This is a genomic window from Shewanella sp. SW1 (assembly GCF_025653545.1).
Taxonomy (GTDB): Bacteria; Pseudomonadota; Gammaproteobacteria; order Enterobacterales; family Shewanellaceae; genus Shewanella; species Shewanella oncorhynchi.
On record NZ_JAKKSG010000002.1, the window covers coordinates 230,686 to 288,356 of the forward strand.

42 protein-coding genes (2 of these 42 only partly in view) are annotated in these 57,671 nt (G+C 46.6%); 23 read left to right on the forward strand and 19 right to left on the reverse strand.

The window, feature by feature from the left end; all coding sequences use genetic code 11:
* Both tsf and rpsB read right to left on the reverse strand, forming a co-directional pair.
* Window positions 1-263, reverse strand: partial view of a translation elongation factor Ts gene (tsf, locus tag L5M71_RS02865; RefSeq protein ID WP_028760606.1) — the start only. Its footprint begins 589 nt before the window's first position; 263 of the gene's 852 nt are visible here — the first part of the coding sequence; its start codon is at window positions 261-263; the stop codon falls past the left edge of the window.
* 120 nt (window positions 264-383) lie between these two features.
* Entirely contained in the window at window positions 384-1,112 is a 729-nt protein-coding gene (gene rpsB / locus L5M71_RS02870; protein ID WP_028760607.1) for a 30S ribosomal protein S2, read from the reverse strand.
* A 283-nt stretch (window positions 1,113-1,395) separates the two neighbouring features.
* Here rpsB and map point away from each other — a divergent pair, with 283 nt between their 5' ends.
* The 3 genes from map to dapD are packed head-to-tail and all read left to right on the forward strand — an operon-like array spanning window position 1,396 to window position 5,691.
* Window positions 1,396-2,226: a type I methionyl aminopeptidase gene (gene map / locus L5M71_RS02875; protein ID WP_226058787.1), complete on the forward strand. Its 831-nt coding sequence runs from the start codon at window positions 1,396-1,398 to the stop codon at window positions 2,224-2,226.
* A 33-nt stretch (window positions 2,227-2,259) separates the two neighbouring features.
* Window positions 2,260-4,845, forward strand: coding sequence for a bifunctional uridylyltransferase/uridylyl-removing protein GlnD (gene glnD, locus L5M71_RS02880; RefSeq protein WP_263206329.1), 2,586 nt, complete (start codon window positions 2,260-2,262; stop codon window positions 4,843-4,845).
* A gap of 21 nt (window positions 4,846-4,866) precedes the next feature.
* Window positions 4,867-5,691, forward strand: a complete 825-nt coding sequence (gene dapD, locus L5M71_RS02885; RefSeq protein ID WP_028760609.1) for a 2,3,4,5-tetrahydropyridine-2,6-dicarboxylate N-succinyltransferase — start codon at window positions 4,867-4,869, stop codon at window positions 5,689-5,691.
* 134 nt (window positions 5,692-5,825) lie between these two features.
* Here dapD and L5M71_RS02890 read toward each other — a convergent pair whose 3' ends face one another.
* From L5M71_RS02890 to L5M71_RS02905, 4 genes are all read right to left on the reverse strand, one after another.
* The gene (locus tag L5M71_RS02890) at window positions 5,826-7,757 is read right to left on the reverse strand and encodes an HD domain-containing phosphohydrolase (RefSeq protein WP_263206331.1); all 1,932 of its coding nucleotides are present in this window, start codon (window positions 7,755-7,757) and stop codon (window positions 5,826-5,828) included.
* A 172-nt stretch (window positions 7,758-7,929) separates the two neighbouring features.
* On the reverse strand, window positions 7,930-8,796 hold the full coding sequence (gene purU / locus L5M71_RS02895) for a formyltetrahydrofolate deformylase (RefSeq protein ID WP_263206385.1): 867 nt from the start codon (window positions 8,794-8,796) through the stop codon (window positions 7,930-7,932).
* Window positions 8,797-8,961: 165 nt separating this feature from the next.
* On the reverse strand, window positions 8,962-10,443 hold the full coding sequence (locus L5M71_RS02900; RefSeq protein WP_263206333.1) for a PTS transporter subunit EIIC: 1,482 nt from the start codon (window positions 10,441-10,443) through the stop codon (window positions 8,962-8,964).
* Entirely contained in the window at window positions 10,395-10,859 is a 465-nt protein-coding gene (locus L5M71_RS02905; RefSeq protein ID WP_212600026.1) for a flavodoxin, read from the reverse strand. Before L5M71_RS02905 ends, L5M71_RS02900 begins: the two co-directional genes overlap by 49 nt.
* Before the next feature lie 121 nt (window positions 10,860-10,980).
* Between L5M71_RS02905 and L5M71_RS02910 the strand changes: the two genes are divergently transcribed.
* Entirely contained in the window at window positions 10,981-11,175 is a 195-nt protein-coding gene (locus L5M71_RS02910; RefSeq protein ID WP_105249725.1) for a hypothetical protein, read from the forward strand.
* Window positions 11,176-11,296: 121 nt separating this feature from the next.
* Here the strand turns inward: L5M71_RS02910 and truC are convergent, their stop codons facing one another.
* Together truC and L5M71_RS02920 are read right to left on the reverse strand one after the other, a co-directional pair.
* The gene (truC, locus tag L5M71_RS02915) at window positions 11,297-12,142 is read right to left on the reverse strand and encodes a tRNA pseudouridine(65) synthase TruC (protein ID WP_263179971.1); all 846 of its coding nucleotides are present in this window, start codon (window positions 12,140-12,142) and stop codon (window positions 11,297-11,299) included.
* On the reverse strand, window positions 12,129-12,449 hold the full coding sequence (locus L5M71_RS02920) for a YqcC family protein (protein ID WP_173245855.1): 321 nt from the start codon (window positions 12,447-12,449) through the stop codon (window positions 12,129-12,131). Before L5M71_RS02920 ends, truC begins: the two co-directional genes overlap by 14 nt.
* A gap of 163 nt (window positions 12,450-12,612) precedes the next feature.
* On the opposite strand from L5M71_RS02920, the gene L5M71_RS02925 reads away from it, so the two are divergent.
* A complete protein-coding gene (locus tag L5M71_RS02925) occupies window positions 12,613-13,626 on the forward strand; it encodes a DUF3549 family protein (protein WP_263179970.1) in 1,014 nt (337 codons plus the stop codon).
* Window positions 13,623-14,009 (forward strand): DUF3301 domain-containing protein, encoded by a 387-nt coding sequence (locus L5M71_RS02930; RefSeq protein WP_006080967.1) that lies wholly within the window; start codon window positions 13,623-13,625, stop codon window positions 14,007-14,009. The genes L5M71_RS02925 and L5M71_RS02930 overlap by 4 nt, the downstream gene beginning before the upstream one ends.
* Before the next feature lie 1,755 nt (window positions 14,010-15,764).
* Here the strand turns inward: L5M71_RS02930 and L5M71_RS02935 are convergent.
* Together L5M71_RS02935 and L5M71_RS02940 are read right to left on the reverse strand one after the other, a co-directional pair.
* Window positions 15,765-16,070: a DUF962 domain-containing protein gene (locus L5M71_RS02935; protein ID WP_263138099.1), complete on the reverse strand. Its 306-nt coding sequence runs from the start codon at window positions 16,068-16,070 to the stop codon at window positions 15,765-15,767.
* On the reverse strand, window positions 16,063-16,701 hold the full coding sequence (locus L5M71_RS02940; protein ID WP_131523813.1) for a GNAT family N-acetyltransferase: 639 nt from the start codon (window positions 16,699-16,701) through the stop codon (window positions 16,063-16,065). The genes L5M71_RS02935 and L5M71_RS02940 overlap by 8 nt, the downstream gene beginning before the upstream one ends.
* Window positions 16,702-16,851: 150 nt before the next feature.
* Here L5M71_RS02940 and L5M71_RS02945 point away from each other — a divergent pair, with 150 nt between their 5' ends.
* Window positions 16,852-17,085: a DUF2789 domain-containing protein gene (locus tag L5M71_RS02945; RefSeq protein WP_028760620.1), complete on the forward strand. Its 234-nt coding sequence runs from the start codon at window positions 16,852-16,854 to the stop codon at window positions 17,083-17,085.
* Between the two features lie 11 nt (window positions 17,086-17,096).
* On the opposite strand, the gene L5M71_RS02950 is transcribed toward L5M71_RS02945, so the two are convergent.
* Window positions 17,097-17,504, reverse strand: coding sequence for a DUF3192 domain-containing protein (locus L5M71_RS02950; RefSeq protein ID WP_028760621.1), 408 nt, complete (start codon window positions 17,502-17,504; stop codon window positions 17,097-17,099).
* Between the two features lie 164 nt (window positions 17,505-17,668).
* Here L5M71_RS02950 and L5M71_RS02955 point away from each other — a divergent pair, with 164 nt between their 5' ends.
* Both L5M71_RS02955 and L5M71_RS02960 read left to right on the forward strand, forming a co-directional pair.
* The gene (locus L5M71_RS02955; RefSeq protein WP_113938966.1) at window positions 17,669-18,052 is read left to right on the forward strand and encodes a hypothetical protein; all 384 of its coding nucleotides are present in this window, start codon (window positions 17,669-17,671) and stop codon (window positions 18,050-18,052) included.
* A complete protein-coding gene (locus L5M71_RS02960; RefSeq protein ID WP_263191378.1) occupies window positions 18,052-18,825 on the forward strand; it encodes a Zn-ribbon-containing protein in 774 nt (257 codons plus the stop codon). The genes L5M71_RS02955 and L5M71_RS02960 overlap by 1 nt, the downstream gene beginning before the upstream one ends.
* Before the next feature lie 95 nt (window positions 18,826-18,920).
* Here L5M71_RS02960 and syd read toward each other — a convergent pair whose 3' ends face one another.
* Window positions 18,921-19,571, reverse strand: coding sequence for a SecY-interacting protein (syd, locus tag L5M71_RS02965; protein ID WP_028760624.1), 651 nt, complete (start codon window positions 19,569-19,571; stop codon window positions 18,921-18,923).
* Between the two features lie 59 nt (window positions 19,572-19,630).
* On the opposite strand from syd, the gene queF reads away from it, so the two are divergent.
* The gene (queF, locus tag L5M71_RS02970) at window positions 19,631-20,488 is read left to right on the forward strand and encodes an NADPH-dependent 7-cyano-7-deazaguanine reductase QueF (RefSeq protein ID WP_105249734.1); all 858 of its coding nucleotides are present in this window, start codon (window positions 19,631-19,633) and stop codon (window positions 20,486-20,488) included.
* An 82-nt stretch (window positions 20,489-20,570) separates the two neighbouring features.
* Here the strand turns inward: queF and L5M71_RS02975 are convergent, their stop codons facing one another.
* Window positions 20,571-21,512, reverse strand: coding sequence for a LysR family transcriptional regulator (locus L5M71_RS02975; protein ID WP_263206336.1), 942 nt, complete (start codon window positions 21,510-21,512; stop codon window positions 20,571-20,573).
* A gap of 123 nt (window positions 21,513-21,635) precedes the next feature.
* Between L5M71_RS02975 and L5M71_RS02980 the strand changes: the two genes are divergently transcribed.
* Window positions 21,636-23,624 (forward strand): alkyl/aryl-sulfatase, encoded by a 1,989-nt coding sequence (locus L5M71_RS02980; RefSeq protein ID WP_263165799.1) that lies wholly within the window; start codon window positions 21,636-21,638, stop codon window positions 23,622-23,624.
* A 171-nt stretch (window positions 23,625-23,795) separates the two neighbouring features.
* On the opposite strand, the gene L5M71_RS02985 is transcribed toward L5M71_RS02980, so the two are convergent.
* Entirely contained in the window at window positions 23,796-24,341 is a 546-nt protein-coding gene (locus tag L5M71_RS02985) for a hypothetical protein (protein WP_263179961.1), read from the reverse strand.
* A gap of 88 nt (window positions 24,342-24,429) precedes the next feature.
* Window positions 24,430-25,299, reverse strand: a complete 870-nt coding sequence (locus tag L5M71_RS02990) for a 4'-phosphopantetheinyl transferase family protein (protein WP_317630032.1) — start codon at window positions 25,297-25,299, stop codon at window positions 24,430-24,432.
* Between the two features lie 636 nt (window positions 25,300-25,935).
* Between L5M71_RS02990 and L5M71_RS02995 the strand changes: the two genes are divergently transcribed.
* From L5M71_RS02995 to L5M71_RS03040, 10 genes are all read left to right on the forward strand, one after another.
* Window positions 25,936-26,805, forward strand: coding sequence for a transcriptional regulator (locus tag L5M71_RS02995; RefSeq protein ID WP_263206338.1), 870 nt, complete (start codon window positions 25,936-25,938; stop codon window positions 26,803-26,805).
* Window positions 26,802-34,883, forward strand: a complete 8,082-nt coding sequence (locus L5M71_RS03000; RefSeq protein WP_263206341.1) for a type I polyketide synthase — start codon at window positions 26,802-26,804, stop codon at window positions 34,881-34,883. The genes L5M71_RS02995 and L5M71_RS03000 overlap by 4 nt, the downstream gene beginning before the upstream one ends.
* On the forward strand, window positions 34,880-37,204 hold the full coding sequence (locus L5M71_RS03005; protein ID WP_263206344.1) for a PfaB family protein: 2,325 nt from the start codon (window positions 34,880-34,882) through the stop codon (window positions 37,202-37,204). The genes L5M71_RS03000 and L5M71_RS03005 overlap by 4 nt, the downstream gene beginning before the upstream one ends.
* Complete coding sequence (locus L5M71_RS03010) at window positions 37,201-43,137, forward strand: beta-ketoacyl synthase N-terminal-like domain-containing protein (protein ID WP_263206346.1); 5,937 nt, start codon at window positions 37,201-37,203, stop codon at window positions 43,135-43,137. Before L5M71_RS03005 ends, L5M71_RS03010 begins: the two co-directional genes overlap by 4 nt.
* A gap of 118 nt (window positions 43,138-43,255) precedes the next feature.
* Window positions 43,256-44,902, forward strand: coding sequence for an eicosapentaenoate synthase subunit PfaD (gene pfaD, locus L5M71_RS03015; protein WP_263206348.1), 1,647 nt, complete (start codon window positions 43,256-43,258; stop codon window positions 44,900-44,902).
* A gap of 398 nt (window positions 44,903-45,300) precedes the next feature.
* Window positions 45,301-46,692 (forward strand): KAP family NTPase, encoded by a 1,392-nt coding sequence (locus L5M71_RS03020; RefSeq protein ID WP_263206351.1) that lies wholly within the window; start codon window positions 45,301-45,303, stop codon window positions 46,690-46,692.
* 4 nt (window positions 46,693-46,696) lie between these two features.
* On the forward strand, window positions 46,697-49,465 hold the full coding sequence (locus L5M71_RS03025) for a leucine-rich repeat domain-containing protein (RefSeq protein WP_263206353.1): 2,769 nt from the start codon (window positions 46,697-46,699) through the stop codon (window positions 49,463-49,465).
* A gap of 528 nt (window positions 49,466-49,993) precedes the next feature.
* On the forward strand, window positions 49,994-50,170 hold the full coding sequence (locus tag L5M71_RS03030; RefSeq protein WP_028760636.1) for a DUF1328 family protein: 177 nt from the start codon (window positions 49,994-49,996) through the stop codon (window positions 50,168-50,170).
* A gap of 23 nt (window positions 50,171-50,193) precedes the next feature.
* Window positions 50,194-50,388: a hypothetical protein gene (locus tag L5M71_RS03035; RefSeq protein WP_028760637.1), complete on the forward strand. Its 195-nt coding sequence runs from the start codon at window positions 50,194-50,196 to the stop codon at window positions 50,386-50,388.
* Window positions 50,389-50,532: 144 nt separating this feature from the next.
* A complete protein-coding gene (locus tag L5M71_RS03040; protein ID WP_263206355.1) occupies window positions 50,533-52,212 on the forward strand; it encodes a diacylglycerol kinase family protein in 1,680 nt (559 codons plus the stop codon).
* 50 nt (window positions 52,213-52,262) lie between these two features.
* On the opposite strand, the gene L5M71_RS03045 is transcribed toward L5M71_RS03040, so the two are convergent.
* The 3 genes from L5M71_RS03045 to L5M71_RS03055 all read right to left on the reverse strand — a co-directional run bounded on the left by L5M71_RS03045 (window position 52,263) and on the right by L5M71_RS03055 (window position 55,691).
* Complete coding sequence (locus tag L5M71_RS03045; RefSeq protein ID WP_258547663.1) at window positions 52,263-52,943, reverse strand: hypothetical protein; 681 nt, start codon at window positions 52,941-52,943, stop codon at window positions 52,263-52,265.
* 191 nt (window positions 52,944-53,134) lie between these two features.
* A complete protein-coding gene (locus L5M71_RS03050) occupies window positions 53,135-54,211 on the reverse strand; it encodes a major royal jelly family protein (protein ID WP_263206358.1) in 1,077 nt (358 codons plus the stop codon).
* A gap of 109 nt (window positions 54,212-54,320) precedes the next feature.
* Window positions 54,321-55,691 carry a sigma-54 interaction domain-containing protein gene (locus tag L5M71_RS03055; RefSeq protein WP_263206361.1) on the reverse strand — a complete coding sequence of 457 codons (1,371 nt, stop codon included), beginning with the start codon at window positions 55,689-55,691 and terminating at the stop codon, window positions 54,321-54,323.
* A gap of 246 nt (window positions 55,692-55,937) precedes the next feature.
* Here L5M71_RS03055 and L5M71_RS03060 point away from each other — a divergent pair, with 246 nt between their 5' ends.
* Together L5M71_RS03060 and L5M71_RS03065 are read left to right on the forward strand one after the other, a co-directional pair.
* Complete coding sequence (locus L5M71_RS03060; RefSeq protein ID WP_219250161.1) at window positions 55,938-56,393, forward strand: glutamyl-tRNA reductase; 456 nt, start codon at window positions 55,938-55,940, stop codon at window positions 56,391-56,393.
* 274 nt (window positions 56,394-56,667) lie between these two features.
* Window positions 56,668-57,222: a BON domain-containing protein gene (locus L5M71_RS03065; RefSeq protein WP_105249747.1), complete on the forward strand. Its 555-nt coding sequence runs from the start codon at window positions 56,668-56,670 to the stop codon at window positions 57,220-57,222.
* A 285-nt stretch (window positions 57,223-57,507) separates the two neighbouring features.
* Here L5M71_RS03065 and L5M71_RS03070 read toward each other — a convergent pair whose 3' ends face one another.
* Window positions 57,508-57,671, reverse strand: partial view of a DUF3224 domain-containing protein gene (locus L5M71_RS03070; RefSeq protein WP_131525327.1) — the final stretch only. Its footprint extends 241 nt past the window's final position; the window shows 164 of its 405 coding nt (coding positions 242-405); its start codon lies off the right edge, out of view; the stop codon is at window positions 57,508-57,510.

Genomic DNA, 57,671 nt, shown 5'->3' on the forward strand with positions numbered 1-57,671 from the left:
AAGTTTGAATCTTTAGCAACGAAGTCAGTTTGACAGTTAACTTCTAATAGCGCAGCGAAACCTTCGCCATTCTTGATCAGAATTGTACCGTCAGCAGCGATGTTACCTGCTTTTTTAGCCGCTTTAGCAGCGCCAGACTTACGCATGTTGTCAATTGCTAACTCCATGTCGCCGTTAGCTTCTGTCAGAGCGTTTTTACAATCCATCATGCCTGCGCCAGTACGGTCGCGCAGTTCTTTAACTTGGGCAGCAGTAATTGCCATTGTTAAATCCTCTATAAAAAATCGACTAATTTGCAGATATAAAACAGGGGCCGAATGGCCCCTGTTAACCAATCAAAAATCTTGGTTAATAAGGGTGATGATAATCATCCCGCCTTATTATTATTCGGCTTCTACGAAACCGTCTTGCTCAGCTTGAACAGCCAAATCTTGACCACGGCCAGCTTTTGCAGCAGCAGCAACAGAAGAAGTGTACAGGCGGATAGCACGCATAGCGTCGTCGTTACCAGGAACGATGTAGTTAACACCATCTGGCGCAGAGTTAGTATCAACAACTGCAACAACAGGGATACCCAGGTTGTTAGCTTCTTTAATAGCGATATGCTCATGGTCAGCACCAATGACGAATAATACGTCTGGCAGGCCGCCCATGTTTTTAATACCACCTAAAGATTTTTCCAGCTTTTCAAGCTCACGAGTACGCATCAGCGCTTCTTTCTTGGTCAGCTTGTCGAAAGTACCGTCTACTGATTGGCTTTCCAGTTCTTTCAGACGTTTGATTGACTGACGAACGGTTTTCCAGTTAGTCAGCATACCGCCTAACCAGCGGTGATCAACATAGTACTGGTCACAAGACAGAGCAGCTTCTTTGATCGCTTCGCCAGCAGCACGTTTAGTACCAACGAATAATACTTTACCTTTCTTTGAAGCTACGTTGCTGATGAAAGCTAGCGCTTCATTGAACATTGGCACAGTATGCTCAAGGTTGATGATGTGAACACCGTTGCGAGCACCGAAAATGAATGGCTTCATTTTTGGGTTCCAGTAACGGGTTTGGTGACCGAAGTGGACACCGGCCTGAAGCATATCGCGCATTGAAACTGTAGTCATTTCTATTACCTTAAAATTTAGGGGGTTAGACCTCCACGTATCCCATGTCTTCGACCCCTTATATAACAACTGAGGGCACCCCGAAGAATGTGTCGACACGTGTGTGATTTAGTATTTAGACAAATAGCCATGTATAATGGCCGCCATCTTTAGTCTTGCAAGTATCAAAGCAGCGCAAAAGCTGGCTTGGACAATTCACCAAGACTTAAACATAACGGCGCGCTTTATACCATAAATAGCCCTAAAGCACAAATTTTTGCATTAGGTTGCGTGGCCAACAGACATTAAAGACACAAGAGAAAACGCAATGAGTATAGTCATCAAGACCGCTGAAGAAATTGAAAAAATGCGTGCTGCGGGCAAACTAGCCGCACAGGTATTAGAAATGATCGCGCCGCATGTTAAACCGGGCGTGACCACCAATGAGCTCAATGACCTCTGCGCCAAATATACCGAAGAGCAAGGTGCGATTTCGGCGCCGCTTAACTACCATGGTTTTCCTAAATCCATTTGTACTTCTGTAAACCATGTGATTTGCCACGGCATTCCAAACGACAACCCACCATTGAAAGAAGGCGATATCCTCAATATCGACATCACAGTGATTAAAGACGGTTATCACGGCGATACCTCGATGATGTTTTTAATCGGTGAAGTGAGTGCGAAGGACAAACGTCTGTGCCGCATAGCGCAAGAAAGCCTGTATTTAGCTATTCGTAAGGTTCGTCCAGGTTTAAAACTGGGTGAAATTGGCAATACTATCGAAAAATTCATCAAAGCAAGTAAAACAGGCCTTGAGAAATATTCCATCGTGCAAGATTATTGTGGCCACGGTATTGGCTCGGGTTTCCATGAAGAACCTCAGGTTATGCATTACCGTAACGGCGATAACACAGTATTACGCCCAGGCATGTGTTTCACCATTGAACCTATGATCAATGCCGGTCGCCACACGACCATACTCGATCGCGATGATAAGTGGACGGTAACGACCTCCGATGGTAAAAATTCAGCCCAGTGGGAACATACCTTACTGGTGACTGAAAAAGGGGTTGAAGTACTTACCCTGCGTGAGGATGAGGATTTCCCACGTATTATCAATCACGAGCGATAGGCCACACTAACAAACATAAAAACAAGGGACTCGATGAATATAGCTCTGCTCGCTAAACAATCATTAATCGAACAGAATCAGATTCTTTTGGCCAGTTTTAAGGCTAAAACCCCGATTGAAGAGCTCGTCACGCAGCGCTGTCAATTTGTCGATGCCCTTGTCAAGCAAGCTTGGGAACAGCACGGTCTAAGGGAATATGATATTGCCCTGATTGCCGTGGGCGGCTATGGCCGTGGGGAGCTGCATCCCCACTCAGATGTCGATTTACTGTTCCTGTTTAATGATATCTTGTCACCCGCCGCCGAAGCGGCACTCAGTCAGTTTATTGCCTTTCTGTGGGATGCCAATCTGGAAATCGGCCACAGTGTCCGTACGTTAAACGACACGATTATTCTCGGCCGTGAAGACATCACCATAGCCACTAATCTGTTAGAGGCACGATTGCTCGAAGGGCCCGAATTTTTATTCGATCAACTTTATGATGCGATTCGTCAGAGTGACTTTTGGACTTCAAGCGATTTTTTTATCGCAAAACGGGATGAGCAAAATGCCCGTCATGCCAGAGCCAGTGCCTTCGATTTAGAACCCAATATCAAGAGTTGTCCCGGTGGTCTTAGGGATATTCAAACCATTGCTTGGGTAGCCATGCGTCACTTTGGCGCCGCTCGCCTCGAAGAATTAGTCCAATACGACTTTTTAGAGCCCGGTGAACTAGAAGAGCTGCTCGAATGTCAGCACTTTTTGTGGAAGTTACGCTTTGCCCTGCACATGGTGGTCGGTCGCGATGAAAATCGCTTACTCTTTGATGTACAGCGCCAAGTTGCCGAGCTTATGGGGTATGAAGACGCCACCCAGCTTGCTGTTGAGCAAATGATGAAACGTTACTATCGCACGGTACGCCGAGTGATGGAGCTAAACGAAATGTTGCTGCAGCTGTTTAAACGGGCAACACTGGGGCACACAAAAGCTTTAGAAATTCAATCGATAGATAAACACTACCAGCGCCGCGGCACTTTTATTGAAGCGCTAAGCGATGACCTTTTCGATAGTGGCGAAGAAATTGTCCGGCTGTTTTTGTTAGTCGCTAAAAACTCCAACATCAAAGGCATTTACGCACCAACACTGCGTTCGCTGCGCCGAGCAAGACGCGCGCAATCTCAAGCCTTGCAAGAAAACCCGCTTTGTCGCCAAGCCTTTATGGAAATTCTGCGCCACCCTCGCGGCATTGTTGCTTTGTCTTTAATGCATAAACACGGTGTGTTATCGGCCTATCTACCCGCATGGCGAAATATTGAAGGCCAGATGCAGTTTGACCTGTTTCACGCCTATACGGTCGATGAACACACCCACAGATTACTACTCAATATCGAGCGTTTTTCCCAAGCCGAACAAAAGGAAGAATTTCCCTTAGGCTCGATTCTGATCAACCAACTGCCGAAAAAGGGCTTACTGGTATTAGGCGCTATCTTCCACGATATCGCCAAAGGCCGCGGTGGCGATCACAGTAAACTAGGCTCAAGCGATGCCCTCGCCTTTTGTAAGCTGCACGGGTTAAACGATCACGATGGCCGTCTAGTCGCTTGGCTGGTTGAGAATCATCTAGTGATGTCTGTCACCGCCCAGCGCCGTGATATTTCCGATCCCGATGTGGTGGCCGACTTTGCCAATAAAGTCCGCGATGCCGTGCATTTAAGCTATCTGTACTGCTTAACCGTCGCCGATATCTGCGCCACCAACGAAAAAACCTGGAACAACTGGAAAGGCTCACTGCTGCGCGATTTGTACTTTTCGACCCAAAGGGTGCTCGCCCGCGGTAAAGAAAAACCCGTCGATATTCGTGCCAGAGTACGTGAATACCAAGCCAAGGCGAAAAAAGAACTGCTGCGCCGTGGACTGAAAGAGAAAGATCTCGATACCCTGTGGCAACGTTTCAAGGCAGATTACTTTTTACGCCACCAGCCCAATCAAGTCGCGTGGCACGCCGAAGCGATTTTAAAGCACAAACAACAGGATGAGCCTTTAGTCTTAGTGTCCAAACACACCACCCGTGGTGGTACTGAGCTATTTGTCTATTGCCAAGACAGACCTAAATTGTTCGCAACTGTGATGGCGGTACTCGACAATAAAAATATCAACGTCCATGATGCCAACATCATGACGTCAAAAGATAATTATGCCCTCGATACCTTTGTGATCTTAGAGCAGGATGGTGAGCCCGTTAGCCAGCTTTCACGCATCCAAAGTATCCGTAAGGCGCTTGAGAAAGCCCTGTCGAGCGACAGTCCAAAACTGCCGCGCTTTAGAAAACTATCGCGCAAGATGAAACCTTTTAATGTGCCGACACAAGTGAGTTTCCTCGAAAGCAGTCGTCATGGTACAAGTATGATGGAGCTTATCGCCTTAGATTCGCCAGGATTACTGGCAAAAGTTGGGGATATCTTTTACCGTTGCAACACAACATTACTCGCGGCCAAAATCACCACCATTGGTGAGCGAGCCGAAGACTTTTTTATGCTGCAGACTAATGATGGCTTGCAACTTAACGAAACCCAAGAGAATACCCTCAGGGACGCTTTAATCAGTGCCCTGAGTGCAAAGAATATCGAATCAGTTAATTAACAAGACCAGTGGGAGAAGTAAATGGAGGCTTTACGCCAACGTATTGAGGCGGCTTTTGAAGCACGCGCCGACATCACACCAAGCACAGTTGACGCAGGTGTGCGCAGCGATGTGCAAAATGTCATCAATATGCTCGATAAAGGTGAAGTCCGTGTCGCCGAGAAAATCGACGGACAATGGCATGTGCACCAATGGCTGAAAAAGGCGGTATTACTGTCCTTCCGTATTTTCGATAACGTGGTTATCGATGGCGCCGAAACCAAATACTTCGACAAAGTGCCGTTAAAATTTGCCGAATATGATGAAGCCCGCTTTAAAGCGGAAGCCATTCGTGTAGTGCCTTCGGCGACAGTACGTAAAGGCTCATTTATCGGTAAAAATACCGTGTTGATGCCATCCTATGTGAACTTAGGCGCCTATGTTGATGAAGGCACTATGGTTGACACTTGGGCGACCGTTGGCTCATGTGCACAAATCGGTAAAAACGTGCATTTATCTGGCGGCGTAGGTATTGGTGGCGTACTTGAGCCATTACAAGCGGGCCCAACCATCATCGAAGATAACTGCTTTATCGGTGCACGTTCTGAGATTGTTGAAGGCGTCGTGGTTGAAGAAGGCTCAGTGATTTCCATGGGTGTGTATATCGGCCAAAGTACTCGAATTTATGATCGCGAAACCGGCGAAGTGCATTACGGTCGTGTACCAGCAGGCTCTGTGGTTGTTTCTGGCAACTTACCATCAGCCTGTGGCAAGTACAGCCTCTATGCCGCTATTATCGTTAAGAAAGTCGATGCAAAAACCCGTAGTAAAGTGGGTATCAACGAATTACTGCGTATTGTTGATTAACAGTCACAGCATTTGTTCGATAACATGAGTTCCATAAAAAGATGCCTAAGGGCATCTTTTTTATTGTCGGTAAAATTTAGCCTACGATTGCGCTGTTATTATCAGGCTTAAAAATAAAGTGTTTAATAAGACACTTAAATCAAACGCTCTACTTCACGGAATGCATTTCTCGTCATGGCAATAGCCCGCCAGCCGATAATCCCCAATGGCTGCTGCGCTTTGTTCACCACCACAAGATATTCTGAGTCTAGTAAATTCAACTGCAGTAATGCATCTTCCGATGTGGCCACCTCACTGATAATAGGCACTGAATGCTCCATGATCTGATGGGCTTTTTTATGTAAAGATGCCCTATCCAGTTCACGCTCAGCCGCAGTGCCAAGTAATGGGCTAAACCAATGTTCCAGTAAGCGACTCGTGATCACCCCTAGTATCTTATGTTGCTCATCCAATACCACGGCCACCTTAGCATGGGCAGTCGTAAGTAAACGCTTAATATCAACTAACTCATGGTCGAGTGAAATAGTGACTAAAGGTTCAAGCGGCGCAGCACCGATATGATCGCTAATACTCAACTCTCGATTAATCAAAATCGCTAAACAAGTTTCGACTATCTCAGGGTCAAAAAGTGTCCCTTTACCCGCACGCAGCACTTCAGTCATTTTCTCCAGCCCTAATGATGGGCGATAAGGCCTGTGGGACAATATCGAATCGGCAACATCGGCGACAGCAATAATTTTCGCCTCATATAAAATCGCCTTATCCTTTAAGCCCGCGGGATAACCTGAGCCATCGAGCCGCTCATGATGCTGTAAAATCATCTCTTTAATGGGCCAAGGAAACTCCACATCCTCAATAATTTCAGCACCATGTAATGGGTGAGTCTGAATTAATGCGTATTCTTCTTTTGAAAGTTTTGACGGTTTTGTCAAAATCTGCGATGGAATCGCTAACTTGCCGATATCATGGACTAAGGCACCAATCTTCAGCCCTTCTAAACGCAGCGGGTCTAAACCTAATTTCTCACCAATCAAATAACTTAATTGCGCCACCGACTTTTGATGCCCTGCGGTATAGGCATCTTTCAGTTCTAATGCCTCAGAAATAGCACTAATAAGCTGTGTTAACGATTGAGATAATTGCTCTTTTTGCGCTTTAATGATTTTGGACTGGCGGGATACCGCGCGCAATGTGCGTGGTAGTTCAATGCTGTGCCATAAAATGCTGGCAAAAGTCAGTAATGATCTCGCATCATTACGACTAAAAGGCTCGTTACGGTCGACCACGCACAGCATGCCCACTAAGCGACTGCGAAATAAAATCGGCACCGCCAAGTAACGCCCTCCAAGTAGCAGTTTATCTAAGGGCAAATCCCCTAAGCGCCTTTGAGAGTCGGTTTGATTTTGGATGATCGGCTTATAATCTCGCACACATTCGAGCCATACGCGGCTTTCAAGTTCTGACACTTGGATATTATCTTCAACAAAATCGGCTTGATTAGCCTCTGCGTGGGGATACTCAGAACGCGCGGCGAGTGTGAGTGTTTTTAACTTTTCGTTATGCAACAAAATAAAGCCATATCGACTGCCAGTGAGCGACATTGCCTTAGAAACTGCAACTTTAAATACTTCTTCTTGGGAGGATTTAATCACATCTTCTATGTGTTGCAACCAAGCATCGCTGGCTTGAATCGCTCGACGATAATCCGAGTGCAACTCCTTCATCTGCGGATCTTCAAAATTGATGTCGGATAGAATCAAGTACCATCCCATTTCAGGCAAAGAATGCAGCGCGAGATGCACACGTATGCCGCGATGATCTTGTAATTGAAAACCGATTTCTTGGCCGCGTCGCCTCACTATATCGGCGCATAGTTCAGCATTAAAAGCACTAAACAATTGGCTAATGGGTTGATTAATGATTTGCGCCGCAGAGCGTTTGCAACGGCTGTAAAAGGCTTGGCTCATCCGTAGCACACAAAACTGCTCATCTAGCTGTGCCCAAGATAAATTCAAACTATCGGGCAAGTCTTTCATTCCAACGATAAGGCTTTGACGAGTTGACATCCAGCACTCCGACCTGTAATTCGAGCATGGGTAATACACTATACCGCTATGTTCACCCCAATGTGAGCACTATAAAATCTCCAATAAACATAATGATAGCTGATTTCATGACAGACGCGGGTTAAAATAAACGCCGCTGAATGTCATGCCATTGCCACGACTCACCTACATCTTAGAAAACGATCGTTTTATTGCCGTACACGACCACTTGTTCGTTGAGCACTAATTGCAGCGCTTTACTCAATACACTCTTTTCAACATCGCGCCCAGCACGCGCCATTTCTAAGGCACTATAACTGTGGTCGACGGGAATCACGTCTTGCTTGATGATCGGCCCTTCATCGAGGCAATTATTCACAAAATGCGCCGTCGCACCGATAATTTTCACCCCGCGCTCCCAGGCTTGGCGATAGGGTGCTGCGCCGATAAAAGCAGGTAAAAAAGAATGATGGATGTTGATGATGTGATTAGGATATTGCGCCACAAAATCAGGCGTTAGCACCCGCATGTACTTAGCCAACACCAGATAATCTGGCTCATATTGCGATACCGCAGCCAACAGTGCTTGCTCGTGTTGAATTCGGTCTAAGCCTTCGTGGCTCACCAGATGAAAGGGGATGTTAAACTTCTCTGCCAATTCACGTAGTGCATCATGGTTGCCCACCACAGCGGCAATCTCGACACTTAAACCACCGTAATAGGCTTTCATTAACAAGTCGCCTAAACAGTGCGCTTCCTTTGTGACTAACACCACAATGCGTTTTTTACCCGCGCTAACTAACGTCATATGATTTTGCGTAGGCAGTACGTCACGCAGATCCTGCAATAACTGTTCGCTGTTAAAAATGCCCTCTAACTCAGTTCGCATAAAGAAACGCCCTTGGGCATTATCCACAAACTCACTGTTTTTGATGATATTCAGTTTATGAGTAAAACAAACACTGGTGATTTTAGCGATGAGGCCTTGGGCATCAGCGCAATCCGTCAGTAAGATTTTACGTTCCATGGATGGCGAAGTATTACCGCGAGTTTCAGTCATTTGTTGCAAAGTTGGCTCTCCTATATTGTCCCTACATCGAGTTTGCCATAGCAAATCATGCTGAACAGTATGAAAACCCTATAATGCGAAAATAAAAATGATATTTCAGAGGCTTGAATCAATAAAATGTAAAAATTAAGCAGTTAATTTTGTAAAAACACAATCCTAGCGCCGAGTATCTAAGTAACGCTGCAATACTTTACGCAAGGTTTCGGCCTTAGTGCCGTAAACCACCTGCACACCTTTGCCCATAACGATCACGCCCTTAGCGCCCAACTGACTCAAACGCACCTTATTGACTAACTCGGGCTTGTGTACGCTCAAGCGTAACCGTGTCAAACAAGCATTAAGTTCAACGATATTTTCACGCCCGCCGAGCGCCGCAATAATCGCCCGTAAACTTTCTTTGGGTCCTTTACTGTCGTTATGCTCAAGCCTACCGGGAGTTTTCAAATTAAAGGCTAAAATACTCAGTCTAAACAACAGGTAATATATTATGGCGGTTAAAGGCCCAAGGAAAATAAACCAGCTGGCATTACGGGACAATGGAAATAGCAGCGTAAAGTCCACCAGCCCTTGGGAGAATACTATGCTGTGGTGAATATCCAGCATAATACAGACAAAATAAGCGAGCCCAGTGAGTAAGGCGTGAATAATAAATAGAATCGGCGCCACAAACATAAAAGCAAATTCGATAGGTTCAGTCACCCCAGTTAACCAACTTGCCGCCCCCGCCGAGAGCATAATACCCGCCACGCGATTCCGCTCTGAGGGATCTGCGCAGCGCCACATTGCCAGTGCAGCCGCCGGTAATCCCCACATTTTAATCAGATAACCACCGGCAAGGTTTCCTGCCTGCGGATCGCCCGCTAAATAGCGCGCCACCTCACCACGAACGACTTCATGCCCCAATAACTGATATTGGCCCACCTCTAAGTAAAAAGGCGCATTCCAAATATGATGTAAGCCAAGGGGAATAAGTAACCGCTCTAATGCGCCATAAACGCCAAAGGCGATGGCGGGTTTTTGATAAACCGCCCAGTCGGATACGAGCTCAATCAATAAAGCTAAGGGTGGCCACACATGGGCGAGTACATAACCTAGGCTCATCGCTAGGGGAATAATAAGTAAAGATGCACTGCGACGTCCCTCGAAGAAAGAGAAAATCGCAGGCAAGCGAATATATTGACTCCAACGGACTGCGAGGCAAGTAATACCACCGAGCATCATGCCACCTGCAATTCCAGTATCTAAGGTATCCATTCCTAATAAATGTTGGGTTGGAAGTCGATACAAATCGGCCAGTGCGGCTAACGTCGCTGTCATCACCCCATAACCAAACACTGCCGAAAAGGCGGCAATGCCTTGATCGCGACAAAAACCAATAGCGACAGCCACGGCAAATAACATCGGCATAATGGCGAAAATGAGTTTGCCTACCGCCAGCATCAGCACTGTCAGCTCTTCGGGCATAAAAGGAATCGGACTAACGGTTAAGCCGAGCATAACCCCAGCGGCGGGTAAAATGGCAATAGGAATAAGCAGCGCTTGGCTTAAGCGCTGGGCAAATTTAAACCACTGTAGATTGACGAAACTACCTAAGCGACGAGCTCGGTTTTGACGACTTGATTCCAGCGTTTTAGCCATTTTATCGCTTCAACCTCAGGTTCCATGGTTTCACAGGCATCAATTTCAAGTAATTCCACCAGCGGCTTAGCGCCAAGTTCACTCAAGAGTGCATTTACAGACTTACCTGCACCGCAGAAAGTCTCATAACTTGAATCACCTAGAGCTATCACACTGTATCTAAGCTCAGGTAAATAGGGTGCTAGATGTTTAAGATTATGGTACCAAGACTGAATATCATCGGGTAAGTCCCCTTGTCCGGTCGTCGAAGTCACCACCACTAACAATTCATCCTGAGGAGGAATAAAGCTTGCTACCTCATTAGGTTGCCACAATGTGACATCATAACCTAAAACTTGCATTTCTTTCTCTAGGGTTTCAGCGGCAAATTGTGCACTACCATATACAGTGCCAAACACCAGATTCACCTTTTTCATGATACACTCCACATCGCGTTACAAACCTTATTAGGCTGACCTTACTTTATTGTTCAGCGTATGAGCAAGCTAAGGCGCAAATTTTTTATAAATCAAGCCATTGAGCGTGAGAAAATATCTAATGCGACAGTCCACCCGCCAAAAACACCTCAAGCAGCACCACAAAACAACCCATATTCGGCGTAAAAACTATTTCCACTCCGCCCAGCAAAATCTCATATCGCCACTTGCACTCACGTCTGGATTCTCAACCTTAGCCGTCATGATGCAAGAGCTGCGGCCACAAACAGCACAAACGCCACAACTCCTCGATTAAGCAATCCACCTCGTTTTAAATTCGATGACTTTAGTTTCAATAACAAAGCAAAGTGAATGCACTTAATTTTATTCACGCGGCTAAGTTGATATCACCATATCAAGCATTGGCCGCTTGCTGTTCACGCCTCTTGGGCGATGAATAACTCTGCTTGCTGACTCAAGGTCGCCTCATCCCAACCTAGCTCGGCAAACACGGTTTCCCACTCAGGCTCGAGCTCGGTTTCTATGCTGAGCCGAGTTTGAGTTATAGGGTGTGTAAAGGTGAGTTTTTTTGCGATAAGCCACAGGCGATTAATACCGAAATGCTCACGAAAAAATGCATTTTGCTTACCATCGCCATGGGTGGTATCACCGACGATGGGGTGGCGTAAATGCGCCATGTGTCTTCTGAGCTGATGCTTACGCCCCGTTTTAGGACTCAAGCGTACCAGTGCGAATCGGCTAGTGGGATATCGACCTGACGGATACGGAATTTCAGTATTGAGTAACGGCTCATACGCCGTCACAGCCTCCTGCGCCGCTTTATTAGGATCGGCATTCTTATCGCCTAATTCATCCAACTCAACCTTAAGCGCATAGTCTAAAATACCGCTCTCATGCATATTACCGCGCACTAAAGCCAGATATTGTTTTTCAATCGTATGGGAGGCAAATTGCTCACACAGAGCATTGGCCACTTCACTACTCTTGGCAAACAAGAGCACGCCGGATGTCGGCCTGTCGAGACGATGTACAGGAAACACATGGCAGCCCACTAAGTCACGGGTCAGCTGCATGGCAAAAAATCGCTCCCGACGCGCTAAATAACTGCGATGGACCAATAAGCCTGCGGGTTTATGAATTGCCACTAAGTGCTCATCTTCATAAAGAATTTCAATCTCAGGCGCCTGCTCTTCTGAATCATCCTCTTGGGATACATTCACTGCATTTTCAGGCGTTTCAAGCCAGATATCATCTTGATTCATTTAACAACATATCCAATTCATTCAATACGCTAATTAAAGTTTGGCGCGGGAGCATATCCTGCCAAACATGTTCAGCCATAGGGGCAATCGCAATTTGCGTCGGCAATGGCGCCCCCGTTTCGATTAAAGTCTGCATTCTAGGCAACAAAATAAACTGCAGCCACTGCTCAAGGGGCATAAGATCACAGGCAAAAGGTGCTGTGCTTGCCATTGCAGCGGCAGAAGGCGCTTGCTCAGACCACAACTCGGCCGCTTGCAGCGCGTGGGTAATCTGAGCCAATTTAGCTTGGGTTTGACTGTATAACATAGCTTTCAGATCCATTCTCATATTAGCCCTTTGTGATTCAAGAACTCCCCACAATTCACTGGCCGAATAGGTCGATTAAAGTGCCGCAATAATACCATCCAGACGCACTTCCCCCTATAATGGCGCCAATTTATTGAGCCTCTTTGATTGATATGGCAGCCAAATGACTGAAATTACAACTTTAAGCCAGTTTTTAACCACAGCCAAAACCCAGTTCCAAGTGTATGATCTTGGCCGTAGGGTGCAACATATTGATATGCTCGCATTTCACCAAATCGAATCTCTGTCAGCCCCTTATCCTTATCCCATTCAAGGGCATGCACAATTTGCTATTGTCTTTTGGGATGCGAGCCAGCAACACTTTATTTGGTTTCTAAAACTGGCGTTAGATGAGCAAGGATTACTGTCGCCTGCACCGCGCTCACAATTTATCGAAATGATATTAGCGGCATTAGGGCAAGATCCCACTCAGCCACTCAGTGATGAGCAGCAAGAACGACTCGCGAATAATCCGTTTAATTTCAAGCCAAGCCAGGAAAAACTTGCCGTATTTAACGCACTCGTTCGTAAACAACTTGGCCAGCGCGCTTCATCACAATACGAGTTTGCCGTGCAATATCTGTCAGGCCAAATTGCCCCATCACAATGGCAACATATTGGAATGCAAGGCATAGCCGATGTGTGTGTACGCACAAAAGAATTTGATCATGAGCAGCACTTGGTATTGAGTTTTGATACAGCCGCCATCGAAGTGCAAATCGCCCTATGCCAATGCCTTGAACACTTGCTGATTAGCGACACACTCGCCGATAAGATTCTCACGAAACTTCAAGATGCAGCCCCAGAGCACCAAGCCTATTTCCTACGAGCTTTGGCTTCTAGCGCCAAACACAGCCAACAAGCGTTTGAGCATCTACACGGCCAAGCCTCTTTAGATACCAATGCCCTAATCAGTATTGCCGGACGTAACTGGTCGGTATTAAAACAAGATTCAAGTCGCAGTCTTTACTTAGAAGCCCTAGCACTGCAGCCCCAAGCCTTTTTTAATCAGGTCTTTGCTGATATTGTGGCTATTCCTAGTTTGCGCAATCAACTACTAGGCGAGTTAAGAAATCCCAATCGAAGCATTCAACTATCACAAGCCATAGGTGGTTTGTTTAAGGCAGCAAGCAAATGATGTCAGATTTACTGTTAATTATTGGCCTCGTCGTGATTGCCGCATTTTTTTGGCAGTTACGCCAAATGGCAGAGTTGAGCCGTATTTTTGCCGAAAAAGAATGTTGGCGACAAAAAGTGCAACTATTAGCCATAGCAATGGAAACCGCCCGCCCTAGCATTGGCGGCACCACGGGGATTTGTTGGAAAGCGAAATATTTATTTGAATTCAGCACCGACGGCATTAACCAGTACAGTGGCCATATTTGGATGCAAGGCAAGAAAATTCAAAAAATCGAATGGCCTATCTTCCCGGAGCCCGAATGGCAAGAGGCGCCGACAGCGCAGGGGAAATTTGGCGGTTGTGGTACGCAAAGCGGCTGTAGCTCAGGCAAGTGTCATTAAGTATTATCGACTATGATGCCCAAATAAGCTGTTCGCCAGAATTGAGAATAATCAGTTATTCTCTGGTGCTGCAAAATAACTCACTGTAAAAATAAAAAAGAAAGGGCGCGGCCCTAAAGCCACGCCCTCCTATTCTCTGTTAAGCTATCCCGCTATTTTTGTGCTCCCTGCACCATCCATGCGTCAATCTGCGTCCTGCTTCATCCCTGCTCAATCCTTGAGGTCCTTGTACTCATGTACTTCCCTATCTCTTGGTCATCCAGTCCCAAGCTTGCTCTTTCCTGAGCGGTTCCATCATCATCCATGAAACGGGTATTGCATCCATTCAATTGCACTCCCTGTGCCATTGCCATCCTATGCAATAAGTCTATCAATCCTTGATAGTCTCCCTTCCTTGGTATTGGCTCTCTTTCATCCTGAAAGGCCTATATCCCTATCTTTCCTTAAGTCACATTCCTTAGTCACTGTTCGATCATCCTGATCGCCAACATCCTGTTGCCCGCAATTCCTTCTACAAGATGAATTCTACGCCAACCAACGAAAGTACTCATTGTGGATTATTTAAAATGTTAACAAAAAAATGGTGAGCCCAACTGATAACAAACAGGCTAACCCACTGATATAAATTAAAATAATAACTAACCCAGAGACATAACCACCCTTTAGACTTACAAATTACTTACATACTTGTGAGAGATCTCTTACACGGAGGATGGCAATTCAAATCAAAAGTAAGCAAGTGCTAGATGTTCTCCCCTGAAGGACTTATGCATAAACCGCTATCGCTCAAAATTCGACAAGCATTCGGCGAATGACCAGAACACAGAGAGTAAATCATTGGGCAATAAGAGAAGTAAGACTGGTAAACATGTTTTACGGCAAGATGTCTTTAAGCAGCGTTAAGATAAAGTCTGTGTGAATAGCGTTATAGCGTGAATAGCGTTATAGCTTGGCAAAGCCAGATTAATGCTGAAAATGAACCAAAGAAAAGGGCGCAACTAAAGTGCGCCCCATTTATCCTTTGTAAGCCGTCCTGCTCGATTTGTGCTCCCTGCACCATCCATGCGTCTGCTTGCGTCCTGCGTCGTCCCTGTAATCCCTTTTCGTCCCTGTGTATCAAACTTACGTGAGATAACACTCAGTCCCTTGACCTGTAAATCCTTTTTACAGAGCCTGTCACTTCCTATGACTTATTCCTATTGCATCCTGCAAAATTTATTTTCCATAGATTAGTACAAGCTGTTCACCCTTATACTTTATCCTTATCTCGACACATCCTGTTTCGAGTTCATGCTTAATCCTTAAGCGTGTCCTGTATTCTTCCTGAAATTCATCATCCTGACGATACAACTCACTGTCCCTAATCATCCTTGAAAAGCAATCCTGCTTTTCCAGCAATCCTGCTTTTCCTTAGCCTATCCGAGGCGAATGACAGTTTTCCTACCGTCAGCGATTTCAACCTTGAAATCTTAATTCGTTGCTTCTTGCGTCCCTTTGGCCTGTTTTGCTTTCCTTGCTATCCATTTGCTTTGGCCATGAGTGAATTCTACGTTAACCCTAACGTTTTTGTTCGGCTCAAAGAACGGACTACAAGATTAATTACGGACCAACCAAAGAAAAACAAATACAACCCAATGATTCTATTTAAAATTAAACATTGCAGGACAAAAAACAATCAAAAAGAAAACATTATGTCCTACAACGTTTGTAAGCGATCTCTCACACTGGCATGGGCATCTCACTCGGGCAATTTTTTTAATGTTTAAAAAAGCGGCGAATCATCTGCGCAAACATCACCCAATCTGCCATCAAACTGTAAAAAGGATACTGAAATGTCGCGGGTCGATTCTTCTCAAATACGAAGTGTCCCACCCATGCAAAACCATAACCAACAATAGGAATAAACCAGCATAGCCACCAGGCTTGTGAAACCAAGGCAATGCCAATCAGCAGCAGAACTAAACAACTGCCAACAAAGTGTAATTGCCGACAAGTCGGGTGCTGGTGTTGGGATAAATAGAAAGGATAAAAATCGGCGAAACGTTTATAAGAGTTAGTCATCTTGTTGAACCGAATAGAATAAAAGCTGGCCATGGATACTGCCGATACTCAGCTCGCCTATGGATACAAAGTCATGCTGAGTAAACAGTTGCAAGTGGTTCTCCTGAGCGATAAACACACCAATGCCATCCAAATCAGGCTGCTCATCACACCAACTCACCACAGCTTGCACTAACTTATGTCCAAGTCCTTTGTGCTGTTCATTTGGTGCAAGAGCAATAAACTGCAAAATACCGCAGTGCTTACTGGGTAAAAGTTCAATAATACTGGACTCTTTGTTCATTAGTGCTTGAGTCGATTGCCAACCTGTACCTAACAACATCTTTAAGCGCCAATGCCAATAACGCCCTTCCCCTAAAGGCACTTCTTGAGTAACTACACAGGCTAACCCAAAGAGTCTTTCATGGTCGAATAAACCTATGAGGGCTTGTTTTTGTTGCCATAACGTATTGAGTTCTTCCCTGATTGCGGCGCGCAATTTTTGCTCATAAGCGGCTTTGTCTGAGGTAAAGAGTGAATCGACAAAAAAAGGATCATCATGGTAAGCGTTATAGAGAATAGAAGCGGCAATGCGTAAGTCTTCCGCGGTCAAATAGACTGCGCGGCAGTCCTCCAGAATTTCATTGTCCATCGTTAGCATTCCTTGACTTAGCTCACACTTTTTTATGCGTAACTGTTAATCTACCAAGGAAACTAAAAAGTGCAAATTTTAATCATAGATTGCATTTTTCAATCAGGCGCTTACTCTAAACGAAGGCACTATACTGAAAAGGAAATAATGATGGATACAACTCCGGTAGACTTAAGCCACTTGTTTGAGCAACTCGGTTTAGACAGTAGCGACGAGGCCATAGCGCAGTTTATTGCAACCCATGATATCGACCATCACATCCATTTAAGCCAAGCGCCCTTTTGGACCCCTGCCCAAAAGAGCTTTATCATTGAAGGTTTAGAAGCCGATGCCCTCTGGACTGAGCCCATTGAGCAATTAGACACTCAGCTACGTAAACGATAAGACTCGTTGGTTCAGATTTTACCGTAAGCCGTTTCGCCCCAACCCACTAAGGCATTGTTGCTCAGCACGATAGGCGTGCATTCATCCTTAGTGGTTTTTCCATCGCCATTATTACGCTGGGTACGATAAAACAACACTAAGACTTCTTTATTGGCTTCACCTTGTTGAGCACTTTGTTGAATATAGGCTTCACTAAAATCAGCGGTGCCCATTAAGATCATCACTTGGTCTTTAGGCATACCTAAGCTCAGTTTGGTTAAGTTAGTGCGATTTTTATCCTGCACTTTCTCCCAAGATTCGCTGCTATCCCAGCCCGATTCTCCATCACCGACATTGACCACGCAGCCGCTAAGACCTAAGCTTGCGAGCCCTAAAAAAGTGATGGCGATAAGTTTGTTATTCAATTTATGGTTCATCATGTGACATCCTGTGTAATTATTATTGAAGCTTAAAAAATGGTATTTCGGCTGGACAATAAGCAAAATAAATGCCACAAGACAACACACTGTTTTTAAATGAAAAAATTAATTATTATTTTAAAATTGGTTTAAACAATTCAACAAATTAAGGAATTTTGCTAATTATGAGTCCCCTTGACCAAGTATTAGCGGCCGCACGTTCGCTCGAAGCCTGCGGTAAAGTACCGAGCCTTGCCTTAATTAAAACCCGTTTAGGTAGTAGCCTACCTTTACCTATATTGATCCAAGGCTTACAGCAATTTAAATCTATGCCTAAGGCAGATCGCGAGCGTTTAGCTGAGTTGCAAACTATCAGCCCTACAACTGACGTTCCCGCAACTAACGATACCTTAACCCTTGCTGTGCTCGCCGAGCGCATGCAGATGCAACAGGCGTATTTTGAACGTCATGCTGAGCAGCAAAAAACAGAAATAATGCAATTAAAAAACGAACTGCTTGAACTTAAACAACGCATCAACTTATTAGAAATCCAAGGAAAAACAGCTTAATGTTTGTCACTGAACTGCGCTTCGAATGCTTCGCCGACACCACGATATCTGCCGCCGAGAAGGCCATTAATCAGCTCCTTGAAGCCTATCGAGCTAATGGCCAAATCTTAGGACGAGAATTTGCGGTCGCCTTTAATGACGGTGAGTTTAGAGTGCGTTTATTGATGCCAGAGAAAAGCAGTTTAGCGCACAAATATCACAGCCCTTGGGTCAAAAAAGCCTTAGTAGAATTAACCGACGCTAAACTACTCGCGCCGCGGGAAAAGTTTATTGGTCAGGATATCAATTCTGAAGTAAGTAATACCGAAACACCCAGCTGGCAACTGCTATACACCAGTTTTGTGCATATGTGCTCGCCCCTACGCAGCGGCGACAATTTATTGCCCATTCCCCTGTACCGTATACCCGCAACCTTTAATGGCGATCATAAACGTATTATCCGTTGGCAGAGCGAATGGCAAGCCTGCGACGAGCTGCAAATGGCGGCGGCCACTAAGGCAGAATTTGCCGCGCTAGAGGAATTATCGAGTCCTGACAGTGATTTATTTCGCAGAGGTTGGGATTTGCGCGGTCGTATCGAATATCTCACTCAGATCCCGACCTATTACTACTTATATCGCGTTGGCGGCCAAGATTTGGCCTCAGAAAAAACACGACCTTGCCCATGTTGTGGCAGTCATGATTGGAAACTCGATGAACCTTTATTGGATATGTTCCATTTTCGCTGCGAGCCTTGCCGCATAGTGTCGAATCTGTCTTGGGATCATCAATAACATCTGTTTATCCCCTTGCAAAACTCAACCTAAAATAAGCCACGCTTAGGTTGAGTTAATACCTAGGTTAATAATAAAAATGTCGCTCACAGAAGTTAACGTTTACCGAAAAGGTTTTGCCACATACGTTTAAAACTGGCGAAAATACCAGGATGTTCTAATGCGGGCATAGGTAGTTCTTCATGTTTAACGGGTGGTGCTATCCGTGGCGATAATGCTTCAATAAACGCAGTCAAACTCGAGGACAATTGCTCAGATTGCACTTCACCAGGGATTTCAATCCATACGCTACCATCACTGTTATTGATGGTGAGCATTTTATCTCCCTCATCTAACAGACCGATAAACCAAGTCGGTGACTGCTTCAGTTTTTTCTTCATCATCAGATGACCAATCAAGTTTTGTTGCAGGCAGTTAAAATCGTCATCATTCCAGACTTGCAGTAACTCCCCCGTGCCCCACTTAGAGTCAAATAATACTGGGGCGGAGAAATAATGACCGTAAAAATCATTGATCTCTGGCCATAAAGTTAACTCCAGTGCATGCTCTACATTGGCGAAACTGCCTTCAACTTTGCGTTTCACTGGCTGCCAAGAAACGGCCTGTTCAAGATCCGGTTGAAATTCGCCTTGAATACACACAGAAGGCTCACCCTGTGGGTAATAACGCGGTAGTTCACCTAAACTCGTTAAGTAAGCTTGATGATAGTTTTGCAAAAATTTATCGAGTGCGGGCAGACAAGACACTTAAGCACAATCCAATTTCAGGTATAATGTGCGCCTATTTTGACATGGAAACAGTATTGATGACACAGAATCACGATCCCTATAGTGATGCGCAAGCGCTTGTTGGCCTGACTTTAGGTAAAGCCACAGACTACCAAGCCGAGTATGATGCGTCGCTGCTGCAAGGGGTTCCACGCTCACTAAACCGTAATGCTATTGCACTCACTGGGACGTTACCGTTTCATGGTGCCGATATCTGGACGGGTTATGAGCTGTCTTGGTTAAATGCCAAAGGTAAGCCTATGGTGGCCATAGCTGAATTTCATTTAAGCTATGAAAGCCTGAATCTGATTGAGTCGAAATCGTTCAAACTGTATCTCAATAGCTTTAATCAAACCAAGTTTGATAGCCTAGATTCACTGCAAAAAACCTTAGTGCAAGACTTAAGTCAGTGTGCTCAAGGTGATGTTAGCGTTAAGATTATCGAGCCAAAAAGCTTTGGTATTCAGCGTATTATTGAGTTACCAGGCACTTGTATTGACGATCTCGATATTGAAGTCAGCGATTATAGTTTTAATCCTGATTACTTAGTTAACAGTACAGACGATAAGCAAACGGTCGCGGAAACGCTTAATTCAAACCTGCTGAAATCCAACTGTTTGATCACTTCGCAACCCGATTGGGGCAGCGTGATGATCCGTTATCAAGGCCCTAAAATCGATCGCGAGAAACTGCTGCGCTATTTGATTTCTTTCCGCCAACATAACGAATTCCACGAGCAATGTGTCGAGCGAATTTTCGTCGATTTAAAACGTTTCTGTCATTGCACTAAATTGACGGTTTACGCCCGCTACACGCGTCGCGGTGGTTTAGATATCAACCCTTATCGCAGTGACTTCGAGCAACCTGGCGAAAGCCACAGACTCGCAAGACAGTAATGACCTTCTTAGGCTATTAGATTAACAATCTGAGATAGAAAATAAGGTTTAAAAACTGCAACAAAGCTCTGAATCGCTAGCCCTAGCTGCTCGCTATATTCAGAGCTTTTTTATTCACAGTGTTTGCACTCGCATTGAGCAATAAACGCCGTAGCCATTGATGGCTCGGGTTTTGGGTATATTTACTGCTCCACACCATATACAAATCAATTGGCCTTGTTTTCAGGGGCATAGGTAAAATCTGTAAGCCGAACATCTCAGCGTACTGACTGGCGTAACGCAAAGGCGCTATGCCTATCGCCTCACTTTTACCGACAGTTGCAAACATACTCAATAGAGATGATTGCTCACTGTACATTTTGCGCCTTGGTAACACGCCTTCGGTAAACAAATCCCCTGCAGTCAAATTAAAACGCCTTAGATTCAAAAAGACGTGTTTCTCCTCAAAATACTGTTCATGGCTAATGACACCTTGAATACGAGGATGCTGCCGACTGACGATACAAACTAAATTTTCGGTAAAGAGCAATTTGCTCGAGAGCAAACTTTGCTGCGCGGGCTTAATGTCTATGGCAACGGCGACCCGCTCAAGCAAAATATCGCGATATAGCTCATCCTCCTGCGGCGGCGACTCGCGGAAAATCACTTCAATATCAGCAGTCTGTAACAAAGCCTGCACGCCTGATTGCAGCGCTTCGATAACCGACTCATTAGCATATACATAAAAGCGCCGCTGGCTCGTGTTGGGATCAAAATGCTCAAACCCCAGTAATACGGTTTCAATATCCGCCATGGGCTGCTCAAATTTACGGTACATCTCCCGTGCCACCGATGTAGGCTCAATTCCCCGTCCAACTCGATTAAACAGTGACTCCCCGACCCAAGCCCTGAACCGGCTTATCGCATTGCTCACGGAAGACTGAGTTAAATCTAACTCCTGTGCCGCTTGGGTGAATGAACGAGTACGGTAAACCACCATAAACACGCGTAATAAATTTAAATCTAATGGCTTTCGTGTCGGCATAAGGGAGTGCACTCATTCACTATATGAATATTACAACCCAAACTAACTCGAGTTATCTAAATACACAAGCTGGCTATACTCAAACCATCAACGACACTATCCCACTTTTCGGTAGGTAAAATAATGCAAAAATCTTTGATGACAATGAGTATTATCGCAAGCTTCTCTTTAAGCGCCGTGGCCGCTGAACACGAGCATGAACATATCAGCCTGCACTATCAGGGAAAGCCTGCCACCGAGCAAACCATTGCGGTAAATAAAACCTCAGCAGCAAGCCTTAATTTTGCTGACAAAAAAGCCTTTGAAGAGTTTTCTAAAAATCTTATTGCTGAACTCGATGAACCAACAGCAGCCATTTTACGTGCCGATTTCAGCTTTATTGGCGACAAAACTCCAGACACAGTAAACCCTTCACTTTATCGCCAAGCTCAATTGAATATGGTGTCTAACGGCTTATACAAGGTCACAGATGGCATTTATCAAGTGCGTGGCACAGACTTATCGAACTTAACCCTTATCCGCGGTAAAACGGGTTGGATCCTTTATGACGTGCTGCTGACCAAAGAAGCGGCAAAATTATCCCTCGAGTTTGCGCTAAAACACTTGCCCGAGGGCAATAACTTACCCGTAGTCGCGATGATTTATTCCCACAGTCATGGAGATCATTTTGGCGGCTCCCGCGCAATCAAAGACATGTTCCCAAACGTCAAAGTCTATGGTTCCAATAACATCACCAAAGAAATTGTCGACGAAAATGTGCTTGCCGGTAATGCCATGAGCCGCCGCGCCGCCTATCAATACGGCGCAACATTAGAGCGAAACGATCAAGGCATTGTCGATGCCGCACTTGCTAAGGGATTATCCAAAGGCGAAGTGACCTACGTTAAACCCGATGTCACCTTAAATGCCAAAGATAAGTGGGAAACACTCACCATTGATGGCATCGACATGGTGTTTATGGATGCATCAGGCACAGAAGCCGCCTCGGAAATGGCCACCTATATTCCCTCAATGAAAGCATTGTGGACCGCTGAGCTCACCTACCACGGCATGCACAACATTTATACCTTACGCGGGGCAAAAGTTCGAGATGCGATAAAATGGTCTAAGGATATCAACGAATTACTGACTCATTTTGGTAATGATGCACAGGTTATATTCACTGCCCACTCAGCCCCCGTATTTGGCAATACTGATATAAACCAATACTTAAGAATGCAAAGGGATAACTATGGCCTAGTGCATAATCAAACCCTGCGTTTAGCCAATAATGGCGTGGGTATTCAAGATATTGGCGATGCGATTCAAACCACTATCCCTAAGGCTGTGCGCGATACTTGGTACACCAATGGTTACCATGGCACCTACAGCCATAATGCCAAAGCCGTGTACAACATGTACCTTGGCTATTTCGATATGAATCCCGCCAACTTAAACCCACTACCGACAAAAGATGAAGCGACGAAATTTGTGGAGTATATGGGCGGTGCCAAAGCCGTAGTGAAACACGCCAAAGCCGACTATGCCCAAGGCGAGTACCGTTTTGTGGCCACCGCACTCAATAAAGTCGTGATGGCAGAACCTAATAACAAAGAGGCAAGACAATTACTTGCCGATACCTATGAGCAACTGGGTTATCAAGCCGAAGGTGCTGGCTGGCGCAACATTTACCTCACTGGCGCCCAAGAGTTACGCGTAGGCATTCAACCCGGCGCGCCTAAATCGGCCTCTGCAGATATTTTAGGAGAAATGGACATATCGACCCTATTTGACTTCCTCGCCGTAAAAGTCGATAGCCTCAAAGCTGCTGAACTTGGGCTAATCAGGCTTAATGTGATTAACCCCGACACCCAAGAAACGCTCTATGTTGAACTAAGTAACGGTAATTTAAGCAATATTAAGGTTGATAAACCGATGGAGGCCGATGCCAATCTTTATATTGATAAACGCTATATTACGGGGATTTTACTCGGAAAAGTCACACTTAAAGAGTTACTGGCTAAGGGTACTGCCAAGTTAGAGGGTGATAAAGATGCCTTCGGTAAGATAGCGTCGACCTTAGTAAAGTTCGATGAAAGCTTTGAAATCGTCCCACTACCAAGCGCGAAATAACCAAATCAACGCCCTGAATCTTCAGGGCGTTTTATGGAAAAATTACACTAGCACTAACCATTCTGACACTTGGCGAGTCGTGTTCTGTAAGCAAAAGAGTGAAGTACGGATAGCCATTTGCACGACATGTTCTCTCGTGCAATCTTTAAAGGCCAGATTAAAGTAAGATAATTAATTCGCAGACTCTGGCGTTGGGACTGAAGTTTTGCACTCAAGCAATAACTGCTGAAAATGCGCGCCTAAGTCTTGCTGGGCAAATTGCTCGCTCGCGGTCACCATTTGCTTAAGGCTTTGTAAGGCTTGATCTAAACCTTGTTGCTCGATAAGACTTTTAGCATAGGCCGCCGCATCGGCGCCCTTTTGTAGCAAGCTCGCGACCTGATCAAAACTGATGTCTTGCTCCATTACTTTCTGTAAGTCACCCAGCAGTTCTGCCACTTTAGCCGACTCCACCAGCGAACCTTCAACATTGACTAACTTACCCAACGGATCTTGGCTGAGTTTTCCAGCCACACAGGCCGAAACTGTGCCTGCTGCCGCGCTTTGAGCCACAACATCTAAGCCATTGGCACGAATTTGCTCAACCACTTGCTGCAACTGTGGATCTTGGGCTAACCAAGCCTGCTCCAATTGCTGCTTTTCATCGCCACCAAAATAACCACAACCAGATAGCAACACCATCATAGTGGTAGGTATTAGGCACTTAATCCGTTTCATTGTTAAACCTCATTTATTTCATTCAAATTCAAAATATTATAGGCGTGACTATACCCAGCAATGTTTAACCGAAGATGAATAAGACAAGTTAACCATAATCGGCAAGTAAGGCTTCTATGCTGCTCAGTTGCGCCGTTAGCATTATGGAAATCTCGGTGTTACCAGCATGCCCTAAGCTCACGGCAAAACGGTACTCCTCGGTCAAACGCCCAAAATAGATTTGCCAATACAATGAACTTGCATCAATGGTTTGCAGCGGGATATTAGAATAGACACTCAGCAAAGGCGCCACGCCATAGAACGGCATCAACGCTGCATCTTGGCATCTAAGCTCAACCGATCCGGCCACCAATTTATCGAATGGCTTTAGATCAAAGCCGAAGGATTTAAGCGACTGCGCTAAACCTAGACCTGTCGCCTTGATATAGGACTCCTTTAACGCCCATAAATCGAAAAAGCGCTGCCGTTGACTCGCTTCATCGACAAGGGTCAACAAAGCCGCAGTTTCTTGGGCGGAAAAATAGTGATTTAGGATTGGATAGATATCCGTCTTCGGCCGCGATCTTTCAATATCGACCCCAAATAAACCAGACTCAACACCATGAAACTGAGTCACACCAATCAATAACCAATCGCCGCTATGGCTTAAGTTAAACTCAAGCCCTGTTTGCTGTTGCAATTTTGCCGTTAAACTCGGCTTACCCTTAGCGCCATATTCAAAACACCACTCGTGTGGCAATAAATCCGCATAGCGAGATAACACGGCCCGCAACGCTGCCCTGACCTGTAATCCCTTCATTTGCGCCTTGGGATCGCGATAACGTGCGACCTTAGCGAGTTCATCATCACTTAACCAAGACTGAGCGAGTGATGTTTGCGGCAATGAAATATCGCTCAGTGGAATAAAAAATAGATCCACATTCACGCCGTTTTTGCTAGATGTACTGGAGTCGGTCATTTGAGAGCCTTGCAGGACAAAGCCTTGCGGCTGATGGTTATCATTGTCTGGCTTTTTGGAGAGCACTTAGCAACATTCTTATCTGGGTTCATCATTATTTGAGTTCATTATGCATCTTAAATAGTTTCAACTAAGCCCTATTTCAATTCTTAGCCACGCTCTAATAAGAGCAATTCTTAGAACGACTCTAAACGCCATCCTAGCCGCAAATTTTTGCTGCAATTGCGCCAAGGTTTTGCGCCCAAATTAATAGGTTTAGCCGCACAGTCTCATTCATGACGAAAGGGACGTAAGCCAATATTGGGCTATTTTACCCCGCGAACTCAAAAAAGCGGCCTTTATCGATCCTAAAAATTTAACTCTTCCACCATCAAAGTATTAAAAAGCCCAAGCGGTCAGTAAAAACCCAACATAACGCACAGAAAATACCATTACTCAACGAAAGCCAATAAATTCCAGTCCCAGATGATTGTATCGACCCGAAACCTCAGGTAATCTGCATCCCCATTAAGTGATGCAGATGATAAGTACAGGTTTTACGATAAGTGTCACTATGTTCGTCAAGAGTGCCACAGCTGACTCAGCCAAAATGGCTTCTCAGTCCCAATAGATTATGTCGGATGATAATTATTATTAATGGCAGCTCGCGACTCTCAATCTAAAGCGCCGTCTTACGCCCCCAAGAGCACGACTCAAGCGGCGAAAAAAGACAGCGCACCTCGGCATCGCAACGCCACCACCACGCCTGAAATGCGACTCTTTATCCAGCAATCGGATCTGAGCGTCAGCCAGCTGGCAAAAATTTTAAATATTACTGAGGCAACAGTCCGCAAATGGCGGAAGCGTGAGTCCATTAGTAACAGTTCGAACACGCCCCATCACCTCAATACCACGCTCACGCCGATGGAAGAATATGTGGTGGTGGGATTACGCTATCAACTCAAACTCACCTTAGATAGATTGCTCAACGTCACCCAAACCTTTATTAATCCCAATGTGTCGCGCTCCGGCCTTGCCCGTTGCTTAAAGCGCTATGGCATATCGCGGCTCGATGAATTTGAAGCACCGCAAGTCCCCGAACGCTATTTTAATCAATTGCCTGTGACGCAAGGCAGCGATATCCAAACCTATACGGTCAATCCAGAAACCTTGGCTAAGGCGCTCGCATTGCCGAGTACCGACGGCAATACTGTGGTGCAAGTGGTCTCTCTCACCATACCGCCGCAGCTCACTGAGCAAGCGCCAAGCTCAGTACTATTAGGCGTAGACACAGCAAGTGATTGGATTTACCTCGATATTTATCAAGACAGCAATACCCAAGCGACCAATAGATATATCGCCTATGTCCTCAAACATGGGCCGTTTCATTTACGAAAGTTGCTCGTTCGCAACTATCACACCTTCTTAGCCCGTTTTCCCGGTGCCCATGGCACGCCAAAGACAAACGCGGCTGGATCCCAAAACAAGGTCACCGTATCTAGGTCGACCCGTGGAGACTCTTTATGAGCCATACCCCTTCTGTACCTAATTCAGCAACTGATTCTACGAAAGAGTCAAAAAAAGATAAACGACTCAACAAACGTTTAAAAGATATGCCCGTTGCCATCGTCGGCATGGCCAGTATCTTCGCCAACTCGCGTTATTTAAATAAATTTTGGGATTTGATCAGCGAAAAAATCGATGCCATTACTGACATCCCAGACACCCATTGGCGCGCCGAAGATTACTACGATGCAGACAAAAGCAAAGCCGATAAAAGCTACTGTAAACGCGGTGGTTTTTTGCCTGAAGTCGACTTTAATCCCATGGAGTTCGGTCTACCGCCCAATATTTTAGAGCTGACAGATACCTCACAACTGCTGTCGCTGATTGTCGCCAAAGAAGTGCTTGCCGATGCCAATCTGCCCACCGATTACGATCGCGATCGTATCGGCATCACGCTAGGCGTGGGCGGTGGTCAAAAAATCAGTCAGAGCTTAAACTCGCGCCTGCAATATCCAGTGCTTAAAAAAGTATTCAAAAGCAGCGGCCTGAGCGATGAAGACAGCGAAATGCTGATCAAAAAGTTCCAAGACCAATATATCCACTGGGAAGAAAACTCTTTCCCTGGATCGCTCGGCAACGTGATTGCAGGCCGTATAGCCAACCGGTTTGATTTTGGCGGCATGAACTGTGTGGTCGATGCTGCCTGCGCGGGCTCGCTTGCCGCTATGCGTATGGCGTTGACTGAACTGACCGAAGGTCGCAGCGACATGATGATCACAGGCGGCGTCTGTACCGACAACTCGCCGTCCATGTACATGAGCTTCTCAAAAACGCCTGCCTTCACTACCAATGAAACCATTCAACCCTTTGATATCGATTCAAAAGGTATGATGATCGGCGAAGGTATCGGCATGGTAGCGCTTAAGCGCCTTGAAGATGCCGAACGCGATGGCGACCGGATTTATGCCGTCATCAAAGGCGTTGGCGCCTCATCGGACGGTAAATTTAAGAGTATTTATGCGCCGCGCCCTGAAGGCCAAGCTAAAGCATTGGAGCGCGCTTACGACGATGCCGGTTTTGCCCCGCACAGCATTGGCTTAGTTGAAGCCCATGGCACGGGCACTGCCGCAGGTGATGTGGCTGAATTTAATGGCTTAAAATCGGTATTTGCCCAAGGCAACGACACCAATCAACATATCGCGTTAGGTTCAGTGAAATCCCAAGTGGGCCACACAAAATCCACCGCAGGTACTGCCGGGGTGATAAAAGCCGCGCTGGCACTGCACCACAAGGTATTGCCTGCGACCATTAACGTTAGCAAGCCTAATCCAAAACTGAATATTGAAAGCTCGCCATTCTATTTAAATACCGAAACTCGCCCATGGTTCCAGCGCGCCGATGCAACGCCGCGCCGTGCAGGCGTGAGCTCCTTTGGTTTTGGCGGCACCAACTTCCATCTCGTATTAGAAGAATACAAACCTGAGCACAGCCGTGACGAGCAATATCGTCAGCGCAGTGTGCCGCAGACACTATTGTTTGCCGCAGCCAATAAAGCCGCGCTGCTTAGCGAGTTAAAAGCTGCGCTGAGCCAAAGCGTGAACACGAACGCGAATAAGAGCAGCGCTGCGAGCCTGAACGCTATCGCTCAGCAATATCCGCTGCGCCCGCTGGCAGACGCAGATGCCCGTTTAGGTTTTGTGGCTAAGGATATCGCACAGCTGCAAGCTCAGTTAAATCAAGCCATCTCTCATCTAGAAAGCAGTGCGCATTTAGAAAGCGGGCACCTAGAAAGCAATGCAAGCGAGGCGTGGCAGTTACCTTCTGGGATCAGCTACCGCGCAAAAGCTTTAGTTGCTAAAGATGAATCAAAGAAAGTAGCCGCCCTGTTTGCTGGTCAAGGTTCACAGTACCTCAACATGGGCCGCGAACTCGCCTGCCATTTCCCAGAAATGCGCCAGCAAGTGATGGCCAGCGATAAAGTATTTGCTCACCACGGTCAAACTCCGTTATCCAATATCCTCTACCCTATTCCGGCATTCGATGCCGATGCGGTTAAAGCCCAAGAAGCGGCGCTGACCAATACTATGTTCGCCCAAAGCGCCATAGGTGCGGTTTCAATGGCGCAATATTCGCTATTAACTCAAGCAGGTTTTGCCCCCGATATGGTGGCGGGCCATAGCTTTGGTGAATTGTCAGCCCTTTGCGCGGCAGGTGTGATTTCGAGTGTTGATTACGTCGAACTGGCCTTCGCCCGTGGACACGCCATGGCGCAAACGCCAAATGATACTGGCGTTCAAGTCGATTTAGGCAAGATGTTTGCGATTATTCTTAAGCAAAAGAATGATATCGATGCGCTCAATCGCTGTTTAGCCCAGTTTGATGGCGTTAAAATTGCCAACTACAACGCGCCGACGCAATTAGTCATCGCAGGTGGCACAGAGCAAACTCAGCTGGCCGCTAAAGCCATTAGCGAACTGGGCTTTAAAGCGATTGCCCTGCCTGTCTCAGGCGCGTTCCATACCCCATTGGTTGGACACGCACAAAAGCCATTTGCCAAAGCCATTGATAAAGCTAAATTCAGCGCACCTTCAGTCGCACTTTATGCCAACGGCACGGGTCAATTGCACCCAAGCGATGGCAAAGCCATTAAAGCAGAATTTAAACAACACATGCTGCAATCGGTTCGCTTTAGCGAACAACTGCAGGCCATGTATGACGTTGGCGCCCGTGTGTTTGTTGAGTTTGGCCCTAAGAACATATTGCAAAAGTTAGTTGAAAATACCTTAGGCGAACACTTAAATGAGCTTTGCCTTGTCAGCATGAACCCGAATCCTAAGGGCGACAGTGACAGTCAATTACGCTTAGCCGCAGTGCAACTCGCGGTAGCCGGTGTGGCGTTAACTGAAGTTGACCCCTATCAAGCCATTACGTCTCAAGAGATTGCAGAGCGTGAAGCGCCATCAGCAATGAACATCAAACTCACCGCCACTAACCACATTAGTGCTGCGACCAAAGCTAAGATGGCCAAATCCCTCGCCACTGGCAGCGTGACTAGCCAAGTGCAATATGTGGATCGCATCGTTGAAACGGTTGTCGAAAAAGAAGTCGAAAAAATTGTTGAGAAAGAAGTCATCGTCGAAAAAGTTGTTGAGAAAATAATAGAAGTGGAAGCGAATCAAGTGGCAGCTGTTGAAATGAAACAAAAACTCCTAAGCGTTACGCAAGGCTTAAGCAATCAGCAGCAAGCGACGGCGCAGTTAAACCCAGGCACACCAAACGTCAGCAGCGATGCGTTAACCGCATTTTTCAGCGCACAATCTCAAGCGGCGCAGTTACATCAACAGTTTTTAGCCATCCCGCAGCAATATGGCGATACCTTCACGACACTGATGACAGAACAAGCCAAGATGGCAAGCCAAGGCATTGCAATCCCAGAAAGCCTGCAACGCTCAATGGAAATGTTCCACCAGCATCAAGCGCAAACCCTGCAAAGCCACGCCGAATTTATGCAGCTACAAAGCAGTAGCAGCCAAGCGGCCTTGGCGATGTTAAACAATGCGCCGATTAACTTTACCCCAGCGGTTGCTCAGCCACGAGCAGCTGCGCCGGCTCCAGCACCTGTTGCTGCAACGACAATGCCACATAATGCTGCACCAGTAGCGGCTCAAGCTGTTGCGATGAGACCAGCAATTAACACACCTGTTGCACCTGTTGTGCAAACCGCTCCCGTTGCTCATGCGCCTGCTGCGACAGTACAAGTTGCGCCAGCAGCTCCTGCATTAGTCATGCCTGCTGTAGTGATGCCAGAAGTGACACCTGTGGCAACAGCAACGAGCGGTTTAAGCGCTGCGTTAGTACAACAAACCATGATGGCTGTGGTGGCTGACAAGACTGGCTATCCGACTGAAATGCTGGAGCTCAGCATGGATATGGAAGCCGATTTAGGTATCGATTCGATTAAGCGCGTTGAAATCCTAGGCACAGTGCAAGACGAACTGCCGGGCTTACCTGAACTCAGCCCAGAAGATCTGGCCGAGTGCCGTACCTTAGGTGAAATCGTTGACTACATGAACAGCAAATTGCCAGCGGCTGACCAAGTTGTAGTTTCTACAACAACGCCAACAACTCCTGCAGCCAGCGGTTTAAGCGCTGCGTTAGTACAGCAAACTATGATGGCAGTGGTGGCCGATAAGACAGGTTACCCCACTGAAATGTTGGAACTTGGCATGGATATGGAAGCCGATCTCGGTATCGATTCCATTAAGCGCGTTGAAATCCTAGGCACAGTGCAAGACGAGCTACCAGGCTTACCAGAGCTCAGTCCAGAAGATTTGGCTGAGTGCCGTACCTTGGGTGAAATCGTTGACTACATGAACAGCAAATTGCCAGCGGCTGACCAAGTTGTCGTTTCTACAACAGCGCCAACAACTCCTGCAGCCAGCGGTTTAAGCGCTGCGTTAGTGCAACAAACTATGATGGCAGTGGTAGCCGACAAGACAGGCTACCCCACTGAAATGCTGGAACTCAGCATGGATATGGAAGCCGATCTCGGTATCGACTCCATCAAGCGCGTTGAAATCTTAGGTACAGTGCAAGACGAACTGCTAGGTTTACCTGAGCTCAGCCCAGAAGATTTGGCCGAGTGTCGCACCTTGGGTGAAATCGTTAACTATATGAACAGCAAACTGCCAACTGCGGGATCAGTTATCGTAGCAACTCATGTGACAACTGCCGCGCCTGCCGCCAGCGGTTTAAGCGCTGCGTTAGTGCAACAAACCATGATGGCTGTGGTGGCCGACAAGACAGGCTATCCCACTGAAATGCTGGAACTGAGCATGGATATGGAAGCTGATCTAGGTATCGATTCCATCAAGCGCGTTGAAATCTTAGGCACAGTGCAAGACGAACTGCCGGGCTTACCTGAGCTGAATCCTGAAGATCTGGCCGAGTGTCGCACCTTAGGTGAAATCGTTGACTACATGAACAGCAAACTACCTGCGGTTGGCTCGATTTCAACTACAACAACAGCGCAAGTCACTGTTACCGCTACAATAAATAACGGCTTAAGTGCTGCACTTGTCCAACAAACCATGATGTCAGTAGTGGCCGACAAGACGGGCTATCCCACTGAAATGCTGGAACTCAGCATGGATATGGAAGCCGATTTAGGTATCGACTCCATCAAGCGCGTTGAAATTTTAGGCACAGTGCAAGACGAGCTACCGGGTTTACCTGAACTCAATCCTGAAGATCTGGCCGAGTGTCGCACCTTAGGTGAAATAGTTAGCTATATGCAAGGTAAGCTAGGCCAAAACGCGGTAAGCCAGAATGCCGCGCCAGTTAGCACTGTCGTTCAGCCTGAACCTACTATCGATTTACCGCCACACAGTGAGGTAGTGCTAAAAAAGTTGCCAGCGGCGGCTGAGCTAACGCAACTATCGTCAAAGCAATCGTCAAAGCAATCAGCGCAACAAGCTGTGACACGAACTTTCGCTAAAGATGCCTGCATTATCATTAGCGATGATGGCCACAATGCTGGCGTACTTGCCGAAAAATTGCATGCTCAAGGTCTAACGGTTGCGGTTGTGCGCTCGCCTGAAAGCCTTGTGGCCAGTGCATCACCGCTCAATAGCCACATTGCCAGCTTCACATTGGCGGCGATTGACGATGCCAACATTGGTGCAGTAATTAATGAGATCAAAAGCTTAGGTACGGTTGTAGGCTTTATTCATCTGCAACCACAACATAAAACCTCAGCAGATACTAAAGGTTTAGTGCTGTCGAATGCCGCCAAGGCATCCGTCGAGCAAGCATTCTTGTTCGCCAAGCACTTACAACCGTTTTTAACAACAGCAGCAACCGCCAATACTGGTAGTAGTTTTATCAGCGTCAGTCGTATCGACGGGGGTTTTGGTTATCTTAACCACAGCCAAATTGCCCGCAGCGAGTTAAACCAAGCAGCATTGGCAGGTCTAACGAAAACCTTGAGCCACGAGTGGCCAAGCGTGCATTGCCGAGCCTTAGATATCGCGCCAGCACTTGATGCCAAGCAACTGGCCAATGCAGTGATCGCTGAGCTATTTGCAACAGATAAGCTATTAGAAGTCGGTGTTAGCCAAGGCGCAGCCCAAGCACTTGAGCGTGTGACCTTAGTTGCAGGCAAGGCTGATACCCGCCACGGCGCTGCAAACTTGACGAGTGCAGATAAAATACTGGTGACCGGCGGCGCAAAAGGCGTGACCTTTGAATGTGCGCTAAGTTTAGCTAAACGCAGCAAGGCGCACTTTATCCTTGCTGGCAGAAGCAGCCAACAAGCCATTCCCGCTTGGGCACAGGGTAAAAATAACAGTGAACTTAAAGCCGCAGCTATTACCCACATTCAAAGCTTGAGCGAGAAACCCACGCCAAAACAAGTGGATGCCTTAGTATGGCCAGTTCAAAGCAGCCTAGAAATTGCAGCCGCACTGCAAGCCTTTACCGCTGTGGGCGCGAGCGCTGAGTACTTAAGTCTCGATGTTAACAATCCAGATACGATCGCCAGCACGATAGTGCCGATCACCGAGTTGTCGCCTATTACTGGCATCATCCATGGTGCGGGCGTACTCGCCGATAAACATATCCAAGACAAAACCTTAGATGAGTTAGCACGGGTGTATGGCACTAAGGTCACAGGTATAAGCAATCTACTTGCCGCACTGGATTTAGATAAATTAAAACTGATTGCCCTATTCTCTTCGGCGGCGGGTTTTTACGGCAATACTGGCCAAAGCGATTACGCCATGTCCAACGACATACTCAACAAAGCCGCACTGCAACTGGCGCAGCAACTGCCAAATGCCAAAGTGATGAGCTTCGATTGGGGTCCGTGGGACGGCGGCATGGTGAATCCTGCGCTGAAAAAGATGTTTATGGATCGCGGTGTTTATGTGATCCCGCTAAAGGCAGGCGCTGAGTTATTTGCTAGCCAATTACTGAGCAACACAGGCGCACAATTGCTGGTCGGTACTGACATGCAAGGCACAGTTCCAAGTGACGAGCAAGCAACTCAAGGTAGCAATCTAAAAAAGCCTGAAGCGGATCTGACCACTGACGCGTCGGATCCGCATGCTTTGCCTAAAGCTGTAAAACTAAAGCGCACACTGGACCCTAAGGCAATGATCTTTATTGAAGATCACTGCATTAACGGTAATCCCGTATTACCGACTGTGTGCGCGATTCAGTGGATGCGTGAAGCCGCCTTTGATGTGCTCAAGCAGCCTGTCAAAGTGCAAAGTTACAAGCTATTGAAGGGCATTATTTTCGACACTGCCGTGTTACAAAATGGAGTGTTAGAAAGTGAAGCGCCCATCACGCTGGAACTTGAACTTGCACCGATTGCGTTAACGGATAAAGCCGCGAAAGATTCTGACGAGTGCTTGAGTGGACAATTCAATGCCTTAATCAGCTTTGAAGGTCGTCCGCAATATCAAGCCATCCTAGTCGTTGATGATGCTGTTGATGACGCGGCTAGTGAACACTTAGCCACTAACAGCAAAGCAACTGCTTTTGACGCGCAAAGCTTGGCGGGACTTTCAGTCATCACAACTGCGGGCAACCTTTACAGCGACGGCACGCTTTTCCACGGCCCGAGACTGCAAGGTATTGAGTTTGTGGTGAAGTTTGACGATGCGAGCTTAATCGCCAAGGTGAGCCTACCCCATGTTGCGTTAGCAGACTGCGGGGATTTTGTGCCTAATCTCACGCCTAAAGGCTCACAAGCTTTTGCGGAAGATTTGTTGCTACAGGCGATGCTGGTGTGGGCGAGACTCAAATATGGCGCGGCGAGTTTGCCATCAAGCATTGGGGAGTTTATCTCCCATGCGCCGTTTGCCTTTGGTGATAAAGGGTATTTAGTGCTCGAGGTGGTGAAACACTCTGGCCGTGCCCTTGAAGCCAATATCACGCTGTATCATCAAGATGGCCGCTTAAGCTGCGAGATGAACAACGCCAAAGTCACCATCAGCAAAAACCTTAACGGTGCATTCTTAGCCAACAAAGTTGTTGCTAATCAAACCGCTGCGAATAAACCCATTGAAAGCGTGGAGGCAAAAGTCGAGTGAACTTAGCCCACCCTTTAGCAACGACCCATAGCGGCCAAACTGAAACGTCGATAGCTGACACGGCTATGACTGAAAAGCTTGCCAAGCCACTGCGTATTGCAGTGTTGCTTGGCGATGCCGTCAACCTTGACTCTCACTCAGCCCAAGTATTAGAAACGTTTGCGGAACGTGAAAGAGTTCAGATTTGCGCTGCCGATGCCAACCAATCAACAGTACATGTGCCGGCAGCTCATGAACCAAGAGGGCATAAACCGTCAGTGCATGAGCAAAGGTCGCTCACTGCCTTGTTAGGCCAAGCAACAACAGCCATTGAGCAAGGCAAGCTCGTTGAACTTAAATTCAATGATGGCAATCTGCCCCAGCCTTTGACTCAGTCCCTGTATTTGCTTGATGGTTTACGCGCCGCCAAACTGCGTCTTCACGCCCACGCGTTTATTGCTGGCTTTGCCGCTGGTAATGAGGCAATAGGTGTTGCTAATGCAGCGGCGGTTGCTAATGCTGCATTAGCGGCGGCAAAGCGCAGCCCTGCACAAACCGTTCAGCATCAGCTTATCGCCAACACGCTCAACGAAGCATTTGTTGCGCTGCGCCAAGGCGTAACCGCCCTCGCCGCACGAACACAAGCGCCGCTTAAAGGCACTACTGATATAAAACAGACAAACGACACCAATCATCAAACTGGCTATTGGTTTAGCGACCAACATCAAGCGCGGGTTTTATGTCTAAATCTTGTAGCAAAGAATCTAGCGGCAACAAGATCAAACCCAGCAGATACCTTGCTGGATTCAGGCCAAGATATTTGCCAAAGCCTAGTACTGACCCAAGGCACACAAGTTATCGCGCCCAAAGCTCTTGTTGATGAAAACCGGCTGTTTGTGCCGATAAGTGGTGACAATATTGATTCACTCATCGCGCAAGTATTGCAACTAGTTAACACACTGGAAAATGGCGTAGGCTTTCGCGCTGACTTTCGCGCCGAGCAACTCAAACCTTGGTTTGAACGCTACGATGCCAACGCACCACTGGCATTAGTCTTGATGGCGGCATCGATTGAAGACCTCAAACTGGAAGCCAAAGCTATGCTTACGGCGCTTGAAAATGATGCAGTACGTCATCATGGTCAACACTTTAAGACGCCAGCGGGTAGCTGTTTCACCGCTAAGCCGCTAGGGGATGCGGGGCTGACCTTTGTATATCCCGGCGTTGGCACTGTTTACGCCAATATGTTCAATAACTTGCATGAGTATTTCCCCGCGCTGTATCACCAACTGGAGCGTGAAGGCGATTTAAGCGCCATGCTGCAATCACCGCAGATTTATGCAGCAGATGTAAAAACCGCAGCAAGCATGAGCTTAAGCCAACAAGCGATTAGTGGCGTGGGTGCCAGTTACCTATTCACTAAACTGTTGACCCAAGTCTTTAATATTAAGCCAAAAATGGCGCTCGGTTACTCAATGGGCGAAGCAGCCATGTGGGCCAGCCTAGATGTGTGGCAAACACCCCATGCTATGATCAACGCCACCGAAAATAGCGATATTTTCAACCATGCCATTTCTGGCGAGCTAACCGCAGTGCGCCGAGCATGGCAGCTTGCGGATAATGAATCCATAGTGTGGAACAGCTTTGTGGTGCGCGCCGACAGCAATGAAATCAAGGCATTATTGCCAGAGTTTCATCGTGCTTATTTAGCCATCACCCAGGGTGATACTTGCGTCATTGCAGGCTGCGAAACAAGCTGCAAAGCCCTGCTTGCCAAGCTAGGCAAACGCGGGATTGCCGCCAATCGCGTCACGGCAATGCATACCGCACCTGCCCTATTAGTCCACGGGCAAGTACAAGATTTCTATACTCAAGCACTAAAGCCTGAGGCACTGAAACCTAAGGCGCTGGAAGCGGCAGCACATGGCTCGCCTATTCGCTTTATCAGCGCAGCGCAAACTGCGCCAGTAACCGTGGATAGTCACAGCATTGGCCGCGCGATTGCCGATACCTTTTGTTCGCCACTCGACTTTAGTGCGCTCATTCAAAATGCCACTGAGCAAGGCTCAAGGCTATTTGTCGAAGTGGGCGCCGATAGGCAAACCAGCACACTCATAGATAAAATCAGCCACGCCCATGCAGGCCAAAGCACGGCAAACGAGGCAACAGTCGCCATTGCCTGCAATGCCAAAGGTGCCGATGCGATTACCAGCTTACTCAAGTGTTTAGCTCAGCTAATAAGCCACAGAGTGCCGCTGTCGCTCGCGCCGCTCATTAAGCCATTAAGTACTAATGCAGCCCCTTTATCATCAGCAGTATCACCAAAAGGAGAACCCCTGTGAGTTCTCAGCATTCCCCTACTATTGATAAAACTACCGTGCCTACCATTGCGTCAAACCGCGCATCAAAAAGTGCGTCAAAAATTGCGATTGTCGGCCTCGCGACTCAGTATCCTGACGCCGATAATCCACAAACCTTCTGGCAAAATCTGTTGGATAAAAAAGACTCTCGCACCCAAATCAGTCGCGAAAAGCTCAATGCCAATCCCGCCGATTACCAAGGTGTGCAGGGTCAGTCTGACCGTTTTTACTGTGATAAGGGCGGCTACATCCAGCACTTTGAGTTTGATGCCAAGGGCTATCAACTGCCTGAGTCTGCCTTTGACGGTTTAGATGAAAGCTTTTTATGGGCACTCGATTGCAGTCGTAAAGCCCTTCAAGACGCAGGGATTGCACCAAGCGATGCCGTACTGGCGCGCACAGGTATCGTAATGGGAACCTTGTCGTTCCCCACGGCCCGCTCCAACGAATTATTTTTGCCTCTGTATCATCAAACCGTTGAAAAGGCGCTACAAAACAAACTTAACCAAAGCGCATTTCAGTTGGCTGATTTTGGCAACTCAGTTAACGCTCTCAATGCCAATAACCAAGCATTAAACGTCGCCAATGGCGCGGTTGCCCACACAGCCTCAAAGCTGGTCAGCGATGCGCTCGGTTTGGGTGGCACTCAGTTGAGTCTGGACGCCGCCTGCGCCAGCTCGGTTTATGCACTCAAACTCGCCTGCGATTACCTAACAACTGGCAAGGCCGATATGATGCTTGCGGGCGCAGTATCGGGCGCCGATCCCTTTTTTATCAACATGGGATTCTCAATTTTCCACGCCTACCCAGATCACGGTATTTCAGCGCCCTTTGATAGCAACAGCAAAGGCTTATTCGCTGGAGAAGGCGCTGGGGTGTTAGTCTTAAAACGCTTAGAAGATGCCGAGCGCGATGGCGATAACATCTATGCCGTCGTTAGCGGCATTGGTTTGTCGAACGACGGTAAAGGCCAGTTTGTATTAAGCCCCAACAGCAAGGGCCAAGTACAAGCCTTCGAGCGCGCCTATAATGCGGCAAACACACTGCCTGCCAATATCGAAGTGATTGAATGCCATGCCACAGGCACGCCGCTTGGGGATAAGGTCGAACTCGCTTCGATGGAACGCTTTTTTGAGGACAAACTCGCAGGCTCTGCAGTGCCGCTGATCGGTTCGGCAAAATCCAACTTAGGCCATTTACTCACAGCCGCAGGCATGCCGGGGATCATGAAGATGATTTTTGCCATGCGCTCGGGTCGACTGCCGCCAAGTATTAACTTATCAGCGCCGATATCCTCGCCTAAGGGCTTATTTAGCGCTAAAAATCTGCCAACAGAATTACATGCTTGGCCCGATAAAGCTGGCAATGACCGCCGCCACGCAGGTGTTTCCGTGTTTGGTTTTGGCGGCTGTAACGCGCATTTATTGCTGGAATCCTATGCTGCCAATACAAACAAAAAGAGTGAACAACCGGCTGCTACTGTAAGTTATCAGCACACGCCATTAAATATCATTGGTTTAGCATCGCACTTTGGGCCTTTAACCTCCATTAATGCACTGGATAACACGATTCATGCTCGGCAAGATGCCTTTATCCCGCTGCCTGCTAAACGTTGGAAAGGCTTAGATAAACATCCTGAGATCTTAGCTAACTTTGGCTTGCCTGCTGTACCGCAAGGCGCATATATCGACCAGTTCGATTTTGACTTCCTGCGCTTTAAAGTGCCACCCAATGAAGACGACCGCCTGATCTCCCAGCAACTGCTGCTGATCAAAGTGGCCGATGAAGCGATTCGCGATGCTAACTTAAAGCCCGGCGGCAAGGTGGCCGTATTAGTGGCGATGGAAACTGAACTCGAATTACACCAGTTCCGTGGCCGCGTAAATCTGCACACTCAACTGGCAGACAGTCTAAAAAAACAAGGGATAACACTCACACAAGCTGAGTATCTCGCCCTTGAAAAAATCGCCATGGACAGTGTGCTCGATGCCGCCAAACTGAACCAATACACCAGTTTTATTGGCAACATCATGGCGTCACGCATCGCATCCCTTTGGGACTTTAACGGCCCAGCCTTTACCATTTCGGCGGCGGAGCAATCGGTCGCTCGCTGTATCGATGTGGCCGAAAACCTGTTGTCCCAAGAATCCTTAGATGCCGTAGTGATCGCCGCCGTCGATTTAAGTGGCAGCCTCGAGCAAGTGATCCTCAAAAACGCCATATCGCCAGTAGCATTTACTGCAACTGACACTGGTTGGAAAGTCGGTGAAGGTGCTGGCGCGTTAGTGCTCACAACAACACAATCAAGTGCAGCCCAGCCAAGTACTGCCGCTGACAATGCCAATAGCAACAGCTATGGCGACAGTTATGGTCACATCAGCGGCCAAGTGTTTGGCGCTATTTGTGACATGCAAGGTCACAGCAACACAGCGCGTATTTGCGATGACTTGTTAACCCAAGCTAAGGTGAATAGCAGCCAGATTAGCTTGATTGAAACCAGTATTGCAGTTGAGCAACTTGCCGATTCAGCGCTGGTACTCAATACGCTGCTGCCGAGTGTGGACCAGCGCAGCCAAGCCGCTGATACCATTGGCCACAACTTTGCCGCTGCGGGCATGGCGAGTATTTTGAGCGCGCTGCTTCAGCTTAAAAATCAGGTGCAGCTTAAAAATCAAGCGCAACTTAACAAGCATTCTTCTCAAGCTCAACAGCACGCGCTCGTTGCCACGTTTAGCCAAGGTAAATGCTCGCAGTTACTGCTCAGCCAAAGTGCCACGCAAGCATACAATTTGCAGCAAAGGCTTGAACAAGATTTAACGCTTTCTGAGCAAAAACACTTAATAAAACAAGTAACGCTCGGTGGCCGCGATATCTATCAGCATATCCTAGATACGCCGCTCGCAGACCTTGATGCTATACAACAAAAAGCCCAAGCCATGACAGCACTGCCAGCGCGCAGCCAACGTAAACATTTGGCCCAAATAGCGAGCAAAGACACGAATAGCTTTGCAACAAGCAGCCCAACCACGGCTCAACAAAAAGAGACATTAAGCAGCATGCCAATTAATGCCCTAAGCACCAATAAAAACGCCACTCAAGCAGAGCTAAAAGACGCGGCATTTTTAAGCAATCAGCAACTCGCCCGTGAAGCCCATTTAGCCTTTTTACAAAGCCGTGCTGAAGGCTTGAAACTAGCCGATGCCTTGATGAAAGCCCAGCTTGCCAGCGAGTTAGCCGTCAATGGCCAAGCTGCGCCAGTACAACAGCAAGCCATTGTTCAGGCATCTGCGACAGCGGTTCTTCCACATCCAGTGCTTTATCCCAATCATGCAAAAGTGCCTGAGTACACGCCGCCAACACCGATAAGCAAGCCTTGCATTTGGGATTATGCGGATTTAGTCGAGTACGCCGAAGGTGATATTGCTAAAGTATTTGGCCCAGATTATGCCATTATCGACAGCTACTCGCGCCGTGTACGCCTGCCAACCACGGACTATTTGCTGGTGTCTCGGGTAACGAAATTAAACGCTCAGATGAACCAATATCAGCCTTGCACTATGACCACTGAATACGATATTCCTGTGGATGCACCGTATTTGGTCGATGGCCAAATCCCTTGGGCCGTGGCGGTCGAATCGGGTCAATGCGACTTGATGCTGATCAGCTACTTAGGTATCGATTTTGAAAACAAGGGCGAGCGCGTTTATCGCCTGCTCGATTGCACCCTGACCTTCCTTGGCGACTTACCGCGCGGTGGCGACACCCTGCGCTACGACATTTCCATCAATCACTTTGCCCGCAATGGTGATACCTTGTTGTTCTTCTTCTCCTACGAATGTTTCGTGGGCGACAAGCTGATCCTGAAAATGGATGGCGGCTGTGCTGGCTTCTTCACCGATAAAGAACTGGCCGACGGCAAAGGCGTTATTCACACCGAAGCCGAAATCAAAGCGCGCAACCTCGCCTTGAATAATCCGAATAAACCGTGCTTTAATCCGCTGCTTGATTGCGCGCAAAACCAATTTGATTACAGCCAAATCCATAAACTGCTCGGCGCCGATATCGGTGGCTGTTTTGGCGGCGCACACGCGGCGCATCAAGCCCAATATGGTTTGCAGCCCTCTTTATGTTTTGCATCCGAAAAATTCCTGATGATTGAACAAGTCAGCAATCTTGAGGTGCATGGCGGCGCGTGGGGCTTAGGCTCAGTTCAAGGCCATAAGCAGCTCGAAGCTGATCATTGGTATTTCCCGTGTCATTTCAAGGGCGACCAAGTGATGGCGGGATCATTAATGGCCGAAGGCTGTGGTCAATTACTGCAATTCTTTATGCTGCATATTGGGATGCACCTCGGTGTAAAAGACGGTCGTTTCCAACCGCTAGAAAATGCGTCACAAAAAGTGCGCTGTCGCGGTCAAGTTTTGCCGCAATCTGGCCTGCTCAGCTATCGCATGGAAATCACCGAAATCGGTATGAGCCCGCGCCCGTATGCTAAGGCGAATATCGATATTTTGCTCAATGGCAAAGTGGTGGTGGATTTCCAAAACCTTGGGGTGATGATCAAAGAAGAAGCCGAATGCACCCGCTACCTCGCGGATAATGATGCCAGCACAGCTGACAATACGACTACAAATGTAGCTAAAAATGCTGCTTCGGCTGCGCCGCTGATGGCGCAGCTGCCAGATTTAACTGCGCCAACCAATAAAGGCGTAGTGCCGCTTAAGCATGTACCTGCGCCGATTGCGCCAGCGGATTCAAAGTACGCCAACCGCGTGCCCGATACCCTGCCGTTCACGCCGTATCACATGTTCGAATTTGCCACGGGCGATATCGAAAACTGCTTCGGCCCCGATTTCAGCATCTATCGCGGCCTAATTCCACCGCGCACGCCTTGCGGTGATTTACAGCTCACGACTCGCGTCATTGCGATTGACGGCAAACGCGGCGAGCTGAAAAAGCCCTCTTCATGTATCGCTGAATACGAAGTGCCCGCAAACGCTTGGTATTACGATAAAAACAGCCATCACGCCGTGATGCCCTATTCTGTTCTGATGGAGATATCACTGCAGCCAAACGGTTTTATCTCAGGTTATATGGGCACCACCTTGGGCTTCCCCGGCCAAGAGCTGTTTTTCCGTAACTTAGACGGCAGCGGTAAGCTGCTGCGCCATGTGGATTTACGTGGCAAAACCATAGTGAACGACTCACGTTTGTTATCGACTGTAATTGCTGGCAGCAACATCATCCAGAATTTCAGTTTTGAATTAAGCTGCGATGGCGAGCCTTTCTACCAAGGTAAAGCGGTATTTGGTTACTTCAAGGGCGATGCGCTGAAAAACCAGTTAGGCATAGACAACGGCAAGACCACTCAGCCTTGGCATGTGCAAAATGGCATAGTAGCCGATAGCCAAATCAATCTGTTAGATAAACAACATCGCAGCTTTAACGCACCAAAAGGTCAACCACATTACCGTTTAGCGGGCGGTCAACTTAACTTTATCGACAAGGCTGAAATCGTGAAAGCCGGCGGTAAAGCGGGCCTTGGCTATTTATACGCCGAGCGCACCATTGACCCGAGTGATTGGTTCTTCCAATTCCATTTCCATCAAGACCCTGTGATGCCAGGCTCATTAGGGGTTGAAGCCATTATCGAGCTGATGCAAACCTATGCGATTGACCAAGACCTTGGTGCGGGTTTTAAGAGTCCTAAATTTGGGCAGATTTTATCGGATATCAAATGGAAATATCGCGGCCAAATTAACCCATTAAACAAGCAGATGTCGCTGGATGTGCACATTACCAGCGTGACAGACGACAATGGCAAACGCATCATTATGGGCGATGCCAACTTGAGTAAAGATGGCCTGCGAATTTATGAAGTTAAAGATATCGCCATCTGTATTGAAGAAGCTTAATACGCTAAATTCTGTTTATTGAATAACTTAAAAATAATCCTGCCGCTGCGTTGGCTTTTACACCCGAACTTTTTACCCAGGTAATAGCAACGCAGCCGCAATAAAAACGAGACCCAAGATGACTAGCCATACTCTAGATCAATTCAATAGCAATAACGAAAAACTCAGCCCTTGGCCGTGGCAAGTCAACGATGCCGCGCTGAGCTTTGATATCGACTCATTAGGCAAAAAACTCAAAGATTTAAGTCAAGCCTGCTACTTAGTCAATCACAGTGAAAAAGGCTTAGGCATAGCGCAAACGGCTGAAGTGACCACAAGTGACAGCCAAGCGCCATTGGGCTCGCACCCTGTCAGCGCCTTTGCCCCTGCCCTTGGCACCCAAAGTTTAGGCGATAGTAATTTTCGCCGCGTACACGGGGTTAAATACGCTTACTACGCCGGCGCTATGGCAAACGGTATTGCCTCGGAAGAACTGGTTATCGCCCTTGGCCAAGCGGGCATTTTGTGCTCATTTGGCGCGGCGGGGTTAATTCCATCCCGCGTTGAAGCGGCCATTACTCGCATTCAGGCGGCGCTGCCTAATGGTCCTTATGCTTTTAACTTAATTCACAGCCCAAGTGAGCCCGCATTAGAGCGCGGCAGTGTTGAGCTGTTCTTAAAACATAAAGTGCGCACGGTCGAAGCCTCGGCATTTTTAGGTTTAACGCCGCAAATCGTCTATTACCGCGCGGCGGGTTTGAGCCGCGACGAACATGGCGAGATAGTCATTGGCAACAAAGTCATCGCCAAAATCAGCCGTACCGAAGTCGCGACTAAGTTTATGGAGCCTGCGCCAGCTAAAATCCTCCAGCAACTAGTGAGTGACGGCCTTATCAGCCAAGACCAAATGGCGATGGCGCAACTCGTGCCCATGGCGGATGACATCACGGCCGAAGCCGATTCAGGCGGCCATACCGACAATCGCCCACTCGTCACGCTTTTACCGACGATTTTGGCGCTCAAAGATGAAATCCAAGCTAAGTATCAATATAAAACGCCCATCCGTGTGGGCGCAGGCGGCGGCGTCGGTACACCCGATGCAGCATTAGCCACCTTCAACATGGGCGCGGCGTTTATCGTCACAGGTTCAATCAACCAAGCTTGCGTCGAAGCGGGCGCGAGTGAACACACTCGTAAGTTACTCGCCACCACAGAAATGGCCGATGTGACTATGGCGCCTGCAGCCGATATGTTCGAAATGGGCGTGAAATTACAAGTGGTTAAGCGCGGTACTTTGTTCCCAATGCGCGCCAATAAGCTTTATGAAATCTACACCCGTTACGATTCGATTGATGCCATCCCTGCGGACGAGCGTAAAAAACTCGAAGAGCAAGTGTTCCGCTCATCACTCGATGATATTTGGGCTGGCACTGTCGCCCACTTTAACGAGCGCGATCCTAAGCAAATCGAGCGCGCACTGGATAACCCCAAACGTAAGATGGCACTGATTTTCCGCTGGTATTTGGGTCTATCGAGCCGCTGGTCGAACACAGGCGAAGTCGGCCGCGAAATGGATTACCAAATTTGGGCAGGCCCAGCACTGGGTGCATTTAACGCTTGGGCAAAAGGCAGTTATTTAGATGACTATAAAGCCCGTAATGCGGTGGATTTAGCCAAACATTTAATGGTGGGCGCTGCCTATCAAGCACGCATTAACTTGCTGTTATCCCAAGGCGCGAGCATTCCAGTTAGCCTGCAACGCTGGAAGCCACTACAACGCTGCTAGCTCCATTTGAGCAAAGCCTATCGAGCGGGTTGAGGAAAACTTAACCTGCTCTTTTTTTGGGCTCAATTTTTGATTCTATTACGGGTTCAGTTCCGCTCGGCATGGTTGCTTTCAATCAATCGAAATAAATAACACCGAAAGCCGATTGGAGTTCTGTTTCCGCTCGGCACTGCCACTTCAGTGGCACGCCGTAAACCCATCCTTGGGGGCTCAACGGAAAAATCCCTTTTTCCGATGTCCACTGCCGCGACAATGCTCGCCTGCAACTTACGGCATTAACTGTGACCATCCGCATACGGTCAAGCCTGACTAACAAGCCAATAGAATCTAAAGGGAAAACACCGTAAGATACCGATTCGTTAATCGAATTGTATGTACTGCTAGGATATGGATACCGCATGGCTCATCAAAGCTTAAACGACTTGCCAGTCTTAACCGACGACTTCGGCCTTTACACTACTTTTGTTGAAGGTATTGCTGAAGAGATACGTCAAAGTCAGGCACCTAAAACCATCGCTATCACAGGTTATTGGGGCAGCGGCAAGACCAGCGTTTTAGCGCAGTTATACGCACAGTTATTCGGTGTGAATCCACCTTCGATAAAGGGGGAAGCGGTTAATAACCCCAACGGCGTTAACCCGCATTACCAAGGTGTATGGTTCGAAGCGTGGCGCTATCAAAATGAGCCCCAGCCCATCATCGCCCTTATGCATACTATGCGTCAGTCCTTCAGCCAAAAAAGAGACTTTTTCGATAAAGCTGGAAAAATTGCAAGCGTCAGTATGGTCGCAGGTCTTAGCGTGTTTGACGGCGTGATCAAGACTCTCAGTGCAGGAATGGTTTCTGGCCTAGATAAGATCCAATCTATCGGTGATAAATACGAGAAAGATAATCTGCTGAGCCAACTCTCAACCGATCAGATAAACAATGCCCTCAGCACCGCAATAGATCACTTACTGACAGACTTGGCTGATATACCTAACACAGATAGAAAATGTATTATTTTTATCGATGATCTTGATCGCTGCGATGCGGCAACAGCCAAAAAACTGTTGGAGGGAATTAAGGTTCATCTCAACTTAGAAAACTGTATTTTCATTATTGCTATCGACCCTGCACAGTTGGAAGCCAGCTTTAAGCTCGAACACGCTCAACTACGAAATACGGGCAATATAGAAGACGTATCGAATCACGATGCAACAGAGTATCTAGAGAAACTGTGTCAAGACGCCCACAGGTTGCCCATTGCCAGTCAACAGAATATTGCCGACTTTGTAGCGAACAATTTAAACAAAATATTTACACATGAACACGACAAATACAGCGACATTATTGCGGCAATTAAAGCTGAGCTCGAACGACAAAACTACCTGCCAGCCAATCCGCGGCGCCTGAAAATGATCTGTAATCGTTTGGCTGCCTTTATCAGCAAAACCAACGGCGAAGCGCAAACTCAATACCATGCTCAATCCCTGCTGTTTCTCGCCAGTGCTTATGTGAGTTACAGAGAGATTTACGAGATGCTCAGCGTCAGCGCTAAGTCAATTAATGATGTAGCTGAATTTTGTTCATCACGAGTTCAGTCTAAAATACCCGCCTTTAAATATCTCACAAGTTCGAATACCGAGGCGCGCGGCGCATTCGTCCATCCTAATAAAATCACTGAATTTCGCTTCGCCAGTTTGCTAACAGAAATAGAGGCAAATGGTAACTTGCCTGCTTGGGGAGATTACCTGCATAACCTCATCCAATCCTATAACGCCCCCACTCCCGCAGGCGCAGAGGTCTAACAGTATGAAGTATTTCCCTGAATTTGAGCCCTCGGATAAAAGCAAATTTATTGACCTTTACCGTGAAGGATTTGACCGTTATTGCCGCCAATTAGCAGACTATTATGGTTGCCTGAATAATCAAGGCCTAGCTTTATTGGATGATGATGCCGATATAGATCAAGACAGTGCCTTTATCGACGATCTCTTCGTGCTGCCAAGCTTTGGCACAAGTGCCACCAGCGCCGAAAACTTCGATACTGCGCAGCAAACGCTGCAGGCCAAAGACAACATCAGCCTAGCCAAGCTGTTAGCTGCAAAACCACGGCAATTTATATTAGGCGACCCAGGGATAGGCAAAACGACTTTTTTGCATTGGCTGGCAATAAGCCTAGCCCACCATAGAAGTAACTATGTGCAACAGGCCATGGGGCCCTTACTGCCAATTCTTTTAAGGGTGAGGGATTTTCGTGCCTTTCTCACTGTGCCCAATAATACGGAGCAATTTTTCACCAATATAAGGGGCTATTTAGGCTCCCTTGGTGAACTGTTGGATCTAGATAAGCTCACTGAGGCCATGGCCAATGGTCAGGTCTTACTGTTGGTCGACGGATTGGATGAAATCGGCAAACAGGAAATGCTGAATCTGGGGCAAACTCTAGCAACTCTGTTTAGCCAATATCCATCATGCCGATGCATTATGACGGCGCGCGTAGTCGGTTTCGATGCATCCTTGCTTTGGCCCTTTGCCAATATGGACAAAAATCAGCCACTAGATTTACACGCATTGAATGAGGCGGATGAATTTGATATTCAGGTTAAAGATGGACTTAACGCTAAGCTAGCCAATCCAAACAGACTTAAGCGTAAGACTGATGCATCCCAACTACATGACTTTGGGCTCTATTATATCCAGCCACTCAATAATGAGCAGCGACTGCAGTTTAGCCAAAAATGGTGCAAAATCTATGTAAACACTAGCGATGCACAAGCGCAGTTTATCGACGATCTACAGGCCGCTTTTGACGGTAACGATGCGCTCAATAACTTATCGCGCACTCCTGTACTGCTGAATATGATCTGCTTTATTCAACAACGCCGTGGTCGCCTGCCCAATGGTCGGGCAGAACTCTACCAGAAAATCATCGAGACCTATTTGGTTAGCATGGACAGGGCCAGAGGCATAAAAAATAACTTTATCGACAGCGAAGATTTCGACTATACCGACATACGCAACTGGCTGGCGAAACTGGCCTATGCGATGCAGTTAGGCAAGCTGAGTGAATTATTAGGTAACACTGGCGACAACAATGTTCAAATTGAAAACCTCTATTTTGATAATGATATTAGCCGCGTCACCAGCCTTACAGAGAGTGAACTGACAAGATTCTTCGCTAAAGAGCTAGAAGAAGTCTATGAAGATAAAGACAAATGCCAAAAAACCGCCAAAAACTTAATCGATTATATCAAGCGCCGTACTGGCTTTTTGATCGACAGGGGACAGGATGCCGAGCAAGGGCACGAGGCAGTATTTGCCTTCAGTCACTTGTCTTTTCAAGAATACTTTGCCGCCCACTTTATTAGTGGGCAATGGTCACAGTTGAGTGGTAATCAGAAATTGGTCGACTCCCTGACCTTAAGTTGCAATAGCCAAAGCTGGTTCGAATGCTGGCAACTGGTATTTGAAGACTATTCCCAAAACGGCAATAGCCGTCAGCAACACAGCCAATTTATCGACAAGCTGTTTGGTACTGTTGAGCAGCTTGCTGAAAAATTCTCCGACAGAAATGACGTGTTCGGAGATAAGGTGGATCATGCACTGCATCTGCTGAGCAAAATCATCCTCAACCCTGCGGTTAAGCTCTCCCCCAACTACCGTCAACAGCAAGTCACTGAGCTGTGGCGTTATAATTTCCGCCAAGGTAATAAAGGTTCGGCATCCATCTATAGCCTGTGGCCCGAGCTTTGCCGCGATTATGACAACGAAGAGAGTTTGAGCCGCAAAGCGATAGCGGCTGCTTTCAAAGATTATGGCCAAGAGAATGCAGTGAGTCTTAATTTAGGTGGCGTACAATCGGCCGATCTACGGCCGCTCAAACTTTGGTCCAATTTAAGAGAATTAAATATACACCATACCCAAGTGAACACCTTGCTGCCATTGAAAGATTGCAAACAGCTGGAAGTACTTATATTCGATAACACTCAAGTCTCAAACTTAGCTCCGTTAGCCCAGCTTACCGAACTCGAATTCCTTTCTCTCTCAAACACTGCAGTAACTGATTTATCGCCGCTAGCAGGGCTAACAAAACTAACATATTTATATATGCTCAACACCCAAGTCTCCACGCTAACGCCATTGGCGGGACTGCAACAACTAAAGTCTCTAATGCTCCATGGCACTAAAGTGACAGATTTATCCCCCATAGCTAACTTGACTAATATTACCTTTCTTGTATGCAACAAGACTGATATTGCAGACTTGACGCCGCTTAGAAAATTAACTCAGCTAACAGTACTCTCTCTAAATAGAACTCAGGTCTCGGACTTAACCCCGTTGGCTAACATGCCTAAATTAGATATATTAAATATTGCCATCACTGCTGTTTTAGACCTAACCCCATTGAAAAAATTGACTGGGCTAAGAGAACTTAATATATCTCACACTCAAGTGACCGATCTCACGCCTCTGGCAAAACTGCCAAGCTTAGTAGAGGTAGATGCTAGCGGATGTGACCAGCTTGATGCGGCAAGCCTAAAAAACTTACCAAAGTACATCAAAGTACATCTTGATTGACGGAGATAGCTTGCTGATTAATTTCAACATATTGGCAGGTAATGACTCCATCCGATGTGCACGGCTGCACTCGCTCGCATTCAGCACACTCGCATGATGGCTCATCAAAACAGGGAGGTTTTGATGACAGCAATCATTGAGCGCCGCGCGTTTTTAACCACAGTAATTGCTTGGCGTTAAAAAGCCCATAGAGAACAAGCCGACACTGATTAATTAATGAATTGATTCACGAATTAACAGTGTCGGCTTTTATTTGTCTTTACTTATGAACGACATCAGCTCACAGTCTTTGATTCAACGCATTAGGCTGAAACTCTTACCGAAGCTTAGGTAAAAATTGCCTACCCCTCTTTTAATTCACTCACACCATTTTAAATAAAATGATTTAAATTATATTTAAAATCAATTAACTACTTAAAATTTTTAAAGTTGGCATTAAGATCGCAATCAAGTAAGAGCCATTAGCCGTTACCTTACAAGTGACACAAACGGTCATGAGAAGGATTAATACAAGGGCAGGAGGTTATTATGCTAGGTTGGACATTAGTATTTCTAGTTGTTGCCGTGATTGCCGGGTTGTTAGGATTTGCTGGGATTGCTGGCGCAGCGGCGGGAATAGCGAAAATCATTTTCTTCATATTTATTGTGTTATTAGTGATTTCTCTGCTGATCAATGCCCTTAAGGGTAAATCACCGCGACTATAATTTTTTTAGAAAAGGAGATAGATATGAAACCATTTACCCTGATGACAAGTGCAGCATTCGCATTATTACTCGCCCTAGGTTTAACGGCCTGTAGTGATAACAAAGCCGAAGACGCGGGCGAAAAAATCGATGAAGTAATGACTGATACAGGTAACGCCATCGAAGATGCCTGTGAAGAAGTCAAAGAAGGTGTTAAAGCTAAAGATACTAAGTGCTAAACAAACCTCACTTTAGGGTGGCAATAGACTCGTCTACTGCCACCCTTTTGGTTTAGACTCGCTCATTTCTGCATCTCTCATCTCGACATCTATCCATTCAAGTGCAACGATTTTAACCAAGAACAATGGCATTGGAGGACTTGCATGCTAACGAAGATCCACATCAAATATTTGTACACTGCAGGTGCAGTATTGTTAGCCTATTTTGCAGTAACAGACACTTCTCCCCTGCTCACTTTCATTTGTGCATGGACAAGTCTGTCACTGTTTTTAGTCGGTTCCGCCTATTGGTTTAATCTCGCCAGTATTTTTAGAAAACGCCAAGATGGCACTATTCCTTGGTATATTCGTTGGGGTTTTATTCCCTTTTTATTAGGCTGTCGACTCTATAACCACTGGGCCAGAAAATACGATTCAGTACCGCCCATGCAAAGGATTGATGAACATCTGTATCTCGGCTGTAGACTCTTTTCCGCAGATCTGGAAAAGATTAAAGCCAATAAGATCACTGCCATTCTGGATGTCACCGCTGAATTTGATGGCTTAGATTGGTCGCAATTTGAAGATCATATCGAGTATTTAAATATTCCCATCCTCGACCATAGCGTACCGACCAGCGCCCAACTCAATCAAGCTGTTAACTGGCTGCACCGCCAAGTGCGCGCCAATAAACAGGTACTCATTCACTGTGCTATGGGTCGTGGCCGCTCAGTGCTGGTACTCGCCGCTTATTTGGTTTGTAAAGATAAACAACAGTACTTCGCCGAAGTACTGCAACAGATAAAGCAAATCCGCAAAACCGCTGGCTTAAACAAATGGCAATTACGCGCGCTCGATCGCATGCTTAGTCAAGGGAAAATTAACATCCACAAAGTGGCGTGGATTATCGCCAACCCAGTTTCTGGTGGCGGGAAATGGCAAGAATACCGCGAGCAAATCCAAGATGAACTCAAAGCCTATTTTGACCTGACTTTAAAACTCACAACAGCAGACGAAACCGCAAATGTCTTCGCCGAGCAAGCCCGTAATGCAGGCGCTGATATCATTATCGCCTGTGGTGGCGATGGTACTGTGACTGAAGTGGCCTCTCAAATCGTCGATACGGATATCGTCTTAGGCATCATTCCTCTTGGCACAACTAATGCCCTCAGTCATGCCCTCTTTGGTTTAGGCAGTAAGCTTATTCCTATCTCTCAGGCGCTGGATAATATTATTCAAGGGCATTGCCAAGCCATTGATACCGCGCGTTGTAATGAGGCGTTAGTGTTGTTGCTTGTAGGCATAGGGTTTGAGCAACAAATGATTGAATCCGCAAACCGTGAGCGTAAAAATGCTCTCGGCCAGTTTGCCTACCTCGATGGCTTATGGCGCGCAGTGAATGCCGATATCACTTTAACCATCCAGCTCAGCTTAGATGATGCAAAACCCACAACATTGACGACCCATAGCATAATCGTTGCCAATGCCGCACCGTTTACCAGCGTGTTGGCGCAGGGCGATGGCGAACCAAACATGACCGACGGTTTGCTCGACATTACTTGGCTGGATGCTGGCGATGAACCCAAAGAGCAGTTGCTTAGCCTCGCTGAATTAGCGATTGCGGGATGGGTAAAAGAAGGCAATAAGAGTGTGCGAGATCAACAAGCGAGTGCAAGTAAAGTCCATCATGCCCATGCTAAAAAGGTCACTATCAGCAGCCAGCCTAAGTGTAAATATGTGATTGATGGTGAAGTATTTGAGCCAGCGGATCTCACTATTGAAGTCCAGCCAGCATCTCTTAAAGTGTTTGTTCCTTATCAGGAAACCACTGGGCAAGATGAGTGATCGTTGTGGAGGACATCCAGCCTAACTTTTTAGGCTGGATGACTGAGCATTTATAGAACGAACAAAAAATATAAAATATTCAACAAAATAAATATAACCAGCAGAACCAGTACCCGCATGAAATTAAATTCACTACCTTTGGGAAGTGATTTTTGAGTGGTGTTACTAAAATCCTGAAATTTACAATCTATCGCCTGCGCACATTGCTGTAGAACTTGTTGTAATTCCTTTCTATCAGTGCTGTTAGCCAATTTTAGTTGCGCGCCCTTAGGCTGCTGCAATTGTAGATAGGCGAGATAATGCTCAACGATATCTTCTGCTTGGCGATTACGCTCGAACTGGTGCCAATGGGTTGTTTGCAGCAGATAGAGTTGCACGGAGTGAATATCCGAAAAGGCATAGGAACGCCACCGCCACAATCCCATATACCTCCCATTGAATAAACCTTTACCGAGCCACAATTGCTGTTGCTCAGCGTCTAACCAACACTGTTGCTGAACAAACGCAGTCGGTAACACGGGTAACAATAGAAACAGTGTTACCCAGCCGAGAACGAGCTGTAGTATCGGATCGGGTTGTAAATAGGTTGCTCTGGCGCAGAGTAAACCAAGCAGTAATAACCCAGCAGCAAACAGCCATAATAGAGGTCGGTACTGAGTACTCAGAGTTTGAATATAAAATGCATTTTTAGAAGGTTGATTGAGTTTCACTGAACTTGTTCCTTGTTCCAAAAATTATCTCTCCATTCAATATTGACCTGTGCCAGTAACAATAAGAGGCATTGATAGTTTGCATAATCAACACCTAACTCATTTCTAGACGCTTTCGAGTTAAACCAAAAACTCACATCAACGTAAATACCAGTTGCGATATAACTCATACTGCAAATATAAGCTGCAACTTTGCAGTTGCAGCTAAGGTGTTATTGACCCGCAGCAGTATCCTCACCGGTCCAGAGTCGCATGATACGATAAGGCGGTTTGGCTGTTTCGGCTTTTCCATTAAAGGCTTTTGCTTTATGCAATTGATTCACTGAAATATATAACCAGCCTGTTTCACCAAATTGCACACTATCTGGAAAATCCAGTAGTGGAGAACTGACCGCTGTTGTTAGTGTGCCTTTGTTATCTAGCATGGAAATGGCATTGTGGTTCAAATTGGTAAAGTAATGATTACCTTGTTTGGACGTTGCTGCGCCATCTGATACAGGCTTGGCTCCGACTAATTTTACCGTGGCGATAATTTTATCATTATTGCCTGTTTGTAAAGCTGCAGTCGATAACTGATACCAGTGAGTGCCATTCATTGCACCATAATAGAGTGTACTTCCGTCGGCAGATAAACTGATTGGATTGACCGCTACACTGGCGACTTTGCCATTAAACAATGTTGTTTTGTTATCTATGTTCATTACTGCATCCGTTTCGGCCTGCAGCGAGCTATGACCTGAAAAACGTATTGTATGACCATCGTCGATACGCACCGCTAAGAGGCTAGGGTTGGCGATATCAGCTAAATAAATCCAGCCTTTTTGAGAGTCGACAACCAAATCCTGCATAAAGCTGCCTTTAGGCGCGAGAGCTTGTGGTAGGACGATTTGTTTATATAGACTGCCGTCCTTAATGTTGAATCCCCAAATCCTTGTTTGGCCTAATTCTAACCCCATATCTGCGGTCCAGAGGTGTCCAGCCTTGTCCTGAGCAATACCTAATAAGGTATCAAATTGAGCAGTATTGGCTGTCGATGTTTTTTGCAAATCCATTGAAGGCCAAGCTTTATAAGCGTTGGTCTCACGATTAACTTCAATCAATTGCAAACCTGATGGTGTATCAAATGGATGTACTGTGGCAAAAATCCGACCTTGTGCAGTGACGCTGACATTGCCAGGTCGTATTGGCAATTCAGCGACTGTTTCAAGACTTCCTACTGCTGGGGTGGCGTTTACAAAACTACTGGCTGTCAAAGAAAGCCATAATGCTGTTGTTAATAAGTGTTTCATATTCTATCTCCGCTTTTTCTGTTTAAGGGCTGTAGAATAGGAGTTATTATTTACAAAAAAAAGAGTATAAAGTTTAGCTCTGTTTCAATATTAATTTGATAATTAATGTTTATTCAGCAGTCGTTTCACCGGTCTCGACTTGCTGCTCGTACTTGCTAAGCTTGTTGTAGAGGGTTTTAACGCTGATCCCCAATTGTTCGGCGGTATCCGTTTTATTACCCTGAGTGGTTTCTAGTGCTTGATAAATAGCGATTCTCTCTAAATCATCTAAGCGCATGCCTTGGGGGATAACAACTTGTTCACCACCACATAAACCCACTTCATTCGTCTGAGGTAGCTGTAAATGGCTGGGTAAAATATCCTGATCGGCCAGAATATAGGCTCGCTCAATAGCATGTTTTAATTCGCGCACATTACCAGACCAAGGGTACTTAGCAATCATCTGAATACAGTCTTCAGCTAAGCTCTTATTCTGCTTTTCGGCCACGTTACGATAGGCAAGAAAATGCTGCGCAAGCCCAATAATATCCTCGCCACGTTCCCGTAAGGGCGGAACGCGAATGGGAAACTGAGCCAAACGAAAGTACAAATCTTCTCGAAATAGCCCTGCCTCTATCGCCACTCTGGGATCACGGTTAGTCGCTGCCACAATACGTACGTTTGCACGTTGCACTTTGTCGCCACCCACAGGACGATACTCGCTATTTTCCAACACTCTGAGTAACTTCACTTGATGATCAATCGGCATTTCGGTGACTTCATCGAGAAACAAGGTCCCGCCTTCAGCCTGTTCAAATACGCCTTTGTGATCGCGATTCGCCCCCGTAAATGCACCTTTGACATGACCAAACAGCTCACTGTCGACCAATTCTGGGCTTAATGCACCACAGTTAATCGCAATAAAAGGCTCGTTCACCCTAGGGCTGGCAAGATGTATGGTATTAGCAACCAGTTCTTTCCCTACCCCACTTTCCCCAATAATCAGCACATTACTGCCTGTCGCAGAGACGCGACGAATTGTGCGATATAGCTTGTGCATAGGAGCTGATGAACCAACAAGCAAACCGTATTGGTCTAGCTCGCTAGCAAAAGGATGCAGTCGATTAGGCGATGATGCTAAATACTGTGCAAAATCAGCAAAAATTTCGCTGATTAGCGGCATATCGTAAGGTTTGCGAAAGTGGTAACCAGCAAAATGAGACATTAACTGATCAAGATTAGGGTTTGGCTGACCGTCGGAGAGAAAAATAAACTCAATATTTGACATGGCCGCATTATCCAGCAGCACAAGGTAATCTTCACGACTAAGACTGGATAACTCAATAATGGCAACATCGACGTGATTTGCCCCTAGCTGCTCTATCCAAGGTAAGTCATCGACACTGCGTAGCTTATTAAAGTCAGCAGCGCCAGCAAGTTCGATGATTGCTTGCTCGGCGCTAACATCCTGCAAGTGATAAAAAAGTGTCAGTCGAGCCATGCGTATCTACTCCCTGTATGAAAAACTACTGTATGTCAGCCATGAAATTTTAACAACAGCAACGGTAATAGTTGCCGATGTTCTAAGATGATATCTCGATGAACGGAGAATATCAGTCTAAAAATCAGCCTGTTAAAATATCATTAAAAACGAGAACAGAATATGCATGGTAGCTGAACGAAACAAAATCAGTTTACCCAAGCAGTTAAACAATCTATGTCGAACACTGGCATTAGGAGGCCCATAATGAAGTCTAATGTTGTGCAACATCAGACTGATATCCGCGCCGATATCATGTTGATCGATGAAATCATCAAGCTGAATCAAGAAGGACTCACATTTTACAACCAAGCGAGGAGGTATGTCGAAGACTATAATCTTAAACGTGTTTTTTCCGCCAAAGCTAACATCCACCAACGAATGTTAACTCGGTTTGAACAGCTGAGACGTTTGGCTGACGAGCCAATTAATGGCCTAAGTCACACCGTGCACGTCACTTATGCTCAAGCAACAGAATTGCTGCAACAGTGCCAAATTTCGCAGGCTATGACCGCCCTTGTCGACATAGAGCAGCAAGTGCTAATCCAAATAAAACAAGCAGTAAGGCAAGCGCATCAGCCACAACTTGCAAACCAACTTGCAGAGGGTGCCGCTTGGCTGCAAATGAGTTACGACGGTACGGGATCGCTCAATCACCATTAATTCTCTGTCGCTAAGTGAGCCATATTTAACCGACTCCCCCACTTTTACTACAGACATAATACCGCACTGATGAGTGCGGTTTTTTATGCTCGAATGATGGCTCAGCATGCCAGAAAAAATTACATTTTGTCGGTAAAAAAGACCGACCAAAAGGAAAGTGCTAAGGTATAAAAACGCCAGATAAAACAATTAAAACATTAAAAATCATTACCTTAAAAACATTGGCACGATTGGCGCATTATCTAGCTTCGAGAAAACAACGGAGGATATGATTATGAAAACTACAACAGCATCAGTACTAGTGGCTTTACTTGTCGGTTCAATCAGTTTAAATGTGGCTGCCGCCCAAGATTGGAAAGGCGGAACCAAGGATGCGTGGATCGATGGTAAAGCAGAAACCACTTTACTGCTCAACACGAATCTCAATTCCTTCGACATCATTACAGATGTCAAAGATGGTAAAGTGACGTTAACAGGTAAAGTGGAAAGCAGTGTGGATAAAGCCCTCGCCACAGAGCTCATCAAGAGCTTAGATGGGGTGAAAGATGTAGATAACCAACTCACTGTGATGAATGAAAAAGAAGGCACCAGTGAAGTTGTTGCCACCTTAACTGACTCTAAAGTTGCCACAGTCATCAAAACGCGTTTACTGTTTTCAACTGACGTATCCGGCACCCAAATTAATGTGGATGTTGCCAATGGCATAGTCACATTGAAAGGTGAAGTTGCCAGCGATGCAGAACGTCAACTAGCACTGAAAATTGCCGAAAATACCGACGATGTGAAAAAGGTCGTTGATAAAATTAAAGTTGTTAAAAAAGTGTCTTAACTCTCGCGACAACGGCATTTTTTAAATTAAACGTATTTTAAGTAACAGCACACAGATCTAGACTCAAGGTTCGATAGTGCTTTATGAAAAAAGAATCAAAAAAACCAGCCTCAGCTGGTTTTTTTATGCCCATTTTCAGACCCAATCGAAAAGACTTACTCGCTTAAATTAAGAAGGGTGAATTCAGATGACTCGAATGATCATAAAGGAGAAGAGTTACAGAACACTGAGCTAAAACGCAGGCATTACTCAAGCTTCAAAGTCAAACTAAGCTTCAAAGTCAAACTAAGCTTCAAAGCCAAACTGGAATGCATAAAAATGTTGGCCATTCTCAATATTGATGGTCATAGTGCCAGTTAACCCCTGCAACTCCCCCGCCCCAGAATGGGGTACCACTTCTAAGATCAGACGATTTTGTCCATCGGTCATAATGCCAAAATGTTGTAACA

Bases quoted from the DNA above. Each gene is read 5' to 3' on its own strand.
- L5M71_RS03060 (WP_219250161.1), top strand. From the start codon at position 55,938: ATGAAGTCTAATGTTGTGCAACATCAGACTGATATCCGCGCCGATATC.
- L5M71_RS02980 (WP_263165799.1), top strand. From the start codon at position 21,636: ATGCAAAAATCTTTGATGACAATGAGTATTATCGCAAGCTTCTCTTTA.
- rpsB (WP_028760607.1), bottom strand. From the start codon at position 1,112: ATGACTACAGTTTCAATGCGCGATATGCTTCAGGCCGGTGTCCACTTC.
- dapD (WP_028760609.1), top strand. From the start codon at position 4,867: ATGGAGGCTTTACGCCAACGTATTGAGGCGGCTTTTGAAGCACGCGCC.
- L5M71_RS02910 (WP_105249725.1), top strand. From the start codon at position 10,981: ATGCGACAGTCCACCCGCCAAAAACACCTCAAGCAGCACCACAAAACA.
- L5M71_RS02890 (WP_263206331.1), bottom strand. From the start codon at position 7,757: ATGTCAACTCGTCAAAGCCTTATCGTTGGAATGAAAGACTTGCCCGAT.
- pfaD (WP_263206348.1), top strand. From the start codon at position 43,256: ATGACTAGCCATACTCTAGATCAATTCAATAGCAATAACGAAAAACTC.
- purU (WP_263206385.1), bottom strand. From the start codon at position 8,796: ATGACTGAAACTCGCGGTAATACTTCGCCATCCATGGAACGTAAAATC.
- L5M71_RS02925 (WP_263179970.1), top strand. From the start codon at position 12,613: ATGACTGAAATTACAACTTTAAGCCAGTTTTTAACCACAGCCAAAACC.
- L5M71_RS02900 (WP_263206333.1), bottom strand. From the start codon at position 10,443: ATGGCTAAAACGCTGGAATCAAGTCGTCAAAACCGAGCTCGTCGCTTA.
- L5M71_RS02975 (WP_263206336.1), bottom strand. From the start codon at position 21,512: ATGCCGACACGAAAGCCATTAGATTTAAATTTATTACGCGTGTTTATG.
- L5M71_RS02950 (WP_028760621.1), bottom strand. From the start codon at position 17,504: ATGATGAACCATAAATTGAATAACAAACTTATCGCCATCACTTTTTTA.
- L5M71_RS02935 (WP_263138099.1), bottom strand. From the start codon at position 16,070: ATGACTAACTCTTATAAACGTTTCGCCGATTTTTATCCTTTCTATTTA.
- L5M71_RS02920 (WP_173245855.1), bottom strand. From the start codon at position 12,449: ATGTTATACAGTCAAACCCAAGCTAAATTGGCTCAGATTACCCACGCG.
- L5M71_RS03030 (WP_028760636.1), top strand. From the start codon at position 49,994: ATGCTAGGTTGGACATTAGTATTTCTAGTTGTTGCCGTGATTGCCGGG.
- L5M71_RS03035 (WP_028760637.1), top strand. From the start codon at position 50,194: ATGAAACCATTTACCCTGATGACAAGTGCAGCATTCGCATTATTACTC.
- glnD (WP_263206329.1), top strand. From the start codon at position 2,260: ATGAATATAGCTCTGCTCGCTAAACAATCATTAATCGAACAGAATCAG.
- L5M71_RS03000 (WP_263206341.1), top strand. From the start codon at position 26,802: ATGAGCCATACCCCTTCTGTACCTAATTCAGCAACTGATTCTACGAAA.
- L5M71_RS03055 (WP_263206361.1), bottom strand. From the start codon at position 55,691: ATGGCTCGACTGACACTTTTTTATCACTTGCAGGATGTTAGCGCCGAG.
- L5M71_RS02940 (WP_131523813.1), bottom strand. From the start codon at position 16,701: ATGGACAATGAAATTCTGGAGGACTGCCGCGCAGTCTATTTGACCGCG.
- L5M71_RS02990 (WP_317630032.1), bottom strand. From the start codon at position 25,299: ATGACCGACTCCAGTACATCTAGCAAAAACGGCGTGAATGTGGATCTA.
- L5M71_RS02985 (WP_263179961.1), bottom strand. From the start codon at position 24,341: ATGAAACGGATTAAGTGCCTAATACCTACCACTATGATGGTGTTGCTA.
- L5M71_RS03040 (WP_263206355.1), top strand. From the start codon at position 50,533: ATGCTAACGAAGATCCACATCAAATATTTGTACACTGCAGGTGCAGTA.
- L5M71_RS02930 (WP_006080967.1), top strand. From the start codon at position 13,623: ATGATGTCAGATTTACTGTTAATTATTGGCCTCGTCGTGATTGCCGCA.
- L5M71_RS03020 (WP_263206351.1), top strand. From the start codon at position 45,301: ATGGCTCATCAAAGCTTAAACGACTTGCCAGTCTTAACCGACGACTTC.
- L5M71_RS03025 (WP_263206353.1), top strand. From the start codon at position 46,697: ATGAAGTATTTCCCTGAATTTGAGCCCTCGGATAAAAGCAAATTTATT.
- L5M71_RS02945 (WP_028760620.1), top strand. From the start codon at position 16,852: ATGGATACAACTCCGGTAGACTTAAGCCACTTGTTTGAGCAACTCGGT.
- L5M71_RS02995 (WP_263206338.1), top strand. From the start codon at position 25,936: ATGGCAGCTCGCGACTCTCAATCTAAAGCGCCGTCTTACGCCCCCAAG.
- L5M71_RS03050 (WP_263206358.1), bottom strand. From the start codon at position 54,211: ATGAAACACTTATTAACAACAGCATTATGGCTTTCTTTGACAGCCAGT.
- truC (WP_263179971.1), bottom strand. From the start codon at position 12,142: ATGAATCAAGATGATATCTGGCTTGAAACGCCTGAAAATGCAGTGAAT.
- L5M71_RS02955 (WP_113938966.1), top strand. From the start codon at position 17,669: ATGAGTCCCCTTGACCAAGTATTAGCGGCCGCACGTTCGCTCGAAGCC.
- L5M71_RS02960 (WP_263191378.1), top strand. From the start codon at position 18,052: ATGTTTGTCACTGAACTGCGCTTCGAATGCTTCGCCGACACCACGATA.
- queF (WP_105249734.1), top strand. From the start codon at position 19,631: ATGACACAGAATCACGATCCCTATAGTGATGCGCAAGCGCTTGTTGGC.
- L5M71_RS03065 (WP_105249747.1), top strand. From the start codon at position 56,668: ATGAAAACTACAACAGCATCAGTACTAGTGGCTTTACTTGTCGGTTCA.
- L5M71_RS02905 (WP_212600026.1), bottom strand. From the start codon at position 10,859: ATGAAAAAGGTGAATCTGGTGTTTGGCACTGTATATGGTAGTGCACAA.